Here is a 42,141-nt window from a genome sequence, read left to right on the forward strand (position 1 = left end):
CGGTTGACGGCGGCGGACATGCCGCGGATGGCGAAAATCAGCAGAAACAGAAACGCCAGCACGAACCCCATGCCGAGGAACATCAGGGTGAAGCCTTCACCTAATAGCAGTGCTGCATCAGTCATAAAATAGCCTTCAGGCAGGAGGCACGATAATGATGTTATTTATCCCCGTCATCTTTCAAATTGCTTCTTTGTTGGCTACGTTCGTTCCCCCAGTCACTTACTTGCGTAAGCTCCCGGGGATGTAATGAGGGACATCCATGTCCCTCACCAGAGGCAGCCTTTGGCTGTTCAAATTCGTTCCAGACGAATTTGTCTCTCCCTTGTCGCCTCAAAGCAACTCGAAATCTTTTGGGTATATAACGAAAATAATAAGGGTGGATTTCCCTGGACCGCCCGGTCAGAGCCCCTGTTTATTATCGTCATAAACATCACGCCATCATTATCGTGCGAATGATATCATCCAGATTATTTGATAAAGCTTACGTTCTGGCATATTTCATCAGCGACAATCTCTTTACGCTGATTGAAAATAACTTTGTTCTGTTCAAACAGGTTATTACCATGAGTATCAATAGAAACAATTAACGGGCCAAACTCTTTCACCCGACATACCCACAGCGTTTCCGGCATACCCAGATCGCGCCACTGCGCATCTTCAATTTCTTCCACGCACACCGCAGCCACTACCGCGCAGCCGGCCGGGAATACGCAGTGCAGCGCTTTATGCTCCGCGCAGCCCTCTTCAGTGCCCTTCCCCATACCGCCTTTACCAACAATTAATTTCACGCCGGTCTTTGCAATAAATTCTTTTTCGAATTTTTCCATGCGCATGCTGGTCGTTGGTCCGACGGAGACCATTTCAAACTTATCGTCTTCGCCTTTAATCGGACGGACAATAGGCCCGGCGTGTAAAATAGCGCCGCCGCTAACATCAACGGGTAATTCACGGCCACCTTCAATTAAGCGACGGTGCGCCACATCACGACAGGTAACAATATGGCCATTGAGATAAATAATATCGCCAGCCTTAATATCGGCTAAATCTTCATCTTTAATTGGCGTAGTAAGGATTTTTTTCGTCATCAGAAATTCACTCCGCTGTGAGACATAATGGTGTAGTTCAAGTCTTTATCAAAAACGATATGCCCTTTCCGGTGCGACCAGCAGCCCACGTTCACCGCCACCCCAATGGTGGAAGGATGACGCGCGGTGTTTTCAATATTCACGCCCATAACGGAGGTATTACCGGACATCCCCTGCGGCCCAAGGCCAATTTTGTTAATACCGTCTTCCAGCATTTTTTCCAGCGAGGCCGCACGTTCATTTTCATTATGCGAACCGATCGGACGCATCAGCGCTTTTTTCGACAGCAGCGCCGCCGTTTCAACGGAGGTCGCCACGCCCACGCCGACCAGCAGCGGCGGACACGCGTTCAAACCGTAGCTGGTCATCACGTCGAGAACAAAGCGGGTAACGCCTTCATAACCCGCGCCCGGCATCAGCACCATCGCTTTCCCCGGCAGGGAACAGCCGCCGCCAGCCATATAGGTATAAATGCTGCACTGGTCAGAATTGGGGACAATCTCCCAGAACACCGTCGGCGTGCCTTTACCCACGTTTTTGCCGGTATTGTATTCATCAAAAGTCTCAACGCTGTTGTGGCGCAGCGGGGAATCCACGGTCGCTTTAATCACCGCTTCACGCAGCAGCGCTTCCAGCTCGCCGATCAGCGGGAAGTTCGCCCCGCACTCCACCAGAAACTGAATCACGCCGGTATCCTGGCAGGAAGGGCGATCCAGCTCCTTTGCCAGACGCTGGTTCTCAATCATGGTCGTAAAGATGACGTCAGCCAGTTTACTGGTCTCTTTTTTATGCAAATCTTCCAGTTTTGCAGTGACGTCATCAGGTAAGACTTTGCCGGTATACCCCACAAATTTGGCCATCACATTGGTCATATGGGATATCTGTTCACTTTTGCTCATACAGGCTCCTTAGTCAGGACAGCTTCCGTTCATTACGGATGAAAAGGGAAAAGGATTGGCAGCAGAATCAGGCTGACAATGGTGGAAACGATAATCAGAGGGATGCCGGATTTGGCGTAGTCGACAAACTTATAGCCACCTGCCGACAGCACCATCATGTTGGCAGGCATACCGATTGGCGTAGCGTAGGCGCAAGAACTGCCGATAACCGTCGCCATTAGCACCGCACGAGGATCGGCGCTCATGCCCGCGGCAATCGACAGGCTCACCGGTACTAACAGCGCGACGGTCGCGGTGTTGGACATGAAGTTAGTCATAATGATGGACAGCGCAAAGACCACCACCAGCAGCATAAACGGCGAAGAGTTTTGTCCCAGCATGCCAATCACGTGATCCGCCACCAGTTTTCCCGCCCCGGTCATTTCCAGCGCTTTCGCCAGCGCCAGCGTGCCGCCGAAGATAAAAATGGTCTGAGAATCAATGGCTTTATAGGCCTGCTTTTCTGTAAGTACGCCGGTAACCACCAGCACCAGCGCGCCGATACAGCCTGCTACCGCCAGACTCACACCGGTCTGCTTTTCGAAAATCATGCCGAGGATCGTGGCGATCAGAACAACCAAAGAGAGGATCTGCTTCCAGCGCGGAACGTGGCTGTAATCGCGCTGTTCACCGATGCTGCCAACTGCACCGCTGTTCGGGTGATTGGGCAGGAATTTATAGCCGATGGTCAGGAAGTAAATAACGCCGCAAATCAGCATCGGTAAACCGACTTTGGCATATTCAAAAAAGCCAAAACCGCTGCCAATATTCTGCAAAGCTGACTGCGCAATCAGGTTGCCCGGCGCGCCAATCAACGACAGGTTACCGCCGAGCGCGGCGGCAAAAACCAGCGGCATCAGCAACCGGGAACGGGCAAAGCCTGATTTCGCCGCCACGCCGATAACGACCGGGATCAGTACGGCTGCGGTACCGGTATTGGAGAGAAAACCGGACATCACGCCAACCACGACCATAATGGTAAAAATCAGCTGTTTTTCCGTTTTCGCGAAGCGCGTAATCACGCCCCCCACCTTATTCGCCATCCCGGTTTCAAATAGCGCCCCGCCGACGATAAACATGGCGACGAAGAGAATAACGTTGGTGTCGATAAAGCCGGCGAAAGCCTGCTTGAGATTGAGCACGCCGGTAAGCACCAGCGCGACGCAAACCACCATAGATGTGACCGCGAGGGGGATTTTTTCCCACACGAACATGGCGATAGCAAACACCAGCAAACATAGGGTAATGGTAATCGGTTCCATATTTATAGTTATCCCATCAATGATATATGATATTGTATCCAATATTGACGGGAGGGAAATTATTCCCATACAAAGAGTAAGTCAACGCGTTTTTTTCGAAAGCTTCAGGATTGAGATCTTTATCAAAATCTTGCGAAAGCAGTCACTTATCGAAACTTATTTATGAAATGAATAAGTAAGGCGCCTGCAGCGGTCCTACAGGCGATGCGATCAAGCGGAGGGTTCTTCGACGTAGCGCGTTAGCATGTTCTCCATCGAACGGATAATATGCTCGCGCATTCGCTGGCGCGCCAACGCTTCATTATGCTGCTCCAGGGCCTGTAAAATCCCCTTGTGCTCGCGGATGGAAATGATCGCGTACTCTTCCTCAGTGACCTTATGCCCCATCGAAAGCCCGTTCCACATATTGCTGAGCAGCAGCTTCATTTTGCCATTTCCCGCCGCGTTCCATATCTCCATATGAAACGCCTGGTTCAGGTCTGAATATTCAGCTGAGTTATTTTCCGCCAGCGCTTTTTCCGCAGAGTAATGCACTTCGGCAATGCGCGAAATGTCCGTCCCGGGACGACACGCTTTAGCGACTGCTTCACTCTCCAGCAGCGCGCGAATCTCATAATGCTCGCGGATCGTTTGTTCGTTAATTCCCAGCACGACCGCCCCTTTATTGGGCCGGACTTTAATCAGCCCATCCGCAGCCAGTATCTGAAACGCTTCACGCACGGGCATACTGGACACGCCGACCATGGTGGCGATCCCTTCAAGGGTAATTTCTTGCCCTTCAACTAAATCTCGCGACAGTATAGCTTTACGTAATACTGCCGCGACCTGCTCTTTCGCTGAAAGAAGCTTAATTTTCCCTAATCGAGGCTTCTGCACTTTCCCAATCCTTCATGTGTTGACGCATTATTTCTGCCAGAGAGAGGAAATAACGCTGCGTTTCCTGCGCGATCTCGGCGCGATCGCCCTGACGAATAGCCTCCATCAGAGAGCTGAGTATTTGCGCCGACTCCTGATTATCCTCTTTCAGATACAGAATGACATAACCGATATAACCATCCAAAAACTGCTGATAAATTTTTTCCAGATAGCGATTATCAATATAAGAAATGAGCGTCTCGTGGAACGCCAGCTCTCGCGCTCGCTCACCGGAATGCCCCAGCGCGCGCGCGCTGGCCACCAGCGATTCGCCCGCCGCTGCGGGTACCAATGAAAAAAGCTCCGTTGCCATCACCGCAATGGCCCGGAAAATATGGCTGACGTGGTCAGGCGCCAGCCTGGCGACCTGCATATGGCGGTTTGGCAAACGCACCAGAAACCCTTCCTGCTCAAGGGCCTGTAGCGCTTCCCGAACCGGCATACGAGAAAGCCCCAGCTGTTCGGCAATACTCTCCTGCGCGAGTTCATCCCCCGGTTTCATGCTACCGGAAAGGATCTCGTAACGGAGCATTTGCGTAATGTGGTCCCTGGTCTGCTTTCTTTCGATTTTTTTCACAACGTCCTCGTTTATTACCGCTCAAGACGCGGGGAGTTTAGCAGATTTACCAGCAGGTTGAGTCATTCAGGGGTGGGAGAAAGCCATAAAAAAGCCGGAACCCAGGCTCCGGCTTTTCTTTTCATGAAACGTTATTTATTCACAAAGTCTTCGCCAAGGGCGATATCTTTCTTCAGCGTATCCAGCATCCCCTCCAGCGCCTGCTGCTCAAACGCGCTCAGCGTGCCGATAGACTGACGCTGCTCTACGCCATTTTTGCCTAACAGCAGCGGCTGTGAGAAGAAACGGGCATATTGACCATCACCTTCAACGTAGGCGCATTCCACTACCCCTTTCTCTCCCTGCATGGCGCGAACTAAGGAGAGACCGAATCGCGCGGCGGCCTGTCCCATCGAGAGCGTTGCTGAGCCGCCACCGGCTTTTGCTTCCACAACTTCAGTACCGGCGTTTTGAATGCGCTTAGTCAAATCGGCCACTTCCTGCTCGCTGAAGCTGACGCCCGGAATTTGTGACAATAAAGGAAGGATAGTCACGCCTGAGTGGCCGCCAATCACCGGAACCTCAACCTCTGATGAAGATTTGCCTTTCAGTTCGGCAACAAAGGTATTCGAGCGGATAATATCCAGCGTTGTGACGCCAAAGAGCTTGTTCTTATCGTAAACACCGGCTTTTTTCAGCACTTCTGCGGCAATCGCCACGGTGGTGTTCACCGGGTTGGTAATCACCCCGACGCAGGCCTGCGGACAGGTTTTGGCGATTTGCTGTACCAGATTTTTCACAATACCGGCATTAACATTGAATAAATCGGAGCGATCCATGCCGGGCTTACGCGCTACGCCCGCGGATATCAGCACCACATCAGCGCCTTCCAGCGCAGGGGTGGCGTCTTCGCCGGAAAAACCTTTGATTTTTACATCGGTAGGGATATGGCTTAGATCAACCGCCACGCCCGGGGTTACCGGAGCAATGTCGTACAACGAGAGTTCTGAACCTGAAGGCAGTTGGGTCTTAAGTAGTAGGGCAAGCGCCTGGCCAATTCCACCAGCGGCGCCGAGGACTGCAACTTTCATCCTAAACTCCTTATTATGGTTAAAATAGTCTTTCGTTACTCCGTCGCCTGGACCTTAATTCACAAGATGAACAATTACAATAATTATGGCTGAAGAATGCGTGGTCGTGCGCAGCGATGCAGCAGCTTCGCATTTTCCTCCCTGAGACTGACCATCCAGCAAAGCGTAGTACCGGATCGACTGTTGGTTACAATACACCCAGCACATTGAGCAGAACAACATCATTTAATAACATTTCATTTACTTTTGTGGCAATTTGCGCGCCGTGACGAAAGCATGTTCCTTATTAGGGTTTTTTGCTAAAATATGCGCCCTTCATAACATTATTTACGCTTCTCCCCTGCGGATTATTTGCATAAAAATGCATGTTTATGCATAATGATGTTGTTTTTACCACCATAATTGGGTGACTTATGCGTAGTTCGGCAAAACAAGAAGAACTGGTTAAAGCGTTTAAAGCGCTGCTTAAAGAAGAGAAATTCAGCTCTCAAGGTGAAATCGTTCAGGCCCTGCAAGAGGAAGGCTTCGATAATATCAACCAATCGAAAGTCTCACGTATGCTCACCAAGTTTGGCGCCGTACGCACGCGTAACGCCAAAATGGAAATGGTTTACTGCCTGCCCGCCGAGCTTGGCGTCCCGACGACCTCCAGCCCGCTAAAAAACCTGGTGCTGGATATCGATTATAACGATTCGGTCGTGGTTATTCATACCAGCCCAGGCGCAGCGCAGCTGATCGCCCGGCTTCTGGACTCCCTTGGCAAAGCCGAAGGGATTCTCGGCAGCATTGCGGGTGATGACACTATCTTTACCACCCCGGCCAGAGGTTTTACCGTTAAAGAGCTGCATGACGCCATTCTCGTCCTGTTTGAGCAGGAACTCTGATGCCCTTCCCTCTGGTTAGCGCCGGAGGGTATCCCTTCAAAAAATTATCATTTCTTTAACATTTTGTGTGTTTTTCCGCTTCTATACATTCATTTACGTGATGAAACCGGCTTAAGCGCACAAAAGATCAAATTCACCTATCCTTATGATTTTATTAGCCATAATGACCAAGCATGGCGAAGAAAAGACATTTCTAATTCTTATATGTTATAAAAAAGACATTTCTTTGTAATTATTTACATGAAAAACAATTAGCAAGGTATTAATATTTTCAGTGATTAGTGTATACTTGATTTTGTGATGAGGGTCACGAAACAAAGACCCCCAACAAAAAGATTCGACGAGGTGAACATCATGAAAATCAAAACCACTGTAGCAGCATTAAGCATCCTTTCCGTTCTGTCTTTCGGCGCCTTCGCCGCTGACTCTATCAACAGCGAACAGGCTCAAGGCCGTCAGGCAATCGGCACCGTTTCCGTCGGCGCGGTAAGTTCTTCCCCGATGGATATGCACGAAATGCTGAACAAAAAAGCACAAGAAGAAGGTGCTTCTTCATACCGCATTATTGAAGCGCGTACCGGTGACCACTGGCACGCAACGGCTGAACTTTATAAATAAGATTTAACGATTGTCGGTCATTAACTGAAACAGAATCTCTCCAGCGGCCCCAGGTTCATTAAGCCTCCCGCCGCTGCAAATATTAAGGTTGGAGAAAAAATTATGAAAAGCGCAATTATCATCGCATCCCTGGGTCTGGCTTCCGTTCTCTCTTTCGGCGCAAACGCCGCCGTTAATCAAGTGAACGCCGAACAGGCGCAAAATCTGCAGTACATGGGCACCGTTTCCGTTTCTCAGGTAGGCAGCGCGCCGATGGATATGCGTCAGGAACTGGCGGCTAAAGCTGAGAAAGAAGGCGCCAGCAGCTACCGTATTATTGAAGCCCGTACCGGCGATAACTGGCACGCTACGGCTGAGCTGTACAAATAAACCCTCGTCGTCTTATCCGACGACTTGCCCCCGCTCCGTCGGGGGCTTTTTTATGACTGCCGCACATTAAAACGCAGCTCCCCTTCCAGCTCCTCTTCCGCCTCATCAAAGAGCAGAATTAACGCGCCGAAACGCCGCCGCTGATTATCGCTTAAATGAATAAACTCAATCTCCAGCGGTAAGGGTAACAGCCCGGCGGTCACGGCTTCCCACAGAGAATCCAGGTTATTCACTTTCTCACGCGCTAAAGCAAAGGTACGAGAAAACTCACGATAAAAATCCTGCTGCTCAGCTATTTCATCAAAATCAAAGGTATAGGTAGTCATTGCCCGCATCCCGTCCACACCTGCAACTTTTCATAGCCCGGTCATCCCGGCGTGTAGTTCCACTCTGACGGCGGAATTCATGCTCTGAGCGTTAAGTATAGCGATAAAAAAACCGACGCTTCGGCGTCGGTTCTGGCGGTTAGCTGTTGGTTAACACATGCTGGTACTTATGCAGCATCTCCACCAGCCTTCGTACCGGCTCGGTCACCTGCGGAGAGGCTTCCCAGTGCTGTAATTTTTGCTGGTAGATATCCAGTTCATCAAGCAAGCGGGCAAAATAGTAGCGGCGCTTATCATCACTACTGGCTGAAATGACGCGATCCGCGGTACGTCGCAGCTGCCGGTGAAAGGCCGACAGATCGTCATTTATCGGTACCGGCGCATCGCGCAGACGCTGATGCGCGATAATCAGGGTCAGCGCCAGACGAAAGCGGGCGATATCGCCAGGGAATTTATTCAGCAACAAAAAGAGCTGACGATACAGGGCCGGCAAGTGGTTCTCTTTACGTCGCGCCATATTGGTGGTCAGCGATGATACCGCCGCCGAGACAAACTGGTTGAGCAGCACGCGGCCGGTGCGGGCCTGCGAATTATCACGCACCAGCAGGATCACCATCAGCGCAAGGAAGCATCCGACAATCTGGCCCAGGGCACTATCAAGAAACTGGTTGAATTCAAACTTCATCGGATTGTCGAGCACCAGAATATTAATGGTGCTGGCCAGCGCCCCCAGCGAACCGAGCCGCCGCTTTTGTACCTCGATGCCGATAAAAAAGGCCATCACCGCCAGGCTGATACACAGCAGCAGCATACTTTGCTGCGTCGCGGGCATAATCACGAGGAAAAACAGCGCCCCCAGCGGTAACGCCGCCAGCGTGCCGTAGAGGAAATCGATAGCTACCATCCGCGGATTAGGTAAACGCATCGCTAAGGCCGTGACAACCGCAATCATGACCATCGCCCCGCTTCCTGAAGTCCAGCCGGTCCACAGCCAGAACAGCGTACCGAGGATACAGGAGATAGACGTACGCCAAAAGTTGACCATCGCATGGTGCCGCTCGGCGGATTCCGCCTTCACCACCACTTCGCCTTGCAGCACTTCCTCTTCAATACGGCTGATTTTGGTATTGCCGACCACGCCCCGCTTCAAAAGCAGATAGCGCGTCGCAGCGCCTACCCAGCTGTAGATCGTCACCGGCGTATTGTGCTCTCCCTTCCAGGTCAAGAAGCGGCGCATCCGCTTTAGCTGGCGGTGCACGTCCTGCACGGTCTCGACCGGTTCAGCAAACAGCTCGCGGTAATCATCCGTCACCATCTCAGGGCGTGTATTCTGAATCAAATAGGTTTCACAGGCCTGAGTAATTAAGGTCAGAGAGAGGGTATTGATCGCCTTCAGCCGCTGATTCACTTTTGCCCAGCGCGAGGACTCCATGATCAAGTTGCCGCGCATCCCTTCAAGCCCGTTGGTACGACGCACCAGCGCGCTCCAGGCCTTATCGACGTCATCTTTATCACCATGCGCCACGCAAAGCTGCATCAGGCGATAGTGATCGATCAGCAGATTATCCAGTTCAAGGTCGATCTCTTTTTTAATCGAACGCGGAGAAAACAGCAGGTCGGCCACAATGGCGCTGACGATACCGATGACAATCTCACTGCATCGCTCAACGGCGAACTGCGGCGCCAGCATCGGCTCTTCATGAATAGTGATAATAATGATAAGCGCGGTATAGCCCGCCAGGCCCCAGGCATAGGAGTTCTCAACCCGCACCAGCGAGGAGATCCAGGTGCAGAATCCGGCCCACAGGCAGCATACCAGCACCATCAGCAGCGGGGCGCGGATCATCAGGATGATGATCGCCAGCGCGGCGATACAGCCGATAAAGGTGCCGGCGATACGCAGCATCCCGCGATAGCGGATCGCCCCGGAGTAAGGCTCCCCGCCTGCGGCAAACGCCGGGCCGGCAGCAACGATGGCGGCGGTAAGCACCGCCCAGCGCGGCGTTTCCAGCTGAAAATGAAAACCGACGAATAACGCCAGCACCACCGCGCAGGCTAACTTAACGGCGAAGCGGAGATGCCGGAGTTCGATGGTGAAGATCCCCATGGCGATTAACCGAACTCACGCAGGCGCATCGCCAGTTTCTGGAAGAAGTTTGCCTGGCGAGTATCGCGATCCTCTTTACCGGTAATCACCACCGTCGCGGTGGTCCCCGCAGGCCAGAGATTGCCCTGCTGTTGATCGAGGCGAATACGTACCGGCACCCGCTGCGCCAGACGTACCCATTCAAGGTTAGAATCAATAGAGGCTAGCCCTTTTGAATCGCTGCTGCTGCTGGCATTGGTGACGCCTGCAGCAATGCTGTCGACGGTGCCCCTGAGGGTGTGTACGCTTCCCAGCGGGGTAATTTCAGCACGAAAACCGGGGCGCACGCCCTCAAGCTTGGTCTCTTCAAGATAGGCCATAACGTAGAAGGTATTCTGCTTCACCAGCGCAACCGCGGTGGAGCCTCGGGTGATAAACTCGCCGCGGTAAACGTTCAGGTTGGTCACCCAGCCGTCGGCCGGGGCGCGAATCACCGTACGTTCAAGGTCAAGCTTCGCCAGGTCGCGACTTGCCGTCGCTTTGGCTAATTGATGCTCAACGGTTTGCAGAACGTTATTCGCCTGGTCTATCTCTTCCCGGGACATGGCCTGGACGCCAAGGCGGTTACGACGGCCGGCTTCGACGCGTTTCTCCTGCGCCAGAGTCTGATAGTAGGAGACATCGGCTTCAGCCTCGGCTAACGCCTTCTGGTAACGCGGCTGGTCAATGACGAACAAAACCTGGTCTTTCTTAACCAGTTGGTTATCCTTGATATTCACCTGCGAAATCAGGCCGGAGACATCGGGAGCGATGGCCACAATATCCGCACTAAAACGCGCATCGCGCGTCCAGGGCGAGGCGGTGTAATACACCCATGCGCGAAAAATCGCCATAAATGCAAGGATAACCAGTATCACAGTGATTGCGGTACGGAGGATATTTCTTGTTAGTGTTTTCACATCAACCTCAAACGAACAAACGTGATATCAGATAAAACAGGCAGCAATATAGCGCGGTATTAAACAGTGCCGGGTGCCAGACAAAATCATAGATGCCCGTTGGAACCAGCAGGCGGTGCACCAGCCAGAAGATGGCTAGCGACAATAGCAATTCAAAGAAGATCGGCGGAAACGACAAGCCGAAAATCACAATGACAGGAAACAGACTCATGATGACCTTGATAAGAAGCGTACAGGTGATATGCGCGATGCGTTTATTATTAAGCTAACTATATAGTAACGTAACAATTGCGGTCTTATCTATAATGTGTGATCTAAATCACTTTTAAGCCAGAGTGAATAATGGAACGATTAAAACGCATGTCCGTTTTTGCCAGAGTGGTCGAATTAGGTTCATTCACCGCCGCGGCCCGCCAGCTCCAGATGAGCGTTTCTTCCATCAGCCAGACGGTAGCCAAACTGGAAGATGAACTGCAGGTTAAGCTACTCAACCGCAGTACGCGCAGCCTTGGCTTAACAGAAGCGGGAAAAATATATTATCAAGGCTGTCGGCGAATGCTGTTCGAAGTCCAGGATGTCCATGAGCAGCTGTACGCGTTTAACAATACGCCCATCGGTACGCTGCGCATCGGCTGTTCTTCAACTATGGCACAGAATGTCCTGGCTCGCATAACCGCCGATATGCTCAAAGAGCACCCGGGTCTCTCAATCAATCTGGTCACAGGCATTCCCGCGCCGGACCTGATTGCGGACGGCCTGGATGTGGTTATTCGCGTGGGAGCGCTGCAGGATTCCAGCCTCTTTTCCCGCCGCCTGGGCTCCATGCCGATGGTGCTCTGCGCGGCAAAAAGCTACCTTCAGCACGCCGGATGTCCGGAAAAACCGGCGGATCTCGCCAGCCACTCGTGGCTGGAATACAGCGTCCGGCCGGATAACGAATTTGAAATCATCGCTCCGGAAGGGATTTCAACCAAGCTGATCCCTCAGGGCAGATTCGTCACCAACGATCCGATGACGCTGGTGCGCTGGCTGACGGCAGGCGTCGGCGTGGCTTACGTTCCGCTGATGTGGGCGATCGAAGAGATCAACCGCGGCGAACTGGAGATCCTGCTGCCGAGCTACCAGTCCGATCCGCGACCGGTATACGCGCTGTATACCGAGAAAGATAAGCTGCCGCTTAAGGTACAGGTATGCATTAATTACCTGACTGAGTATTTCGTCGGGGTGGCGAAGATTTACCAGGGGATGCACGGCCGGGGGATTGCCCGCTAGCGGCCCGAGCCCGCCACAGAGGGTAAGAACAGATTATCGGGCCCGGCATCGGAAATAATCTGCGTTACGTCGCGGAGATTGCCGATACGCACCTCGCCGGAACGATCAAATTTGCTTTTGTCGATTAATAATAGCGACTGTGCCGCCCGTTTCAGAAGCAGCGATTTGTAGGCGGCATTATTGGCGCTGGAATCCCAGAGTACGCCATCGTTATCGATCCCCTCGCAGGAAAAAATAAACAGATCGATCTCCAGCGATTTGACCTGAGAGAACAGCGCCGGATTAACGTAATAACCATACTGACGCAGGAGCTGCCCCCCGGCGCTGATCAGCTGGATCCGCTCACGGCGGCCCAGCTCTACGCAGACCGGATGGCTATTGGTAAACACCGTCAGGGTCATATTCGGTAGCTGACGCGCCAGAAACCAGCAGGTTGAGCTGGCATCCAGGGCGATCGTCATCCCTTCATCAATCCACGCCAGCGCCGTACGCGCGATATCAGATTTATGGGCATAATGGCTTTTCACGCGGCTATGAAAAGGCTTCTCGCCGTTGTGATTGTTACGCTGGAGAACGCGCGCCTGCCCGTGGCTACGCTGAAGACGCCCCTGCTTCTGCAGCTCGCTCAAATCGCGACGAATAGTCTCGATACTGACCTGCAGCAGATGGGACAACGCTTCGGTGGTTAAGGTGTGATGCTGGTTGAGTAGTTCGACTATCTGCTGCTGACGCGCGGCTTTCATCGCGACTCCGCGGAGGTGATTTGCGCTTTCGCCGCGGGCGAAAGCGCCTTGAGAAGTATCAGGCGGTACCGCCGACGGTGAGTTTATCCACTTTGAGCGTTGGCTGACCGACGCCAACCGGTACGCTCTGGCCCTCTTTGCCGCAAACGCCGACGCCGCTGTCCAGCTTCAGATCGTTCCCCACCATCGAAATCTGCTGCATCGCTTCGATACCTGAACCGATAAGCGTCGCGCCCTTCACCGCTTTGGTCACTTTACCTTTTTCAATCAGGTAGGCTTCAGACGTGGAGAAGACAAATTTCCCGGAGGTGATATCCACCTGACCGCCGCCGAAGTTCGGCGCGTAGATGCCGTAATCGACCGATTCGATAATCTCCTGCGGCGTAGATTTCCCCGCCAGCATGTAGGTGTTGGTCATACGCGGCATAGGCAGATGCGCGTAGGATTCGCGACGACCGTTACCGGTTGGCGCCACGCCCATCAGCCTGGCGTTGAGCTTGTCCTGCATATAGCCTTTGAGAATGCCGTTTTCGATCAAAACGTTATACTGGCCCGGCGTGCCTTCATCATCAATGGCAAGGGAGCCGCGACGGTGAGCAATGGTGCCATCATCCACTACGGTGCACAGCTCAGAGGCCACCAGTTCGCCCATATGGCCGCTGAATACCGACGTCCCGCGACGGTTAAAGTCACCTTCCAGGCCGTGACCGACGGCTTCATGCAGCAGGACGCCAGGCCAGCCCGCGCCCAGCACAACCGGCAGCATCCCGGCAGGCGCCGCGACGGCGGTCAGGTTGACCAGCGCCATACGCACGGCTTCTCTCGCCCAAACATCCGCGCGAACGTCGCCATCCTGCGAGTCCAGGAAATAGTCGTAGCCAAAGCGGCCGCCGCCGCCGCTGGCGCCGCGCTCGCGTTTGCCATCCTCTTCCACCAGCACGCTGACGGAAAGGCGAACCAGCGGGCGAACGTCCGCCGCCAGCGTGCCGTCGGTGGCGGCGACAAGAATTAACTCGTAGACGCCGGTCAGGCTGGCGGAAACTTCCTGCACCCGCTTATCGGCCGCGCGGGCGGTTTTATCTACCCGGCGCAGAATATCCAGCTTCTCTTCCCGGCTCATACTTTGCAGCGGATCGATGCTGGTATAGAGGGAACGATGTTCCACCCCACCAAGGGTATGCACTTTACCATCCCCATGGTCGCGTACAATGGTGCGGGCCGCCTGTGCGCTCTGTTCCAGCGCCAGTCGACTAATCTGGTCAGCATAGGCAAAGCCGGTTTTTTCCCCGCTCACCGCGCGGACGCCAACGCCCTGGTCGATATTGTACGAACCATCTTTAATGATGCTGTCTTCAAGAACCCAGGACTCGTGATAGCTCGACTGAAAATAGAGATCGCCGTAATCCAGACGGCGCTCGGCCAGCTGGCCAAGAATGGTAAACAGATCCTGATGATTCAGGCCGTTTGCCGACAGTAATTGTTCACTTACCAGGTTCAGACTCATCGTTTTGCTACTCGTTTGTTGCCGCCTCAGGGGCGGAAATAAAAAAGGCTATCTATTGAGAGTGCGGTAATTACGCACAATCGTCAAATCATTGCTTTTTGTCGCTCCGCGCCTGGCGCAGCACTTCGTTAATTTGCGGCTGATCGATAGGACCGGTGATGCGATAGCGCAAAATAGAGACCTTGTTCCACAGCGGCCCCAGTACCTTACTGGCAGCAAAGACCGCGGCGCCGATAATCGGGTTAACGGCAAAGGCCGCGGCGACGCCCACGGTCGCAGAAATCTCCGGCGCGACCACGGCCTGCATATCCAGCTGACGACGCACGAGATCCACCGATCCCTTCATGGCGATATCCGCTTCCAGACCATCGACCAGCGTATCGTCGGTATGCAGAACGCCGTCTTTAATCCACGCCGTACTGCGAATGGAATCAAAGTAGAACCCTTCGCTGAACGTATCGCTAAAGTCGAAGCGCAGCTTGCGCAGCAGCGCGTCAACGCTCAACAAACGCAGAAGCTGGCCGGCATGACCGGTGCTGAGGTCGGTAAATTCGCCTTTTCCAAGACGGCTTTTGAGGATCCCGTTAAGCGAGGCAACGTCGGGCTGCCACGGCGGCGCACGCCAGTGCAGGTCATAATCAATATCAAACGACGAACCTTTTACCGGCGTGGAGACGCCGAAGAAGTTCACGAAATCGTCGGTTTTATTGCCGTGCAGCTTACCTTTCAAAGAGGTTCGTACGCCCGCCGGCGCGCTCACCCATACGCCATCGGTCGTCAGACGGCCAAAACCGGTATCGACCAGTCCGTTCGCCAGCGTCAGGGTATCGCCGCGAATATCAAAATCCCCTTCGATACGGCCATATTTTTGCCCCCACAGCCAGCACTCGGCGCAGCGAAGCTGAAGGTCCGGCCAGCCGTGGAAATCAATGTTGGTATCGGCCAGCGGGGCGCTGCTTTTTTCTGTACCGCGGCTTTTCGCCGCCGTTGGGTTGTAGTAGAGATAGCGAATGGCCGCCAGCCACGGGGCGTTCTTCCGCATCGTCAGGGTTGCGTTGACTTCACGCCCCTGGGCTTCGATCTTCGTTCCCCCGGCATCGGGCCGGGAGACAAGGCTAACGTTATTCCAGCTCTGCCCCGCCATCGTTAACGCTGGCGTTCGCAGCGTGACCTGCTCCGGGAAGACGAGATTACTGCTGACGTCATTCGCCGCTCCGCCCTGGAACAGCGCCAGCCACTGCGCGCCATCCATCGGCGGCATATTCAGCTCCACGCCTGGCTGCTCGGGAAGCGGAGAAACGGCTTTACTGTCCGTGGTTAAAATAGCGCGGTCCAGGGTCAGCTTATGACCCAGCAGCCAGCGGCTATTAATATGGTTCTTCGCCCCCATGGAGCCGGCCAGATTAAAACTGCTTAAGCCGCCATCGACCTTAATTTTTACCGGCAACGGCTCCCCGGCCTGCTTATATAACGGTGCAGGTAAGTGACTACTTACACTCTTCAGGTCAGCGTTGAGGTCAACCTTATAGGCCGCGCTACCGCGATACGGAAGCTCAATCGCGACTTTTCCGTCCCAGGGCACGCTGCCGCTCAGGGTGCCGTCCAGGGATTTCGGCAATAAACCGGTACGCGCAGGCTGCCAGTTGGCGTTCATCCCGACGTTCACGAGAAATGCTTTCGCGCCTTCGGTGGTCGAAAAATCAAGATTCAGCGGCTGATTAAACCAGCTCGCGCTCATCGGTTCGCTTTTCAGGTCGCCGTTTACAAAGCTGAATTTACCGCTCAGGTTCTGCAATGTGGTATCAATAGGCTTGATAAACAAGCTGTTATTGTTCAGCCGGACATCACCTTTAGCGGTGGTCATCTCGCCATCCAGGGGGATATCAAGATGTAAGCGAGCGCTAACATTACCATCCAGCTGGAGCTCATCCAGCGCCGCGCCCAGCGTCTCTTTCAGCGGCGTCTCGTTAAAATAAGGGCCAACCTCTTTACCCGGGCCGTTAACGTCGGCATCAATCAGCAGCTTTTCTCGCGAATAGTCGGGAATCACCGCATCGAGATTGCTGGCGGTCACGTTGCCGAGCATCGCCTTATCGGCCTTCATCCATAGCCCATCATTGATAAAGTTAAGGTCGATATTAAGCCCGGTAAGCGCGGGCCAGTCAGGCTGAAAGGCAAAGGTGGCGTTCTTGAGCGGTACCGTGACCTGGAATTGCCCCTCATTATGCTTGTACGGGAAAAGATGCGGGTTACCGCCATAAGCCAGCGTAGCATCGGTGGCCTGACCGCCTTTAATGGCTCCGCTGAGGTAATCCACCAGCGCTTTGCCCATCAGATTTTCCGGGAAGTAGCGCCAAGCCTGTCCGCCATCGTTGGTACTGATACCGGCCAGAATACCGAGCCAGGGTTCGTCGCCCTGCGGCTGCAGATAGCGGAACCCACCGCGAGCGCGAACGCCGGTAGCCTGTACATCAATATCGCGACCATCGAGCATAAAACCCTTGTCATTCTTCACCCAACTGAGGGTCGCATCGCCTTTGGCGATCTCCAGCGGCGCACGAAAGACCGTTTCATAGGGCATTTTCGCCTGCGTCATGCTGGCATGCAGAGTACCGTTTTCTACGCTCCCGGCAATGTTGCCGGAGAAATGCTCAGCCCCTGGCAGCAGCTTCCACTGCTTCCAGGACATGTCGCTCCAGTCCGCCCGGAAGCGCGTTTTTTCCGCCATTTGCAGCGGAATATCCAGCGCCAGAAGATTGATTTTGCCGTCCGGCTGCGTCGTACGCCAGATTTCGCCCAGCGACGGAGCCAGTTTATCCGCCATCGGCTGCAGCCCGGTCAGACCGCTAAGGTTAAGGTTGCTGGCGCGAATGCGCAGCTCATCGCTGCGTTGACCATTTTTTCCGCCCACATCCTGAGCCGGGATCCACGCCATCGACAGCGCGCCGCGCGGCCAGGGTTTGTCATCCATCGAGATGCGCGTATCAGGGATGTGAAAGCCCCAGCTTTGATTATCGCGATAGATGTGCGCCGTCAGATTATCAACCGACAGATGGTGCTTCTCTTTATCGCCCTGCCAGCTGGCGCCGCCTTTTTTCAGCCATACATCGCCGCTGGCGACATCGCCCTTGTCGATAGTCATCCAGCCTTCCAGGCTAAACCGCGCGCTCTGCAGGGCGATGTTGTCCTGCATCCAGCGCCCAAGCCACGGCTTAACGTCGATATCATCCGCCTGAAGCCAGACGCGCCCCTTATTGAGCAGGCCGTCTTCATCGCGCAGATCCATTCGCACCTGCATCACGCCGTGCTGGCCGGTCAGGCTGCTGAGGCTAAGCTGCCCCTCCGCGCGATGGCGATTTTTACCGTTCAGCCAGGTAAGCTGCGGAATGGCGAGCTCCGCACGCTGGCCGGAGATGGTCAGAAAGCTCAGATGGCTATCGCGAAGAATAAAGTGATCGAACTGGCGGAGGAAAAGATCGCTGATACGGTCTGTTTTCAGCCCTTCACCGCTATTATTCGTTTGAATAGGGGTATTGGTATGAACCTGCAGCTGCCAGAAGGTCAGATCGCGAAACTGCCAGCGCATATGCAGCAGGCTTTGCCAGACGTCGAGCGCCAGGGTGACGCGTTTAGCGGAAAGCTCGCCGCCATCATTCAGGCCGGCCTTAACATCGCGGACATCAAGCGTCGGGCCAAAAGTCTGCCAGCTGGCGACAATATTTGAAGCATCGACCGGTACGCCGGCCATTGCGGAGACTTTTTCCAGCACCTGCGGACGCCAGCTGTTTAACTGCGGCAGAACGAGACGCAGACCGCTCACCAGCAGTGCGATGACAACAATCAATGTTGCCACGGTGAGCAGTAATATCCCGGGCAGTCGCCTCACGCATCTCTCCTTGTCAGCCTGTTACGCGTCATCCTTTGCCCGCCTCTTTATCCCGACATCAGCAAGCAAAACGGATGATTACATCATTACTACATCAAACTGCTCTTGATTATAGAGCGGTTCAATTTGCACTTTGACCTGCTTACCGACAAAGATCTCGACTTCTGCCAGCGCGTGCGACTCTTCCCCTTTCAGCGTTTCCGCTACCGCAGGAGAAGCATAGACCAGGAACCGGTCGGAATCGTAGGCATGATGCACGCGCACGATTTCGCGCATGATTTCATAGCACACCGTTTCCACCGTTTTCACCGTACCGCGACCGTGGCAGGTAGGGCACTCATTACACAGCACATGCTCCACGCTTTCGCGAGTACGCTTGCGGGTCATCTCTACCAGCCCAAGCTGGGAGAAGCCGTTGATGCTGGTTTTAACCCGGTCTTTGCTCAGCGCCTGCTCAAGAGAGTGCAGCACCCGACGGCGGTGATCTTCATTATTCATATCAATGAAATCGATGATGATAATCCCACCGAGATTGCGCAGCCGCAGCTGGCGGGCAATCGCCTGGGTCGCCTCAATATTGGTATTAAAGATAGTATCGTCAAGATTACGGTGACCAACGAATGCCCCGGTGTTGATATCAACGGTGGTCATCGCTTCCGTTTGGTCAATGATCAGATAACCGCCTGATTTCAGTTCAACTTTGCGTTCCAGAGCGCGCTGGATTTCATTTTCCACGTCAAAGAGATCGAAAATCGGCTGACGGCCGCTGTAGTGCTCCAGCTTGCTGGTCATCTCCGGAATATATTCGGCGGTAAACTCCAGCAGCGATTCGTAAGTCAGACGAGAGTCAACGCGAATCCGGTCAAGATGCGCATCGGCGAAATCACGCAGCACGCGCTGCGCCAGCGCCAGTTCGCCGTACATTTGATATCGGGTCTGCTGGCGCTTTTTGCGTTCCATCACTTTTGTCCAGACGCGCTTGAGATAGGCGGCATCAGCAGCCATCTCCTGCTCATGAACGCCTTCCGCCGCGGTACGGATAATGAATCCGCCCTGCTCGTCACAGTATTCAGAGACCACTTTTTTCAGGCGTTCACGTTCCGCTTCGCTTTCAATACGCTGAGAGACGCCGACGTGCGAAGCGCCGGGCATAAAGACCAGATAGCGAGAGGGAATGGTGATATCGGTGGTCAGGCGGGCGCCTTTGGTACCGAGGGGGTCTTTCACCACCTGCACCATTAAATCCTGCCCCTGGCGCACCAGCTCGGAGATATCGCGTACGGCGAACTGTTTTTGCTCTTCGCCCGCCACGCACTCGGTGTGCGGCATAATATCGGAAGCGTGCAGAAACGCGGCCTTATCCAGGCCAATATCTACAAAAGCCGCCTGCATTCCCGGCAGCACCCGACTGACACGACCCTTGTAGATATTGCCTACTATTCCGCGTCGCGCTTCACGCTCAATATGAATTTCCTGAAGAATACCGCCATCAATGTAAGCGACGCGCGTTTCTGATGGCGTTACGTTAACTAATAATTCAGCAGTCATCTTTATCCCTTTTCTTCACGCAGTGAGTTAAAGTTACTCAGCAACTCATACGTTTCCACCAGCGGTAAGCCAACGACGGCGTGATAGCTGCCATTTATCTTCCTGACGAAACAGCCACCCAACCCCTGAATACCGTATGCACCTGCTTTATCTAAAGGTTCGCCGCTGGCGACATAATCGGCGATATCCTGCCCTGAGAGCACGCGGAAAGTGACCTCCGTGACCACCAGACAATCCAGCGTCTGCCGCTTATCAGCCAGCGCCACGGCGGTCATCACCTGATGAGTCTTTCCGGAAAGCATGCGTAGCATCTCGGCGGCGTGCCCGCCATCGCGCGGTTTTTCCAGCACTTCACCGTTAAGGATGACAATGGTATCCGCGCCTAAAACCGGGAGATCGCGCGGTGCCAGCGCGACGCCAGCCTGGGCCTTTTCGCGCGCCAGCCGGACCACATACTGCTGGGCGCTCTCCTGCGGGCGGCGCTGTTCCTCAATACCGGGAACCACGCGCTCAAAAGCGAGGCCAAGCTGTGTCAGCAGTTCCTGCCGACGCGGAGAACCTGAAGCAAGATACAGAGTCGTCATATCAACCTTATTGCACCGCAAACTGCTGGCGCACTTTACGCATCAGCAGAAAAATCCATGGCCAGAGCACACCGTTTACTACACTACTCCAGAACACTTCCGGACGGAAAGAGACGTTGATCACTAAAAACTCTGCCCAGAAAACAATGATATCCACGGAGAGGGATAACATGACCACCACCAGCGCCTGTTGCCAAAGCGCCAGGTTGCGGAACAGTTGATACTTCAGCGCAACCAGATAAGCCACAATACTTAATGATAGTGCGCGAACGCCAAGCGTCGACCCGCTGATGAGATCGAGGATCGCGCCCATCACAAAGCCTGTGCCAACGTTAACCCGGTGGGGTAGCGCGAGGATCCAGTACAACAGGATAAGCAATACCCAGTTTGGCCGGTAGACGCTAATGTCCGCCGGCCAGGGCATAATCTGCAGCAATAGTGCGATAAGAAACGAGAGCCAGATAACCCAGCGTCCCTGGCTACGGTAACTTGCCACTATTGCCCTCCTGCTGGCAGAGGCTGCTGTGGCATACCGGTTGCCGGCGCGGGCATCTGCGGCCCCATCGCATCCGGTGCAGGCAGAACCTGCGGCATCATCTGCATCAGGCGTTCATTCGCTACGCGATGAACCTCTTCCGGCGTCATCGGATTCGCGCCGTTGCGATCGGCTCCCCATAGCAGCAGCAGATAACGCAAGCGCTGCAGACCGGCAGTCGGACGCGCCTGAATCACCGTATACGCACGCTGCGTATCCAGCTTAACGGACGAAACCACCCCGACCGGATACCCTTCAGGGAAGCGGCCGCCGAGACCCGAAGTGACCAGCACGTCGCCGACGCGAATATCGGTATTGGCCGGCAGATGTTCCAGCTGTAAATCGTCAGTACAACCGTTGCCTGCGGCAATGACGCGAATATCGTTACGCAGTACCTGAATCGGTAACGCATGCGTGGCATCGCAAATCAGCAGCACGCGGCTGGTCAGCTTCGCGACCGCGACCACCTGACCTACAACGCCTTTATCGCTGATAACCGGCTGGCCTTCATAAACGCCGTTAACGCTGCCTTTATCGATAACCACCTGATCGCTATAAGGGTCGTTAACCGTTGAGATGACCTGGGTCACCATTTTTTGCTCGTCCTGGCGCAGCGGAGAGCCCAGCAGCTCGCGCAGACGCGCGTTCTCCTGTTTGTACTGACCCAGCATCAGTAAGTCGCTGTTCTTGAGCAGCAACTCCTGACGCAGCGCGCGATTTTCCAGTTCGAGCTGATCGCGGGTGGCCAGCGTTTGCGAAACGCTATCCAGCAGCTCCCGGGGACCATTAGAGACAAAGTAGAAAGGGCTGACGGCTGTATCCATGTACGTTCGAATTTGGCTGAACGTACCCAGGCGGCTGTCGGCGATTATCACGCCAAGCGCCACCAAAACCGCCAGAATAAGGCGAATCTGTAGCGACGGGCCACGGCTAAAAATTGGCTTCATAGGCTATGCGTATTCTCGTGTCAGTTAAGATCGGGGCAGCCGTAGGCCAGCTACCCGGATCTCAGGCTGACTACTCTTCGCTGAACAAGTCGCCGCCGTGCATATCGATCATTTCCAGTGCCTTACCGCCGCCACGAGCGACGCAGGTCAGTGGATCTTCTGCAACTACGACAGGGATTCCTGTCTCTTCCATTAACAGACGGTCAAGGTTGCGAAGCAGAGCACCGCCGCCGGTCAGAACCATCCCGCGTTCGGAGATATCGGAAGCCAGCTCCGGTGGGCACTGTTCCAGCGCGACCATCACCGCGCTGACGATACCGGTCAACGGTTCCTGCAGCGCTTCGAGGATTTCGTTGGAGTTCAGAGTAAAGCCGCGCGGAACGCCTTCAGCAAGGTTACGCCCGCGAACTTCGATTTCGCGGACTTCATCACCCGGATAAGCGGAGCCGATTTCGTGCTTAATGCGTTCTGCGGTCGCTTCGCCAATCAGGGAGCCATAGTTACGACGGACATAATTAATGACGGCTTCGTCAAAACGGTCGCCGCCGATACGGACAGAAGAGGAGTAAACCACGCCGTTAAGGGAGATGACCGCCACTTCAGTGGTACCGCCGCCGATGTCCACAACCATTGAACCGGTTGCTTCGGAGACCGGCAGGCCTGCGCCGATCGCAGCCGCCATCGGCTCTTCAATCAGGAAGACTTCACGGGCGCCAGCGCCCTGTGCGGACTCACGAATCGCGCGACGTTCAACCTGGGTCGCACCAACCGGCACGCAGACCAGCACGCGCGGGCTCGGACGCATAAAGCTATTGCTGTGCACCTGTTTAATAAAGTGCTGGAGCATTTTTTCGGTAACGAAGAAGTCGGCGATAACGCCGTCTTTCATTGGGCGAATAGCTGCAATGTTGCCCGGTGTACGCCCAAGCATCTGCTTCGCTTCATGACCCACAGCGGCGACGCTTTTCGGCGATCCGGCACGATCCTGACGAATGGCCACAACGGAAGGCTCATTCAATACGATGCCTTGTCCTTTTACATAAATCAGGGTATTCGCGGTACCCAGGTCAATGGACAGGTCATTGGAAAACATGCCACGAAATTTTTTTAACATACTAAGGGATAATCCTGAAAGCTGGGGCGGAAAACAAAATCCGCTTACTTTACCAACCACGCGCAGCAGCGACAAGGCGCAAAAATCATCTGCTGCGGTGAAAATTAGTGCAGTTCGTTACCTTTGTTACAAATTTGACTGAGTCCGTCCAACGCAGAAATCTTCAGCAGCGCTCCGCGCTTGAATCTGCAACCTGTCAAAGGTCATTCACTGGCATTTACATTGCGACAATCCGGCAGGTAGACAAGCACACCCCCATCACTATGGCGCGCATTATTCTACGTGAAATCACGCTAAACGGCAGATCAAACAGAGTATCTTTGCGAATATTTTTTCACATTTGTGTCAAGTGGCTGTGAGGCGGCAAAAAATTCCCCCTGACCACCGGTAACACCGCATTGAGACAGCACCTGCCACTCGCTTCGGCTGAGTACCCCGGTTGCGAAAACCTGAACCGGCATTCCTTTACAGGCTTCTACCAGGCTCTGCACCAGCAGCTGATTTTCACTGCGTTTTTCTATATTGCGCGATAACCCCGAATGCAGCTTAATCACTTCAACATCGAGCTGCTTGATCCAGCTGGTTCCAACCAGCGTCAAACCGGCCTGAACCACGGCAATTCGAATACCTAAAGCGTTAACCAACCGCATAACCGGCTGCAGGCGGCCGATATATTGACAAACATCCGCCTCTGCAAGTTCAAAAATAATACGTCGACGGTGCGATTTTTCGCATTGCATCAAAGTATCGCGCAGCCAGCGCTGGAATCGAGGGCGGATCAAGGACTCGACCGTCACCTGCAGCGCGAGGTTTTCTTCCGGCCAAAAGCCTAAAAACGGCAGCAATCGCGTAATTTGCAAACGGTCATACTCCTCCGCCAGGCCAAACTGCAGCACCATCGGCATATATTCGGCCGCAATCACCTCTTCCTTACCATCATAAAGACGGCACATTAGCTCACGATGATGTACGCGACCATCACGAGTCACGGCTGGTTTCTGGTAAAGTCGCGGGCCGCCGCGGCTAAGCATTTGCTCGATAAGCGTACGCCAGCGCACGTTGCCACGCCCTTTCTCCGGCAGAGAATCGTCATAAACGGCCCAGCTGTTGCTGCCCTGCAGCACCGCATTACGCGTGGCCGCTTCCGCATGCTCCATTACCTGGGCCGCCGTTTGTCCGCTGCGGAAAGCGCAGATCCCGATATGCATCATATCGTCACGATCGAGAATTCGCGTCGGCGGCAGGGCATCCATGGCTTTCAGGAGTAACCCGGCAATGCTGTCCGCCTCTTTCAACGTGCGATGCGGAAGCAGAACGGCAAAATCGCTGCGGTGGTAGCGAGCCAGCAGTGCGCCAGGGTAGCGCATAATAAAAGTGGAAAGCATATTGATCAGCGTAAAGTAGTGCTCTTCGGTCGCTGCGCGTCCCCAGTTATCGCGCAGCAGGTCGAAATCCGGCAGGCGGATCATCATTACGATGCCGTATGACCCCACTTTCTCCTGATCTTCAAGCAGCGTCGACAGCTGATTATCAAAAAATAATCGGTTACTCAGCCCGGTTTTTGAATCCTGCGCGACATAGGAACGGATCAGGGTATCCATGCGGCTTCGCTGATCGCTGGCGAACTGAAGTTCGGATAGCAGCATATCCAGCGCGCTACTGGTATTCGCTGGCCACTCGTGTACCGACCCTCGCACCTGCGGTCCGCGTTCGCCATTAAGAATACGCGCAGTGCGGAGTTCCAGTAGCTCCTGGCCCGCCAGCTGGCGACGGATCCAGCGCACGGAAAAAAAGATAATCAGCACCATAAAACCAATGGCGATGGAGAGCGGCGCGGTGATGTGCAGTGAACGGAAGTAATTGGCCATCGGATCCAGGTACACCAGATGGATTGCCATACCGGGCTGCTTAAGCGACGGTACCGTGATATCGCGAAACTGATTGCTGCTACCTAAAGGACGATAGTTATCGGTGCGAGAATGGCTATAGACCGATTTGCCATTAAGCTGAAAGTCAACGCGCGTCGCGTCGATCGGCGTCATCAGCTCATCCATCTGCGGTTCAATCTGGTCAAAAGACATAGAGACCAGACGGTTATCCAGCATGGTCGCCACCGCCTGAACGCGGTTGGTCATTTTTAGCTGAATGCCGTTATAAAAACTCAGCGAAGCGCCAATCAGCGTGACAAAGATCGTCAGGCTGGTGAGTAACGTGACAAACGCTGAGAATTTCGTCGTTAATCGCATCCCTGTGTTAACTCCGCGTGTGAATGACTACCCGATAAACATCCGGGCTCCTGTGCTGGCGCCTAAACTAAAGTAAGCACTAACTTTCTAAAGAGCGACGCATACTATCAAAGCTGGCGCATCTGGCAATTTATTGCGTTACATCGGTGTAATAATGCCGTTAGCGAGTATAGTCTGCAGAAAAAATTTTCCAATCATCCAACCTATGAGGACCGGCGCATGCAGGCTTTAATCTTAGAACAGCAGGATGGCAAAACTCTCTCTTCGGTGCAAACCATTGACGCCAGCCAGCTGCCGCAGGGGGATGTGACAGTGGATATCCACTGGTCCAGCCTCAACTATAAAGATGCGCTGGCCATCACCGGTAAAGGAAAAATTATCCGCAACTTTCCGATGATTCCTGGCATCGATTTTGCCGGTTTTGTCCACAGCAGCGAGGATCCGCGTTTCCACGCCGGCCAGCAAGTCCTGCTGACCGGATGGGGCGTGGGGGAAAACCACTGGGGCGGCCTGGCGGAGCGCGCTCGCGTTAAAGGCGACTGGCTGGTGGCGATGCCGCAAGGCCTGGATGGTCGTAAAGCCATGATCATTGGGACCGCCGGTTTCACCGCGATGCTGTGCGTGATGGCGCTGGAAGACGCCGGGGTTAGTCCGGAAGATGGCGAAGTCGTGGTCACCGGGGCCAGCGGCGGCGTCGGCAGCACCGCGGTCGCTTTGCTGCATCATCTCGGGTACAAGGTGGCGGCGGTTTCCGGGCGCGAAAGCACCCATGAATATCTTAAAAACCTCGGCGCGCAGCGCATTCTTAGCCGCGATGAGTTCGCCGAAACCCGCCCGCTGGAAAAACAGCTGTGGGCCGGTGCCGTTGATACCGTTGGCGATAAGGTGCTGGCAAAAGTGCTGGCGCAGATGAACTACGGCGGCTGCGTGGCGGCCTGCGGTCTGGCAGGCGGCTTTGCCCTGCCCACGACCGTGATGCCGTTTATTCTGCGTAACGTGCGCCTGCAGGGCGTTGATTCGGTAATGACGCCAGCCGCGCGCCGGGCCGAGGCCTGGCAGCGTCTGGTGCGCGATCTGCCGGAATCCTTCTATGCGCAAAGCGCGACGGAAATCTCCCTCGCCGAAGCCCCTGAATTTGCCGATAAGATCATGACCAATAAGATTCAGGGGCGCACGCTGGTTAAAATCGCCTAATCTGCAATTTTTCGTGACATATTCGCAATAACGCTCCGCCTCCGTCATGCTAAGAAAAACGCACGACGGAGGATGCCATGAAATCCAAAAAACTGACGGAAGCCGACGTAACGGCAGAATCCGTTTTTATGCTGCAGCGTCGCCAGATCCTGAAAATGTTGGGAATTAGCGCCACCGCCCTTTCCCTCTCACCCTCCGCGCAAGCTGACCTGCTGGATTGGTTTAAAGGCAACGACCGCCCGCCGGCGCCGGCAGGTAAAGCGCTGACGTTCGATAAACCGGCGCAATGGCAAAACACTCTCACGCTCACGCCGGAAGATAAGGTATCAGGCTACAACAACTTTTATGAGTTCGGCCTGGATAAAGCCGATCCGGCGGCCAATGCCGGAAGCCTGCGCACTGACCCCTGGACGCTGACGATTGGCGGCGAAGTGGCAAAACCCCTTACGCTCGATCATGACGACCTGACCAGCCGATTTCCGCTGGAAGAGCGAATTTACCGGATGCGCTGCGTCGAAGCCTGGTCGATGGTGATTCCCTGGGTCGGCTTCCCGCTGCATAAATTGTTATCGCTGGTCGAGCCCACCAGCAATGCGCGCTACGTCGCGTTTAAAACGCTTTATGCGCCTGAGCAGATGCCGGGCCAAAAAGACCGTTTTATCGGCGGCGGGCTGGCGTATCCCTATGTCGAAGGGCTGCGGCTCGACGAAGCCATGCATCCTCTGACGCTGCTCAGCGTAGGCGTGTATGGCAAAGCGCTGCCTCCGCAAAACGGTGCGCCGGTCCGACTCACCGTGCCCTGGAAGTACGGTTTCAAAGGGATTAAGTCTATCGTCAGTATCGAACTGACGCGTGAACGTCCCCCCACGACCTGGAACCTCGCCGGACCTGAGGAGTATGGCTTCTACGCCAACGTCAATCCGCATGTCGATCACCCCCGCTGGTCGCAGGCAACTGAGCGCTTTATCGGCGCAGGCGGCGTACTCGACGTCAAACGCCAGCCAACACTGCTCTTTAACGGCTATGCTGACGAAGTAGCATCGCTCTACCGGGGCCTGAATTTGCGGGAGAATTACTAGTGCGCCTGACTGTAAAGCAGATTACCTGGCTGAAAGTGCTTCTCCATCTGGCCGGATTTTTGCCTTTTGTCTGGCTCTTCTGGGCCGGACATCAGGGGTATTTCAGCGCCGACCCGGCAAAGGATATCCAGCACTTCACCGGTAGGATGGCTCTTAAATTCCTGCTGGCTACCTTGCTTGTTTCGCCGCTGGCGCGCTACGCTATACAGCCGTTATTGATACGCACCCGGCGCTTACTTGGTTTATGGTGCTTTGCCTGGGCTACGCTGCATTTGACCAGCTATACGCTGCTCGAACTTGGGATTAACAATCTGGCGCTATTGGGTACAGAAGTCCTCACCCGCCCTTATCTGACGCTGGGGTTAATCAGCTGGCTGATTCTGCTGGCGCTGGCGGCGACGTCAACGCAAGCGATGCAGCGAAGATTGGGTCGTCGCTGGCAAACATTGCATAACTTCGTCTATGTTGTCGCGATCCTCGCCCCCATTCACTACCTGTGGTCGGTGAAGATTTTATCCCCCCAACCGCTAATTTATGCGCTGCTGGCGATCCTGCTTTTAGCATGGCGATACAAGAAGTTCCGCCAGTGGTGGCGCTAATTCCGGATATGTGCAGTTTCCCGCAGTTCTTTTATCAACCGCCACTCTTTACACGATAGCGGTTGATAATCTTCCCTGATAAGACCAGTATTTAGCTGCCAAATGCTACGAAATCGTTATAATGTGCGACTTTGGTTTTCCTGACGGGCTTTTTGAGTCCCGAAAAGGTGACAATCGCGCATCGAAGGTATATTTTGTTTTTTACCCGAGAATGGCAGAAGATAGCCGCATATTGGCCGATAAGTTTCGCTTTTTGCTTTCGAGCATCGGAGGCTTAACCTGTCGGCTTCTGAAGAAGCGCGGCGTCTTGCAACAGCAGTAATTCATAAGCTTTACAGACGGTGCTAACACGCCTGTCACAATCACACTAAACAAAGAGTACGGAACCCACTCATGGATATTCGTAAGATTAAAAAACTGATCGAGCTGGTTGAAGAATCAGGCATCTCCGAACTGGAAATTTCTGAAGGCGAAGAGTCTGTACGCATCAGCCGTGCCGCGCCAAACGCAGGTTTCCCGGTGATGCAACAGGCTTACGCCGCACCGATGATGCAGCAACAGCCAGCGCTGTCTAACGCAGTCGCCTCTGCGGCAACGCCAGCAATGGAAGCCCCTGCGGCAGCGGAAATCAGTGGCCACATCGTACGTTCCCCAATGGTTGGTACTTTCTACCGCACCCCGAGCCCGGACGCGAAAGCCTTCATCGAAATCGGTCAGAAAGTTAACGCGGGCGATACCCTGTGCATCGTTGAAGCCATGAAAATGATGAACCAGATCGAAGCCGATAAATCCGGCGTGGTGAAAGCCATTCTGGTCGAAAGTGGTCAACCGGTAGAATTTGACGAGCCACTGGTCGTCATCGAATAACGAGGCGAACATGCTGGATAAAATTGTTATCGCCAACCGCGGCGAGATTGCATTGCGTATCCTGCGTGCCTGTAAAGAACTGGGCATCAAGACCGTTGCTGTGCACTCAACGGCGGATCGCGATTTAAAACACGTATTGTTAGCGGATGAGACGGTCTGTATCGGCCCAGCTCCGTCCGTAAAAAGCTACCTCAATATCCCGGCGATTATCAGCGCTGCTGAAATCACCGGCGCGGTGGCTATTCACCCGGGTTACGGATTTTTGTCCGAAAACGCAAACTTCGCTGAGCAGGTTGAGCGTTCCGGCTTTATCTTTATCGGCCCGAAAGCTGACACAATCCGCCTGATGGGCGACAAAGTGTCTGCGATCACCGCGATGAAGAAAGCGGGTGTTCCGACCGTACCGGGCTCTGATGGGCCGCTGGGCGAAGATATGGACGTTAACCGCGCCCATGCAAAACGCATTGGCTACCCGGTGATTATCAAAGCCTCCGGCGGCGGCGGCGGTCGCGGTATGCGCGTTGTGCGCAGCGATGCTGAGCTGGCGCAATCCATCTCCATGACCAAAGCGGAAGCCAAAGCCGCGTTTAACAACGACATGGTGTATATGGAGAAATACCTGGAGAATCCTCGTCACATCGAGATCCAGGTACTGGCTGACGGTCAGGGTAACGCTATCTATCTGGCTGAGCGCGACTGCTCCATGCAGCGTCGTCACCAGAAAGTGGTCGAAGAGGCGCCAGCGCCGGGCATTACGCCGGAACTGCGTCGCTATATCGGCGAGCGTTGCTCCAAAGCGTGCGTCGATATCGGCTATCGCGGCGCGGGTACTTTTGAGTTCCTGTTCGAAAACGGCGAGTTCTATTTCATCGAAATGAACACCCGTATTCAGGTTGAACACCCGGTAACCGAAATGATCACCGGCGTCGACCTGATTAAAGAGCAGCTGCGCATCGCAGCCGGCCAGCCGCTGTCCATCAAGCAGGAAGAAGTTGTGGTTAAAGGCCATGCGGTGGAATGCCGTATCAACGCCGAAGACCCGAACACTTTCCTGCCGAGCCCGGGTAAAATTACCCGCTTCCACGCGCCGGGCGGTTTTGGCGTGCGCTGGGAGTCTCATATCTACGCGGGCTACACCGTGCCTCCGTACTATGACTCAATGATCGGTAAGCTGATCTGCTATGGCGAAAACCGTGATGTCGCGATTGCCCGCATGAAAAATGCGCTGCAGGAGCTGATTATCGATGGCATCAAAACCAACGTTGATCTGCAGATTCGCATCATGAACGACGAGCATTTCCAGAATGGTGGCACCAATATCCACTATCTGGAGAAAAAACTCGGATTGCAGGAGAAGTAATTCTGCCATCGCTGCAAAAGGCCGGATAATCCGGCCTTTTTTCTTTTTCTCTCCTCTCCTCTTTTCCATGCGGTACAATCCCCGCTTTCTTTATCCTCAAGGGACAAAAAATGGACAAACGCTTTGTTCAGGCCCATAAAGAGGCGCGCTGGGCGCTGTGGCTAACCCTTCTCTATCTTGCGGCTTGGCTGGCTGCCGCCTATCTGCCGGGCGTCGGTATTGGCCTAACCGGCCTGCCGCACTGGTTCGAAATGGCCTGCCTGCTGGTACCGCTGGTGTTTATTCTGCTGTGCTGGGCGATGGTAAAAGTTATCTATCGCGATATTCCTCTGGAGGATGACGATGCAGCTTGAAGTCATACTGCCGCTTATCGCCTACCTGCTGGTGGTGTTTGCTCTCTCCATCTATGCAATGCGTAAGCGCGCAACGGGTTCCTTCCTGAACGAATATTTTCTCGGCAGCCGCTCGATGGGCGGCATTGTATTAGCCATGACGCTTACCGCTACCTATATCAGCGCCAGTTCGTTTATAGGCGGCCCCGGCGCGGCCTATAAATATGGCCTCGGCTGGGTGCTTCTGGCGATGATCCAACTTCCGGCGATCTGGCTTTCTTTGGGGATTTTGGGTAAGAAATTCGCCATTCTGGCGCGCCGCTATAATGCCGTAACCCTGAACGATATGCTCTTTGCCCGCTACCAAAGCCGTCTGCTGGTCTGGCTCGCGAGCCTGAGCCTTCTGGTGGCGTTTGTCGGGGCAATGACGGTGCAGTTCATCGGCGGGGCGCGGTTGCTGGAAACCGCAGCGGGTATTCCCTACGAAACCGGTCTGCTGATTTTTGGCGTGAGTATCGCGCTCTATACCGCGTTCGGCGGTTTTCGTGCCAGCGTCCTCAACGACACGCTCCAGGGAATGGTGATGCTGGTCGGCACTATCGTCCTGCTGGTTGGCGTCGTTCATGCGGCGGGCGGGCTACATAATGCGGTAGAAACCCTGCAAACCATCGATCCTAAGCTGGTTTCCCCGCAGGGGGCTGATGACATTCTTTCCCCCACCTTTATGACCTCCTTCTGGGTGCTGGTCTGCTTCGGGGTGATTGGCCTCCCGCACACCGCCGTTCGCTGCATCTCCTATAAAGACAGCAAAGCAGTGCACCGGGGAATTATCATTGGCACCATCGTGGTGGCGATCCTGATGTTTGGGATGCATCTTGCGGGTGCGTTAGGCCGGGCGGTGATCCCGGATCTGACGGTGCCGGATCTGGTCATCCCGACGCTCATGGTGAAAGTCTTGCCGCCCTTTGCCGCCGGGATCTTCCTCGCCGCGCCGATGGCCGCCATTATGTCGACGATCAACGCCCAGCTGCTGCAAAGTTCCGCTACGATCATTAAAGATCTGTATCTGAATCTGCGCCCCGAGCAGATAACAAATGAAGCCCGGTTGAAGCGGATGTCGGCAACGATCACCTTGCTGCTGGGCGCTTTACTGCTGCTGGCAGCCTGGCGTCCGCCTGAGATGATTATCTGGCTCAACCTGCTGGCGTTCGGCGGCCTGGAGGCCGTGTTCTTATGGCCGCTGGTGCTGGGCCTGTACTGGGAACGCGCGAACGCGAAAGGGGCGTTGAGCGCGATGATCGTCGGCGGCGTACTCTATGCCATACTCGCCACTTTTAATCTGCAGTACCTGGGCTTCCATCCGATAGTGCCCGCGTTGCTGTTAAGCTTATTGGCTTTCCTGGTCGGAAACCGGTTCGGTACCTCCGCCCCGCAAGCCGCCGTATTGACTACTGATAAATAAAGAGTTTTGCCATGCCATGGATCCAACTGAAACTGAACACTACCGGCGCGAACGCGGAAGAGCTGAGCGATGCGTTAATGGAAGCGGGTTCCGTTTCCATTACTTTCCAGGATACGCACGACACGCCGGTATTCGAACCTCTGCCGGGCGAAACCCGTCTGTGGGGCGATACTGACGTTATCGGCCTGTTTGACGCCGAGACCGATATGAAAGAAGTGATTGCGATGCTGGAGCAGAATCCGCTGCTGGGCGCCGGTTTCGTGCATAAAATCGAACAACTGGAAGACAAGGACTGGGAGCGCGAATGGATGGATAACTTCCACCCTATGTGCTTCGGTAAACGCCTGTGGATCTGCCCGAGCTGGCGCGATGTGCCGGATGAAAACGCCGTTAACGTGATGCTCGACCCGGGCCTGGCGTTTGGTACCGGTACACATCCCACCACGGCAATGTGCCTGCAGTGGCTGGATGGCCTCGATCTCGCGGGCAAAACGATTATCGATTTTGGCTGCGGCTCAGGCATTCTGGCCATTGCGGCATTAAAGCTGGGCGCCGCGAAAGCTATCGGTATTGATATCGACCCGCAGGCCATTCAGGCCAGCCGCGATAATGCCGAGCGTAACGGGGTTTCTGAACGCCTGGAACTCTATCTGCCTAAAGATCAGCCAGAGGCGATGAAAGCCGATGTGGTGGTCGCAAACATTCTGGCAGGCCCATTACGCGAACTGGCTCCGCTTATCAGCGTGCTGCCGGTTACAGGCGGTCTGCTGGGGCTTTCCGGCATCCTTGCCAGCCAGGCGGAAAGCGTTTGTGAAGCGTACGCCGATCTCTTTAGCCTCGATCCCGTCGTGGAGAAAGAGGAGTGGTGCCGGATCACCGGTTATAAAAAATAATCTCCCTGTGGCCTCATCGCAGGCCACCGCTTTTCGCGTTTTCTGTACAAAATCATTCGCTCAATGAGAATAAGATGATGCGGTAACGTATTGTAGTTACCAATAAAATCATAAATTTATTCATTGGACGAATGATATGAAAACAACTTTAGGCAAGGCGGCATTACTGGCGTTAAGCATGATGCCCGTTACGGTTTTCGCTTCCCACTGGAGCTATGAAGGCGAAGGTTCGCCGGAACACTGGGGGGCGCTCAATGAGGAGTACAAAACCTGTCAAAATGGCATGAATCAATCCCCTATCAACATCGATACCACGTTTAAGACACACCTTTCACCGCTGGATACGCACTACATCGATGGCCCCATTACGCTCATCAACAATGGTCACACTATCCAGGCGGGGTTAAAGACCACAACAGCGGATACCGTTACGATTGACGGTACGCCATTTACCCTTCAGCAGTTCCATTTTCATGCCCCGAGCGAAAACACCGTTCACGGTAAGCACTATGCGATGGAGATGCATCTGGTACATAAAAGCGCTCAAGGCGCCGTTGCCGTCGTGGCGGTGATGTTCGACCAGGGCGCGGAAAATAGCGAACTGAACAAACTGTGGGCCACCATGCCCGAGAAAGCCGATCAGACGGCTAAAATCGTCACCCAAATGGATCTCAACGCCCTTCTTCCCGCAGACAAGACATACTGGCGTTTCAGCGGCTCCCTGACCACGCCGCCTTGCTCCGAGGGGGTAACCTGGATTGTGCTTAAACATCCCCTGACACTTTCATCAGCGCAGCTGGCAAAATTTAGCCACGCTATGCATCACGATAACAATCGTCCGATACAGCCGCTGAATGGTCGCGTGGTCATAGAATAAACATCAGCTGTGCTTCACGATCATGTTCTGAAATGAGAGCCAACTCACATAAAGCCAAGGTAATTTGCTGATTTCTTCAGCAGATTATCTTGCCCGTTCCCTGTGTCGGGAAGAAAAAATGAGAAGTTAGACAAAATTATATGTGTAGATAAATTCATCACATGTTTTTAATGCAATGATTTATATAGCTAATTATTCATGCACACTGACCTGCAAGGCGATTCTTTGATCCACCGCAGAGGATTGCTCAAAGTTTGGCCTTTCATCTCGTGCAAAAAATGCGTAATATACGCCGCCTTGCAGTCACAGTATGGTCATTTCTTAACTCATGCGCATCGGACACTACCAGCTCAGGAATCGACTCATCGCAGCGCCTATGGCTGGCATTACTGACAGACCATTCCGCACGTTGTGCTACGAGATGGGAGCAGGATTGACCGTATCCGAGATGATGTCCTCCAACCCGCAGGTTTGGGAGAGCGACAAGTCACGCTTACGGATGGTGCACGTTGATGAGCCCGGTATTCGTACCGTGCAAATCGCCGGTAGCGTACCGGAAGAGATGGCTGCAGCCGCCCGTATTAACGTGGAAAGCGGCGCCCAAATTATTGATATCAATATGGGGTGCCCGGCTAAAAAAGTGAATCGTAAGCTTGCAGGTTCAGCCCTCTTGCAGTACCCCGAGCAGGTGAAGTCTATCCTGACGGCGGTCGTCAAAGCAGTGGACGTTCCCGTAACTCTCAAGATTCGCACCGGTTGGGAACCGGAACACCGTAACTGTGTAGAAATTGCCCAACTGGCTGAAGAATGTGGCATTCAGGCTCTGACTATTCACGGACGCACGCGCGCCTGTTTGTTTAACGGAGATGCTGAGTACGACAGTATTCGGGCAGTTAAGCAGAAAGTTTCCATTCCGGTTATCGCGAATGGTGACATTACTGACCCGCTTAAAGCCAGAGCTGTGCTCGACTATACGGGGGCAGATGCCCTTATGATAGGCCGTGCAGCTCAGGGAAGACCCTGGATCTTTCGGGAAATCCAGCACTATCTGGACACTGGAGAGCTGCTGCCGCCGCTGCCGTTGGCAGAGGTTAAGCGCTTGCTTTGTGCACACGTTCGGGAACTGCATGGCTTTTATGGCCAGGCAAAAGGGTACCGAATCGCACGCAAACACGTATCCTGGTATCTGCAGGAACACGCTCCAGATGACCAGTTTCGGCGCACATTCAACGCCATAGAAGATTCCAGCGAACAGCTGGAGGCGTTGGAGGCATACTTCGAAAATTTTGCGTAATAGAAATAAAGAGCTGACAGAACTATGTTCGAACAACGCGTAAATTCTGACGTACTGACCGTTTCTACCGTTAACTCTCAGGATCAGGTAACTCAAAAGCCCCTGCGTGACTCGGTTAAACAGGCACTGAAGAACTATTTTGCTCAACTGAACGGTCAGGATGTTAATGACCTGTATGAGCTGGTACTGGCTGAAGTAGAACAGCCCCTGTTGGACATGGTGATGCAATACACCCGCGGTAACCAGACCCGTGCTGCCCTGATGATGGGCATCAACCGTGGTACTCTGCGTAAAAAATTGAAAAAATACGGCATGAACTGATACTAATCAGTTAAGTGTTTGATATAAAAGGCGCTCTTCGGCATGGGGAAGCGCCTTTTTTATTGCATGAATTTTAATGGCTGGCTATCGTCTGCCGCCCGTTAGCCCCGCAAAGGATCGACATAATATTATCAACCAGGGCGGGTGCCTGGCGATACAGATCGAATTGCCCGGGCTCTACCAGCCAGTTTTTAATAATACCGGTAAATGCGCTGTGTAATACAATTAATGAAATTTCAACATTGGTTTCCGCTGGCAATAATCCGTTACGAATACAGAGCTGCAAAATGCTGCGAATAATCGGATAGCTAAAACCAATTCTCTTGCGAATCTCAGCTTCCGGCATCATGTCGCTGGAAAACTCACACTTCTGATACAGAATTTGCATTAAGGCACGTTGACGGGGATTATTGGCGATATATTGTAAGCCAATAATAAATTTCTCTCGTAGCGTGCTAAGCGGATCCTGATCGTCTTTAAGGTTAAATTCATGCTGAAGCAGGTCGCGTAGCGGCAGCTGCTGTTGCCACATTTCATTAAATAGCTCAGCTTTGCTTGCAAAGTGCCAGTACACAGCTCCGCGCGTCACGCCAGCAGCATCAGCGATATCGGCTAAGGTCGTGCTGGTCACGCCACGTAAGGCAAACTGCTGAATGGCAGACTCAATCAGAAGCTGCCGCGTCTTTAACGCATCTTCTTTCGTTCTTCTGGGCATACGGTGCTCCACTCAACGCCAGATTGAGAGTGTGGGGAAATCGCTGGATACCTATAAACCTAACATCTGACAATCAATATTGTTTAGCAAAAATACAGATGAGTTAAATCTCAAACGCTCTCCAATAAATACACCACAAGAATAATCAAGATAAATGCATTCATATATTAAATATCAATGTAAGCAAATTTTAATTTAAGATCATTCTAAAAACATTATTCCTGATATTTTGTTTTTACGTGCCTTGCTGATGGCTAAAAAATAACTATGTCTTACATCCATCGTTTTTTATTTGTAGGATAACAAACCGCATTTTAATTCATTATTTCTTGCACAGATTCGTGGCCATGCCTGGCTCATAATCTATAAGGAACAGCAATGACACCTCATGTCAGGGTTACACTTTTATCCAGCCTTATCATCCCGGCCATCCTGCTCAGCGGTTGCGATAATTCAGGCGATCGGCAACCGCATGCGCAGATACCTCAGGTCTCCGTTTATGTCGTACACAGCGCGCCGCTGTCCGTCACCACGGAGCTACCTGGCCGCACATCTGCCTACCGCGTCGCGGAAGTCCGCCCGCAGGTCAGCGGGATTATCCTGCACCGTAACTTTGTCGAAGGTAGCGATGTCACCGCTGGACAGTCTCTTTATCAAATCGATCCGGCGACCTATCAGGCGGCTTACAACAGCACAAAAGGTGATGAAGCGAAAGCAGAAGCCGCGGCGGCTATCGCCCACTTAACGGTAAAACGCTACGCGCCTCTTCTCGGCACAAAATATATCAGCCAGCAAGAATACGATCAGGCGGTGGCGACCGCGCGCCAGGCCGATGCCGATGTTATTGCCGCAAAGGCAGCCGTGGAAAGCGCGCGTATTAACCTGGCGTACACAAAAGTGACGTCGCCAATCAGCGGCCGCATCGGCAAATCCAGCGTGACCGAAGGTGCCCTGGTGACAAATGGTCAGGCTGACGCGATGGCGACGGTACAGCAGCTCGATCCCATTTATGTGGATGTCACTGAATCCAGTAATGATTTCATGCGCCTGAAACAGGAAAGCCTGCAGCACGGCAGTGACACCAAAAGCGTGCAGTTGATTATGGAAAACGGAAAACCTTATGCGCTTCAGGGCACGCTGCAGTTCTCTGACGTCACGGTAGATGAGAGCACCGGCTCTATTACGCTTCGCGCCATCTTCCCCAACCCACAGCACGCTCTGCTGCCAGGGATGTTTGTTCGCGCCCGTATTGATGAGGGCGTTTCACCGGATGCCATTCTCGTTCCTCAGCAGGGAGTCACCCGAACGCCGCGCGGCGATGCCAGCGTGATGCTCGTTAATGATAAAAACCAGGTGGAAACACGAGCCGTCACAGCCTCACAGGCGATTGGCGATAAGTGGTTAATCACGAGCGGTCTGAAAGCCGGTGAAAAGGTTATCGTCAGCGGTCTGCAGAAAGTACGTCCCGGCGTCACCGTGAAGGCCGAAGAGGATACCGCGACGTCCGTCGCGCAATAAGGTACGAATCCCTATGTCTAAGTTTTTTATCCATCGACCGGTCTTCGCCTGGGTGCTGGCGATCATCATGATGATTGCCGGTGGCCTCGCAATTATGCAGCTACCGATTGCACAATACCCGACTATCGCGCCGCCAGCGGTGGCCATCTCCGCAACCTATCCAGGTGCGGACGCACAAACCGTTCAGGATACGGTGACTCAGGTTATCGAACAGAACATGAACGGTATCGATAATCTGATGTACATGTCCTCAACCAGCGATTCCGCAGGCGGCGTTACCATCACCCTGACCTTTAAATCAGGTACGGATCCGGATATTGCGCAAGTTCAGGTGCAGAATAAACTGCAGCTGGCGACGCCGCTTCTTCCTCAGGAAGTACAGCAGCAGGGGATTAGCGTAGAGAAATCAAGCAGTAGTTTCCTGATGGTTGCCGGATTCATCTCCGATAACACGAGCACCACTCAGGATGATATATCCGACTACGTTGCATCGAACGTCAAAGATACCATCAGCCGCCTTAACGGCGTCGGCGATGTACAGCTCTTCGGCGCGCAGTATGCCATGCGCGTCTGGCTGGACGGTAATCTCCTGAATAAGTACAACCTCACGCCTGTCGACGTCATTAACCAACTGCAGGTACAGAACGATCAGATTGCAGCAGGCCAGCTTGGCGGTACGCCGGCCCTTAAAGGCCAGCAGCTAAATGCATCCATTATTGCTCAGACGCGACTGAAGGATCCGGCAGAGTTTGGCAAAGTGACTTTGCGCGTGAACGCGGATGGCTCAGTGGTGCACCTGAAAGATGTGGCACGTATTGAGCTGGGAGGTGAAAACTACAACGTTGTCGCAAAAATCAATGGAAAACCGGCTTCAGGACTGGGAATTAAGCTCGCTACCGGCGCCAATGCCCTCGATACCGCCGCAGCGATTAAAGCGAAGCTTGCCGAACTGCAGCCGTACTTCCCGCAGGGGATGAAGGTCGTCTATCCCTACGACACTACGCCGTTTGTGAAAATCTCTATTCATGAGGTTGTGAAGACGCTGTTTGAAGCGATTATCCTCGTCTTTCTGGTGATGTATCTGTTCTTACAGAATATCCGGGCCACGCTGATCCCCACCATTGCGGTTCCGGTCGTCCTGCTCGGGACCTTTGCCGTACTGGCAATGTTCGGTTACTCCATCAATACGCTAACGATGTTTGGTATGGTGCTGGCAATAGGCCTTCTGGTCGACGATGCTATCGTGGTGGTGGAAAACGTCGAACGCGTCATGGTAGAAGAGAAGCTTCCCCCCAAAGAAGCGACGGAAAAATCAATGTCGCAAATTCAGGGGGCGCTGGTCGGCATTGCCATGGTGCTATCGGCAGTGTTTGTCCCGATGGCCTTCTTTGGCGGCTCTACGGGGGCGATCTATCGGCAATTTTCTATCACCATCGTCTCCGCCATGGCGCTGTCCGTCCTGGTCGCGCTGATCCTGACCCCCGCGCTTTGTGCCACATTACTGAAACCCGCATCAGCCGATCATCATGAGAAAAAAGGATTTTTTGGCTGGTTTAACGCGAAATTCGATCGTAGCGTGAACCACTACACTAACAGCGTTAGCGGGATCCTGCGCTGTACCGGACGCTACCTGATCATCTATCTGCTGATCGTTGTGGGTATGGCCGTCCTGTTTATGCGCCTGCCCACCTCCTTCTTGCCGGATGAGGATCAGGGGGTATTTATGACCATGATCCAGCTTCCTTCAGGCGCAACGCAGGAACGCACGCAAAAGGTTCTTGATACGGTTACCGATTACTATCTGCATAAAGAGAAGGCGAATGTTGAAAGCGTCTTTACCGTTAACGGCTTTAGCTTTAGCGGTCAGGGTCAAAACTCCGGTATGGCGTTTGTCAGCCTGAAGCCATGGGAAGAACGCAGTGGCGCAGAGAATGGCGTTGAGGCAATCATCAAACGTGCGACCGTTGCCTTCAGTCAGATTAAAGATGCTATGGTCTTTCCTTTCAATCTGCCGGCAATTATCGAACTGGGTACGGCGACCGGTTTTGACTTTGAGCTTATCGATCAGGGTAACCTTGGCCATAGCGCGTTAACCCTGGCCCGTAATCAACTTCTGGGTATGGTGAGAGAGCATCCCGACCAGCTGGTACGCGTTCGCCCCAACGGGCTCGAAGACACGCCGCAATTTAAGCTGGATGTTGATCAGGAGAAAGCTCAGGCTCTGGGGATTTCGCTATCCGATATCAATGAAACCATTTCCGCGGCGCTAGGGGGTTACTACGTCAACGACTTTATTGACCATGGACGAGTGAAAAAAGTCTACGTTCAGGCCGATGCAAAATTCCGTATGCTGCCGAGCGATATCAATAATATGTACGTCCGCAGCGCGAATGGCGAAATGGTTCCGTTCTCCGCCTTTGTCACCTCACGCTGGGTTTATGGTTCACCGCGCCTGGAGCGCTATAATGGCTTACCCTCTATGGAAGTTTTGGGTGAAGCTGCTCCGGGGAAAAGTACCGGCGATGCGATGATTTTAATGGAGCAGTTAGCCAGCAAGCTTCCTGCCGGTATTGGTTACGACTGGACGGGAATGTCCTATCAAGAACGTTTATCCGGTAACCAGGCGCCCGCGCTCTACGCCATTTCGCTTATTGTTGTCTTTCTGTGTCTTGCGGCGCTTTATGAAAGTTGGTCTATTCCCTTCTCCGTCATGCTCGTCGTTCCATTAGGGGTAGTTGGTGCATTACTGGCGGCGTCGTTACGCGGGCTTAATAATGACGTTTATTTCCAGGTGGGCTTATTAACAACTATCGGCCTCTCTGCGAAAAACGCGATTCTTATCGTGGAGTTTGCGAAAGACCTGATGGATAAAGAAGGCAAAGGAATTATCGAAGCCACACTTGAAGCATCGCGTATGCGTTTACGCCCTATCCTGATGACTTCGCTGGCCTTTATCCTCGGGGTTCTGCCTCTGGTTATTAGCCATGGAGCCGGCAGCGGCGCCCAAAACGCGGTCGGTACCGGCGTTATGGGCGGAATGCTGACGGCAACATTACTGGCGATCTTCTTTGTTCCTGTCTTCTTCGTCGTGGTAAGACGCCGCTTTACGAAACACGCAGAGTAAATATGTTTTTCTAAAGGCACCTTTCAGGTGCCTTTTTTTCGTCTGCGTTTCGATAACTATCCTGATGATATTAAATATATTTATTGCCGCGGTACCCAATACACATTATTTCCCCATAGTTCTCTGGTTTTCTTCATGATATTTACGTTACTCATAAATTGAGATTATTTACTCTAGCGGCACCCCATATTGCTGATGATAAAATAAACCGTTCCGCGCAGGTACGGGTTCTCCAATACAGCGAAGCGGATTATTTAGAGGTAATATCATGACTAAAGTTATTCTAGTGGCATTGCTGGCAACGCTACTCGCCGGCTGTGCACATGACTCTCCGTGTGTACCGGTCTATGATTCTGAAGGCAGATTAGTGCACACCAATACCTGTATGAAAGGAACGACCCAGGATAACTGGGAAACCGCCGGCGCGATTGCCGGGGGCGCAGCTGCCGTTGCTGGCCTGACGCTCGGCATCGTGGCGTTGACTCGTTAATTCCTTTCTTTTCTCTGCCATGACAGGTGCCGGAGCGAGCTCCGGCACCGCTTTTCCCGAAGGTAAGCTCCACAATGCTTAAACTGCAATACCGGCAGCTGAAGCTCGGGAAACGATCCTTTAGATAAGATCAAATGGGCAAATTGTCATTGCCAGGTCTGGTATAAATGGATATTTTCGCAGCAGCACAAACGCAAAAAGCCCATCCTGACGGATGGGCTTTTCACTTATTTGATGCCTGGCAATGCCCTACTCTCACATGGGGAGACCCCACACTACCATCGGCGCTACGGCGTTTCACTTCTGAGTTCGGCATGGGGTCAGGTGGGACCACCGCGCTATCGTTGCCAGGCAAATTCTTTTCAAATCGCCGAACTTTAACCTAAAAACTGGTGCTGATACCCAGAGTCGAACTGGGGACCTCACCCTTACCAAGGGTGCGCTCTACCAACTGAGCCATATCAGCACACTTAATTTGATGCCTGGCAGTTCCCTACTCTCACATGGGGAGACCCCACACTACCATCGGCGCTACGGCGTTTCAC

General features: G+C 53.6%; 39 protein-coding genes, 1 tRNA gene and 1 rRNA gene. 18 read left to right on the plus strand and 23 right to left on the minus strand.

Annotation, left to right across the window (positions count from 1 at the left end):
• The 7 genes from ACESQ2_RS27140 to mdh all read right to left on the minus strand — a co-directional run.
• On the minus strand, positions 1–125 hold a 125-nt coding region (locus ACESQ2_RS27140; RefSeq protein WP_170873326.1), incomplete at its 3' end, for an OadG family transporter subunit.
• A gap of 345 nt (positions 126–470) precedes the next feature.
• Positions 471–1,088: a L(+)-tartrate dehydratase subunit beta gene (ttdB, locus tag ACESQ2_RS27145; protein ID WP_014227006.1), complete on the minus strand. Its 618-nt coding sequence runs from the start codon at positions 1,086–1,088 to the stop codon at positions 471–473.
• Positions 1,088–1,987, minus strand: a complete 900-nt coding sequence (ttdA, locus tag ACESQ2_RS27150; RefSeq protein WP_014227007.1) for a L(+)-tartrate dehydratase subunit alpha — start codon at positions 1,985–1,987, stop codon at positions 1,088–1,090. The genes ttdB and ttdA overlap by 1 nt, the downstream gene beginning before the upstream one ends.
• 32 nt (positions 1,988–2,019) lie before the next feature.
• On the minus strand, positions 2,020–3,288 hold the full coding sequence (locus tag ACESQ2_RS27155; RefSeq protein ID WP_049103528.1) for an SLC13 family permease: 1,269 nt from the start codon (positions 3,286–3,288) through the stop codon (positions 2,020–2,022).
• Between the two features lie 210 nt (positions 3,289–3,498).
• Complete coding sequence (locus ACESQ2_RS27160; RefSeq protein ID WP_014227009.1) at positions 3,499–4,164, minus strand: GntR family transcriptional regulator; 666 nt, start codon at positions 4,162–4,164, stop codon at positions 3,499–3,501.
• Positions 4,136–4,780: a GntR family transcriptional regulator gene (locus ACESQ2_RS27165; RefSeq protein WP_047722868.1), complete on the minus strand. Its 645-nt coding sequence runs from the start codon at positions 4,778–4,780 to the stop codon at positions 4,136–4,138. Before ACESQ2_RS27165 ends, ACESQ2_RS27160 begins: the two co-directional genes overlap by 29 nt.
• A gap of 131 nt (positions 4,781–4,911) precedes the next feature.
• Positions 4,912–5,850: a malate dehydrogenase gene (gene mdh / locus ACESQ2_RS27170; protein WP_014227011.1), complete on the minus strand. Its 939-nt coding sequence runs from the start codon at positions 5,848–5,850 to the stop codon at positions 4,912–4,914.
• Positions 5,851–6,263: 413 nt separating this feature from the next.
• Here mdh and argR point away from each other — a divergent pair, with 413 nt between their 5' ends.
• The 3 genes from argR to yhcN-B all read left to right on the plus strand — a co-directional run bounded on the left by argR (position 6,264) and on the right by yhcN-B (position 7,721).
• Complete coding sequence (argR, locus tag ACESQ2_RS27175) at positions 6,264–6,734, plus strand: transcriptional regulator ArgR (protein ID WP_004106225.1); 471 nt, start codon at positions 6,264–6,266, stop codon at positions 6,732–6,734.
• Positions 6,735–7,088: 354 nt separating this feature from the next.
• Complete coding sequence (yhcN, locus tag ACESQ2_RS27180; RefSeq protein ID WP_004106226.1) at positions 7,089–7,352, plus strand: peroxide/acid stress response protein YhcN; 264 nt, start codon at positions 7,089–7,091, stop codon at positions 7,350–7,352.
• 102 nt (positions 7,353–7,454) lie between these two features.
• Positions 7,455–7,721: a DUF1471 family stress response protein YhcN-B gene (yhcN-B, locus tag ACESQ2_RS27185; protein ID WP_209420328.1), complete on the plus strand. Its 267-nt coding sequence runs from the start codon at positions 7,455–7,457 to the stop codon at positions 7,719–7,721.
• A 50-nt stretch (positions 7,722–7,771) separates the two neighbouring features.
• Here the strand turns inward: yhcN-B and ACESQ2_RS27190 are convergent, their stop codons facing one another.
• From ACESQ2_RS27190 to aaeX, 4 genes are all read right to left on the minus strand, one after another.
• Positions 7,772–8,047, minus strand: coding sequence for a barstar family protein (locus tag ACESQ2_RS27190; protein WP_004854654.1), 276 nt, complete (start codon positions 8,045–8,047; stop codon positions 7,772–7,774).
• Positions 8,048–8,186: 139 nt separating this feature from the next.
• Positions 8,187–10,154 carry a p-hydroxybenzoic acid efflux pump subunit AaeB gene (gene aaeB / locus ACESQ2_RS27195; RefSeq protein ID WP_014227012.1) on the minus strand — a complete coding sequence of 656 codons (1,968 nt, stop codon included), beginning with the start codon at positions 10,152–10,154 and terminating at the stop codon, positions 8,187–8,189.
• Between the two features lie 5 nt (positions 10,155–10,159).
• Complete coding sequence (gene aaeA / locus ACESQ2_RS27200) at positions 10,160–11,092, minus strand: p-hydroxybenzoic acid efflux pump subunit AaeA (RefSeq protein WP_004854657.1); 933 nt, start codon at positions 11,090–11,092, stop codon at positions 10,160–10,162.
• Positions 11,093–11,099: 7 nt separating this feature from the next.
• Positions 11,100–11,303 carry a p-hydroxybenzoic acid efflux pump operon protein AaeX gene (gene aaeX, locus ACESQ2_RS27205; RefSeq protein ID WP_002918640.1) on the minus strand — a complete coding sequence of 68 codons (204 nt, stop codon included), beginning with the start codon at positions 11,301–11,303 and terminating at the stop codon, positions 11,100–11,102.
• Positions 11,304–11,434: 131 nt separating this feature from the next.
• Here aaeX and aaeR point away from each other — a divergent pair, with 131 nt between their 5' ends.
• On the plus strand, positions 11,435–12,364 hold the full coding sequence (aaeR, locus tag ACESQ2_RS27210; RefSeq protein WP_004854659.1) for an HTH-type transcriptional activator AaeR: 930 nt from the start codon (positions 11,435–11,437) through the stop codon (positions 12,362–12,364).
• Here the strand turns inward: aaeR and fucR are convergent.
• The 9 genes from fucR to csrD all read right to left on the minus strand — a co-directional run bounded on the left by fucR (position 12,361) and on the right by csrD (position 25,471).
• Positions 12,361–13,107 (minus strand): L-fucose operon activator, encoded by a 747-nt coding sequence (gene fucR, locus ACESQ2_RS27215; protein WP_025108485.1) that lies wholly within the window; start codon positions 13,105–13,107, stop codon positions 12,361–12,363. The two genes, aaeR and fucR, sit on opposite strands and share 4 nt — an antisense overlap.
• Before the next feature lie 58 nt (positions 13,108–13,165).
• Positions 13,166–14,611 carry a metalloprotease TldD gene (gene tldD / locus ACESQ2_RS27220; RefSeq protein WP_004854666.1) on the minus strand — a complete coding sequence of 482 codons (1,446 nt, stop codon included), beginning with the start codon at positions 14,609–14,611 and terminating at the stop codon, positions 13,166–13,168.
• Positions 14,612–14,699: 88 nt separating this feature from the next.
• The gene (yhdP, locus tag ACESQ2_RS27225) at positions 14,700–18,497 is read right to left on the minus strand and encodes an AsmA2 domain-containing protein YhdP (protein WP_373171566.1); all 3,798 of its coding nucleotides are present in this window, start codon (positions 18,495–18,497) and stop codon (positions 14,700–14,702) included.
• A 78-nt stretch (positions 18,498–18,575) separates the two neighbouring features.
• Positions 18,576–20,045: a ribonuclease G gene (rng, locus tag ACESQ2_RS27230; protein ID WP_004125826.1), complete on the minus strand. Its 1,470-nt coding sequence runs from the start codon at positions 20,043–20,045 to the stop codon at positions 18,576–18,578.
• A gap of 2 nt (positions 20,046–20,047) precedes the next feature.
• Positions 20,048–20,629, minus strand: coding sequence for a nucleoside triphosphate pyrophosphatase (locus tag ACESQ2_RS27235; protein ID WP_014839653.1), 582 nt, complete (start codon positions 20,627–20,629; stop codon positions 20,048–20,050).
• A 7-nt stretch (positions 20,630–20,636) separates the two neighbouring features.
• Complete coding sequence (gene mreD / locus ACESQ2_RS27240; protein ID WP_004125830.1) at positions 20,637–21,125, minus strand: rod shape-determining protein MreD; 489 nt, start codon at positions 21,123–21,125, stop codon at positions 20,637–20,639.
• Positions 21,125–22,111: a rod shape-determining protein MreC gene (gene mreC, locus ACESQ2_RS27245; protein WP_004106252.1), complete on the minus strand. Its 987-nt coding sequence runs from the start codon at positions 22,109–22,111 to the stop codon at positions 21,125–21,127. The genes mreD and mreC overlap by 1 nt, the downstream gene beginning before the upstream one ends.
• Positions 22,112–22,181: 70 nt before the next feature.
• The gene (mreB, locus tag ACESQ2_RS27250; RefSeq protein WP_002918653.1) at positions 22,182–23,225 is read right to left on the minus strand and encodes a rod shape-determining protein MreB; all 1,044 of its coding nucleotides are present in this window, start codon (positions 23,223–23,225) and stop codon (positions 22,182–22,184) included.
• Between the two features lie 305 nt (positions 23,226–23,530).
• Positions 23,531–25,471 carry an RNase E specificity factor CsrD gene (csrD, locus tag ACESQ2_RS27255; protein ID WP_025108487.1) on the minus strand — a complete coding sequence of 647 codons (1,941 nt, stop codon included), beginning with the start codon at positions 25,469–25,471 and terminating at the stop codon, positions 23,531–23,533.
• Between the two features lie 219 nt (positions 25,472–25,690).
• Between csrD and ACESQ2_RS27260 the strand changes: the two genes are divergently transcribed.
• The 11 genes from ACESQ2_RS27260 to fis all read left to right on the plus strand — a co-directional run bounded on the left by ACESQ2_RS27260 (position 25,691) and on the right by fis (position 35,749).
• A complete protein-coding gene (locus ACESQ2_RS27260) occupies positions 25,691–26,665 on the plus strand; it encodes an MDR family oxidoreductase (RefSeq protein ID WP_046878631.1) in 975 nt (324 codons plus the stop codon).
• A gap of 77 nt (positions 26,666–26,742) precedes the next feature.
• Complete coding sequence (gene msrP, locus ACESQ2_RS27265) at positions 26,743–27,744, plus strand: protein-methionine-sulfoxide reductase catalytic subunit MsrP (protein WP_014227018.1); 1,002 nt, start codon at positions 26,743–26,745, stop codon at positions 27,742–27,744.
• Positions 27,744–28,343: a protein-methionine-sulfoxide reductase heme-binding subunit MsrQ gene (msrQ, locus tag ACESQ2_RS27270; RefSeq protein WP_373171568.1), complete on the plus strand. Its 600-nt coding sequence runs from the start codon at positions 27,744–27,746 to the stop codon at positions 28,341–28,343. The genes msrP and msrQ overlap by 1 nt, the downstream gene beginning before the upstream one ends.
• Positions 28,344–28,736: 393 nt before the next feature.
• The gene (gene accB, locus ACESQ2_RS27275) at positions 28,737–29,210 is read left to right on the plus strand and encodes an acetyl-CoA carboxylase biotin carboxyl carrier protein (RefSeq protein ID WP_004125844.1); all 474 of its coding nucleotides are present in this window, start codon (positions 28,737–28,739) and stop codon (positions 29,208–29,210) included.
• A gap of 10 nt (positions 29,211–29,220) precedes the next feature.
• The gene (gene accC / locus ACESQ2_RS27280; protein ID WP_004125846.1) at positions 29,221–30,570 is read left to right on the plus strand and encodes an acetyl-CoA carboxylase biotin carboxylase subunit; all 1,350 of its coding nucleotides are present in this window, start codon (positions 29,221–29,223) and stop codon (positions 30,568–30,570) included.
• Between the two features lie 110 nt (positions 30,571–30,680).
• Complete coding sequence (locus ACESQ2_RS27285; protein WP_004125848.1) at positions 30,681–30,923, plus strand: YhdT family protein; 243 nt, start codon at positions 30,681–30,683, stop codon at positions 30,921–30,923.
• Positions 30,913–32,364: a sodium/pantothenate symporter gene (gene panF / locus ACESQ2_RS27290; RefSeq protein WP_032751512.1), complete on the plus strand. Its 1,452-nt coding sequence runs from the start codon at positions 30,913–30,915 to the stop codon at positions 32,362–32,364. Before ACESQ2_RS27285 ends, panF begins: the two co-directional genes overlap by 11 nt.
• An 11-nt stretch (positions 32,365–32,375) precedes the next feature.
• On the plus strand, positions 32,376–33,257 hold the full coding sequence (gene prmA, locus ACESQ2_RS27295; RefSeq protein WP_046878630.1) for a 50S ribosomal protein L11 methyltransferase: 882 nt from the start codon (positions 32,376–32,378) through the stop codon (positions 33,255–33,257).
• A 136-nt stretch (positions 33,258–33,393) separates the two neighbouring features.
• Entirely contained in the window at positions 33,394–34,134 is a 741-nt protein-coding gene (locus ACESQ2_RS27300) for a carbonic anhydrase (RefSeq protein WP_004854712.1), read from the plus strand.
• A gap of 328 nt (positions 34,135–34,462) precedes the next feature.
• Positions 34,463–35,428, plus strand: a complete 966-nt coding sequence (gene dusB / locus ACESQ2_RS27305) for a tRNA dihydrouridine synthase DusB (RefSeq protein ID WP_014227023.1) — start codon at positions 34,463–34,465, stop codon at positions 35,426–35,428.
• 24 nt (positions 35,429–35,452) lie between these two features.
• Positions 35,453–35,749, plus strand: a complete 297-nt coding sequence (gene fis / locus ACESQ2_RS27310) for a DNA-binding transcriptional regulator Fis (protein ID WP_000462905.1) — start codon at positions 35,453–35,455, stop codon at positions 35,747–35,749.
• 73 nt (positions 35,750–35,822) lie between these two features.
• Here fis and envR read toward each other — a convergent pair whose 3' ends face one another.
• Entirely contained in the window at positions 35,823–36,464 is a 642-nt protein-coding gene (gene envR / locus ACESQ2_RS27315; RefSeq protein WP_004854718.1) for an acrEF/envCD operon transcriptional regulator, read from the minus strand.
• 378 nt (positions 36,465–36,842) lie between these two features.
• Here envR and ACESQ2_RS27320 point away from each other — a divergent pair, with 378 nt between their 5' ends.
• From ACESQ2_RS27320 to ACESQ2_RS27330, 3 genes are all read left to right on the plus strand, one after another.
• Positions 36,843–37,982, plus strand: a complete 1,140-nt coding sequence (locus tag ACESQ2_RS27320; protein WP_049102748.1) for an efflux RND transporter periplasmic adaptor subunit — start codon at positions 36,843–36,845, stop codon at positions 37,980–37,982.
• Positions 37,983–37,995: 13 nt separating this feature from the next.
• Positions 37,996–41,106: an efflux RND transporter permease subunit gene (locus tag ACESQ2_RS27325; RefSeq protein ID WP_014227025.1), complete on the plus strand. Its 3,111-nt coding sequence runs from the start codon at positions 37,996–37,998 to the stop codon at positions 41,104–41,106.
• A gap of 268 nt (positions 41,107–41,374) precedes the next feature.
• The gene (locus ACESQ2_RS27330) at positions 41,375–41,596 is read left to right on the plus strand and encodes a hypothetical protein (protein WP_025108494.1); all 222 of its coding nucleotides are present in this window, start codon (positions 41,375–41,377) and stop codon (positions 41,594–41,596) included.
• 236 nt (positions 41,597–41,832) lie between these two features.
• Here ACESQ2_RS27330 and rrf read toward each other — a convergent pair.
• Together rrf and ACESQ2_RS27340 are read right to left on the minus strand one after the other, a co-directional pair.
• A 5S ribosomal RNA gene (rrf, locus tag ACESQ2_RS27335) occupies positions 41,833–41,948 on the minus strand.
• 38 nt (positions 41,949–41,986) lie between these two features.
• A tRNA-Thr gene (locus ACESQ2_RS27340) sits at positions 41,987–42,062 on the minus strand.
• Positions 42,063–42,141 lie beyond the last annotated feature (79 nt).

This window comes from Klebsiella sp. Q11, assembly GCF_964241505.1.
Taxonomy (GTDB): Bacteria; Pseudomonadota; Gammaproteobacteria; order Enterobacterales; family Enterobacteriaceae; genus Klebsiella; species Klebsiella michiganensis.

Excerpts from the sequence above, each read along its gene's own strand:
- ttdB (WP_014227006.1), bottom strand. The coding sequence starts at position 1,088 with ATGACGAAAAAAATCCTTACTACGCCAATTAAAGATGAAGATTTAGCC.
- ttdA (WP_014227007.1), bottom strand. The coding sequence starts at position 1,987 with ATGAGCAAAAGTGAACAGATATCCCATATGACCAATGTGATGGCCAAA.
- ACESQ2_RS27155 (WP_049103528.1), bottom strand. The coding sequence starts at position 3,288 with ATGGAACCGATTACCATTACCCTATGTTTGCTGGTGTTTGCTATCGCC.
- mdh (WP_014227011.1), bottom strand. The coding sequence starts at position 5,850 with ATGAAAGTTGCAGTCCTCGGCGCCGCTGGTGGAATTGGCCAGGCGCTT.
- argR (WP_004106225.1), top strand. The coding sequence starts at position 6,264 with ATGCGTAGTTCGGCAAAACAAGAAGAACTGGTTAAAGCGTTTAAAGCG.
- yhcN (WP_004106226.1), top strand. The coding sequence starts at position 7,089 with ATGAAAATCAAAACCACTGTAGCAGCATTAAGCATCCTTTCCGTTCTG.
- yhcN-B (WP_209420328.1), top strand. The coding sequence starts at position 7,455 with ATGAAAAGCGCAATTATCATCGCATCCCTGGGTCTGGCTTCCGTTCTC.
- ACESQ2_RS27190 (WP_004854654.1), bottom strand. The coding sequence starts at position 8,047 with ATGACTACCTATACCTTTGATTTTGATGAAATAGCTGAGCAGCAGGAT.
- aaeB (WP_014227012.1), bottom strand. The coding sequence starts at position 10,154 with ATGGGGATCTTCACCATCGAACTCCGGCATCTCCGCTTCGCCGTTAAG.
- aaeX (WP_002918640.1), bottom strand. The coding sequence starts at position 11,303 with ATGAGTCTGTTTCCTGTCATTGTGATTTTCGGCTTGTCGTTTCCGCCG.
- aaeR (WP_004854659.1), top strand. The coding sequence starts at position 11,435 with ATGGAACGATTAAAACGCATGTCCGTTTTTGCCAGAGTGGTCGAATTA.
- fucR (WP_025108485.1), bottom strand. The coding sequence starts at position 13,107 with ATGAAAGCCGCGCGTCAGCAGCAGATAGTCGAACTACTCAACCAGCAT.
- tldD (WP_004854666.1), bottom strand. The coding sequence starts at position 14,611 with ATGAGTCTGAACCTGGTAAGTGAACAATTACTGTCGGCAAACGGCCTG.
- rng (WP_004125826.1), bottom strand. The coding sequence starts at position 20,045 with ATGACTGCTGAATTATTAGTTAACGTAACGCCATCAGAAACGCGCGTC.
- ACESQ2_RS27235 (WP_014839653.1), bottom strand. The coding sequence starts at position 20,629 with ATGACGACTCTGTATCTTGCTTCAGGTTCTCCGCGTCGGCAGGAACTG.
- mreC (WP_004106252.1), bottom strand. The coding sequence starts at position 22,111 with ATGAAGCCAATTTTTAGCCGTGGCCCGTCGCTACAGATTCGCCTTATT.
- mreB (WP_002918653.1), bottom strand. The coding sequence starts at position 23,225 with ATGTTAAAAAAATTTCGTGGCATGTTTTCCAATGACCTGTCCATTGAC.
- csrD (WP_025108487.1), bottom strand. The coding sequence starts at position 25,471 with ATGCGATTAACGACGAAATTCTCAGCGTTTGTCACGTTACTCACCAGC.
- ACESQ2_RS27260 (WP_046878631.1), top strand. The coding sequence starts at position 25,691 with ATGCAGGCTTTAATCTTAGAACAGCAGGATGGCAAAACTCTCTCTTCG.
- msrP (WP_014227018.1), top strand. The coding sequence starts at position 26,743 with ATGAAATCCAAAAAACTGACGGAAGCCGACGTAACGGCAGAATCCGTT.
- accB (WP_004125844.1), top strand. The coding sequence starts at position 28,737 with ATGGATATTCGTAAGATTAAAAAACTGATCGAGCTGGTTGAAGAATCA.
- accC (WP_004125846.1), top strand. The coding sequence starts at position 29,221 with ATGCTGGATAAAATTGTTATCGCCAACCGCGGCGAGATTGCATTGCGT.
- ACESQ2_RS27285 (WP_004125848.1), top strand. The coding sequence starts at position 30,681 with ATGGACAAACGCTTTGTTCAGGCCCATAAAGAGGCGCGCTGGGCGCTG.
- panF (WP_032751512.1), top strand. The coding sequence starts at position 30,913 with ATGCAGCTTGAAGTCATACTGCCGCTTATCGCCTACCTGCTGGTGGTG.
- prmA (WP_046878630.1), top strand. The coding sequence starts at position 32,376 with ATGCCATGGATCCAACTGAAACTGAACACTACCGGCGCGAACGCGGAA.
- ACESQ2_RS27300 (WP_004854712.1), top strand. The coding sequence starts at position 33,394 with ATGAAAACAACTTTAGGCAAGGCGGCATTACTGGCGTTAAGCATGATG.
- dusB (WP_014227023.1), top strand. The coding sequence starts at position 34,463 with ATGCGCATCGGACACTACCAGCTCAGGAATCGACTCATCGCAGCGCCT.
- fis (WP_000462905.1), top strand. The coding sequence starts at position 35,453 with ATGTTCGAACAACGCGTAAATTCTGACGTACTGACCGTTTCTACCGTT.
- envR (WP_004854718.1), bottom strand. The coding sequence starts at position 36,464 with ATGCCCAGAAGAACGAAAGAAGATGCGTTAAAGACGCGGCAGCTTCTG.
- ACESQ2_RS27320 (WP_049102748.1), top strand. The coding sequence starts at position 36,843 with ATGACACCTCATGTCAGGGTTACACTTTTATCCAGCCTTATCATCCCG.
- ACESQ2_RS27325 (WP_014227025.1), top strand. The coding sequence starts at position 37,996 with ATGTCTAAGTTTTTTATCCATCGACCGGTCTTCGCCTGGGTGCTGGCG.
- ACESQ2_RS27330 (WP_025108494.1), top strand. The coding sequence starts at position 41,375 with ATGACTAAAGTTATTCTAGTGGCATTGCTGGCAACGCTACTCGCCGGC.